Source organism: Streptomyces dengpaensis (assembly GCF_002946835.1).
Taxonomy (GTDB): domain Bacteria; phylum Actinomycetota; class Actinomycetes; order Streptomycetales; family Streptomycetaceae; genus Streptomyces; species Streptomyces dengpaensis.
This window is the reverse complement of sequence record NZ_CP026652.1, coordinates 2810631-2865096: the sequence shown is the minus strand read 5'-3', so window position 1 is coordinate 2865096 and position 54466 is coordinate 2810631. Positions and strand designations below refer to the sequence as shown.

General features: G+C 69.2%; 56 protein-coding genes and 5 pseudogenes (1 of these 61 running past the window's edge). 27 read left to right on the top strand and 34 right to left on the bottom strand.

What is annotated here, in order from left to right; translation table 11 throughout:
• The 4 genes from C4B68_RS12965 to C4B68_RS12950 all read right to left on the bottom strand — a co-directional run.
• Nucleotides 1-1479: the 5' portion of a multifunctional oxoglutarate decarboxylase/oxoglutarate dehydrogenase thiamine pyrophosphate-binding subunit/dihydrolipoyllysine-residue succinyltransferase subunit gene (locus tag C4B68_RS12965; RefSeq protein WP_099500031.1), read on the bottom strand. The gene continues 2391 nt to the left of window position 1, outside the view; the window shows 1479 of its 3870 coding nt (coding positions 1-1479); it begins with the start codon at nt 1477-1479; its stop codon lies beyond the left edge, outside the window.
• Nucleotides 1480-1759: 280 nt separating this feature from the next.
• Nucleotides 1760-2902, bottom strand: coding sequence for a HAMP domain-containing sensor histidine kinase (locus C4B68_RS12960; RefSeq protein ID WP_240634333.1), 1143 nt, complete (start codon nt 2900-2902; stop codon nt 1760-1762).
• A gap of 80 nt (nt 2903-2982) precedes the next feature.
• Entirely contained in the window at nt 2983-3720 is a 738-nt protein-coding gene (locus C4B68_RS12955; RefSeq protein ID WP_099499863.1) for a response regulator transcription factor, read from the bottom strand.
• Between the two features lie 113 nt (nt 3721-3833).
• The gene (locus tag C4B68_RS12950) at nt 3834-4511 is read right to left on the bottom strand and encodes a spermidine synthase family protein (RefSeq protein WP_099499864.1); all 678 of its coding nucleotides are present in this window, start codon (nt 4509-4511) and stop codon (nt 3834-3836) included.
• Nucleotides 4512-4690: 179 nt separating this feature from the next.
• Here C4B68_RS12950 and C4B68_RS12945 point away from each other — a divergent pair, with 179 nt between their 5' ends.
• Both C4B68_RS12945 and lon read left to right on the top strand, forming a co-directional pair.
• Entirely contained in the window at nt 4691-5293 is a 603-nt protein-coding gene (locus C4B68_RS12945) for a DUF6236 family protein (RefSeq protein WP_099499865.1), read from the top strand.
• Between the two features lie 144 nt (nt 5294-5437).
• Nucleotides 5438-7864, top strand: coding sequence for an endopeptidase La (lon, locus tag C4B68_RS12940; protein WP_099499866.1), 2427 nt, complete (start codon nt 5438-5440; stop codon nt 7862-7864).
• Between the two features lie 114 nt (nt 7865-7978).
• Here lon and C4B68_RS12935 read toward each other — a convergent pair whose 3' ends face one another.
• Nucleotides 7979-8797: a lysozyme gene (locus tag C4B68_RS12935; RefSeq protein ID WP_099499867.1), complete on the bottom strand. Its 819-nt coding sequence runs from the start codon at nt 8795-8797 to the stop codon at nt 7979-7981.
• A gap of 274 nt (nt 8798-9071) precedes the next feature.
• Between C4B68_RS12935 and C4B68_RS12930 the strand changes: the two genes are divergently transcribed.
• Nucleotides 9072-9587, top strand: coding sequence for a MarR family winged helix-turn-helix transcriptional regulator (locus C4B68_RS12930; RefSeq protein WP_099499868.1), 516 nt, complete (start codon nt 9072-9074; stop codon nt 9585-9587).
• A gap of 2 nt (nt 9588-9589) precedes the next feature.
• On the opposite strand, the gene C4B68_RS12925 is transcribed toward C4B68_RS12930, so the two are convergent.
• The gene (locus C4B68_RS12925) at nt 9590-10375 is read right to left on the bottom strand and encodes a protein phosphatase 2C domain-containing protein (RefSeq protein WP_099499869.1); all 786 of its coding nucleotides are present in this window, start codon (nt 10373-10375) and stop codon (nt 9590-9592) included.
• 368 nt (nt 10376-10743) lie between these two features.
• Here C4B68_RS12925 and C4B68_RS12920 point away from each other — a divergent pair, with 368 nt between their 5' ends.
• The 5 genes from C4B68_RS12920 to C4B68_RS12900 are packed head-to-tail and all read left to right on the top strand — an operon-like array spanning nt 10744 to nt 16652.
• Complete coding sequence (locus tag C4B68_RS12920; protein WP_240634331.1) at nt 10744-13851, top strand: sensor histidine kinase; 3108 nt, start codon at nt 10744-10746, stop codon at nt 13849-13851.
• The gene (locus tag C4B68_RS12915; protein ID WP_099499871.1) at nt 13848-14351 is read left to right on the top strand and encodes a roadblock/LC7 domain-containing protein; all 504 of its coding nucleotides are present in this window, start codon (nt 13848-13850) and stop codon (nt 14349-14351) included. Before C4B68_RS12920 ends, C4B68_RS12915 begins: the two co-directional genes overlap by 4 nt.
• Nucleotides 14348-14767 (top strand): DUF742 domain-containing protein, encoded by a 420-nt coding sequence (locus C4B68_RS12910; protein WP_099499872.1) that lies wholly within the window; start codon nt 14348-14350, stop codon nt 14765-14767. Before C4B68_RS12915 ends, C4B68_RS12910 begins: the two co-directional genes overlap by 4 nt.
• Nucleotides 14748-15374: a GTP-binding protein gene (locus tag C4B68_RS12905; protein ID WP_099499873.1), complete on the top strand. Its 627-nt coding sequence runs from the start codon at nt 14748-14750 to the stop codon at nt 15372-15374. Before C4B68_RS12910 ends, C4B68_RS12905 begins: the two co-directional genes overlap by 20 nt.
• Before the next feature lie 24 nt (nt 15375-15398).
• Nucleotides 15399-16652 (top strand): styrene monooxygenase/indole monooxygenase family protein, encoded by a 1254-nt coding sequence (locus C4B68_RS12900; RefSeq protein ID WP_099499874.1) that lies wholly within the window; start codon nt 15399-15401, stop codon nt 16650-16652.
• A gap of 5 nt (nt 16653-16657) precedes the next feature.
• Here C4B68_RS12900 and C4B68_RS12895 read toward each other — a convergent pair whose 3' ends face one another.
• From C4B68_RS12895 to C4B68_RS12880, 4 genes are all read right to left on the bottom strand, one after another.
• The gene (locus C4B68_RS12895) at nt 16658-17797 is read right to left on the bottom strand and encodes a C40 family peptidase (RefSeq protein WP_099500033.1); all 1140 of its coding nucleotides are present in this window, start codon (nt 17795-17797) and stop codon (nt 16658-16660) included.
• Between the two features lie 103 nt (nt 17798-17900).
• Nucleotides 17901-18206 (bottom strand): hypothetical protein, encoded by a 306-nt coding sequence (locus C4B68_RS12890; RefSeq protein WP_099499875.1) that lies wholly within the window; start codon nt 18204-18206, stop codon nt 17901-17903.
• A 10-nt stretch (nt 18207-18216) separates the two neighbouring features.
• Nucleotides 18217-18930: a TetR/AcrR family transcriptional regulator gene (locus tag C4B68_RS12885; RefSeq protein WP_099499876.1), complete on the bottom strand. Its 714-nt coding sequence runs from the start codon at nt 18928-18930 to the stop codon at nt 18217-18219.
• 475 nt (nt 18931-19405) lie between these two features.
• The gene (locus C4B68_RS12880) at nt 19406-20335 is read right to left on the bottom strand and encodes an AurF N-oxygenase family protein (protein WP_099499877.1); all 930 of its coding nucleotides are present in this window, start codon (nt 20333-20335) and stop codon (nt 19406-19408) included.
• Nucleotides 20336-20481: 146 nt separating this feature from the next.
• Between C4B68_RS12880 and C4B68_RS12875 the strand changes: the two genes are divergently transcribed.
• Nucleotides 20482-21588, top strand: a complete 1107-nt coding sequence (locus C4B68_RS12875; RefSeq protein WP_099499878.1) for a ferritin-like domain-containing protein — start codon at nt 20482-20484, stop codon at nt 21586-21588.
• 24 nt (nt 21589-21612) lie between these two features.
• On the opposite strand, the gene C4B68_RS12870 is transcribed toward C4B68_RS12875, so the two are convergent.
• The 4 genes from C4B68_RS12870 to C4B68_RS12855 all read right to left on the bottom strand — a co-directional run bounded on the left by C4B68_RS12870 (nt 21613) and on the right by C4B68_RS12855 (nt 25932).
• Nucleotides 21613-23070, bottom strand: a complete 1458-nt coding sequence (locus C4B68_RS12870) for a penicillin-binding transpeptidase domain-containing protein (RefSeq protein WP_099499879.1) — start codon at nt 23068-23070, stop codon at nt 21613-21615.
• Nucleotides 23067-24443, bottom strand: a complete 1377-nt coding sequence (locus C4B68_RS12865; protein WP_180289186.1) for an FtsW/RodA/SpoVE family cell cycle protein — start codon at nt 24441-24443, stop codon at nt 23067-23069. The genes C4B68_RS12870 and C4B68_RS12865 overlap by 4 nt, the downstream gene beginning before the upstream one ends.
• 125 nt (nt 24444-24568) lie before the next feature.
• Nucleotides 24569-25291, bottom strand: coding sequence for a hypothetical protein (locus tag C4B68_RS12860; RefSeq protein WP_099499881.1), 723 nt, complete (start codon nt 25289-25291; stop codon nt 24569-24571).
• A 131-nt stretch (nt 25292-25422) separates the two neighbouring features.
• Nucleotides 25423-25932: a protein-tyrosine phosphatase family protein gene (locus tag C4B68_RS12855; RefSeq protein ID WP_099499882.1), complete on the bottom strand. Its 510-nt coding sequence runs from the start codon at nt 25930-25932 to the stop codon at nt 25423-25425.
• 108 nt (nt 25933-26040) lie between these two features.
• Here C4B68_RS12855 and C4B68_RS12850 point away from each other — a divergent pair, with 108 nt between their 5' ends.
• Entirely contained in the window at nt 26041-26844 is an 804-nt protein-coding gene (locus C4B68_RS12850; protein ID WP_099499883.1) for a nuclease-related domain-containing protein, read from the top strand.
• Between the two features lie 184 nt (nt 26845-27028).
• On the opposite strand, the gene ligD is transcribed toward C4B68_RS12850, so the two are convergent.
• Nucleotides 27029-27910, bottom strand: coding sequence for a non-homologous end-joining DNA ligase (gene ligD / locus C4B68_RS12845; RefSeq protein WP_099499884.1), 882 nt, complete (start codon nt 27908-27910; stop codon nt 27029-27031).
• Between the two features lie 73 nt (nt 27911-27983).
• Here ligD and ku point away from each other — a divergent pair, with 73 nt between their 5' ends.
• Nucleotides 27984-28982, top strand: coding sequence for a non-homologous end joining protein Ku (gene ku, locus C4B68_RS12840; RefSeq protein ID WP_441349328.1), 999 nt, complete (start codon nt 27984-27986; stop codon nt 28980-28982).
• A 228-nt stretch (nt 28983-29210) separates the two neighbouring features.
• Nucleotides 29211-31028, top strand: a complete 1818-nt coding sequence (gene polX / locus C4B68_RS12835; RefSeq protein WP_099499886.1) for a DNA polymerase/3'-5' exonuclease PolX — start codon at nt 29211-29213, stop codon at nt 31026-31028.
• 3 nt (nt 31029-31031) lie between these two features.
• On the opposite strand, the gene C4B68_RS12830 is transcribed toward polX, so the two are convergent.
• Nucleotides 31032-31484 (bottom strand): YbhB/YbcL family Raf kinase inhibitor-like protein, encoded by a 453-nt coding sequence (locus tag C4B68_RS12830; RefSeq protein ID WP_099499887.1) that lies wholly within the window; start codon nt 31482-31484, stop codon nt 31032-31034.
• Between the two features lie 178 nt (nt 31485-31662).
• On the opposite strand from C4B68_RS12830, the gene C4B68_RS12825 reads away from it, so the two are divergent.
• Nucleotides 31663-33096 (top strand): RtcB family protein, encoded by a 1434-nt coding sequence (locus C4B68_RS12825; RefSeq protein ID WP_099499888.1) that lies wholly within the window; start codon nt 31663-31665, stop codon nt 33094-33096.
• Between the two features lie 232 nt (nt 33097-33328).
• Here the strand turns inward: C4B68_RS12825 and C4B68_RS12820 are convergent, their stop codons facing one another.
• The 7 genes from C4B68_RS12820 to C4B68_RS43195 all read right to left on the bottom strand — a co-directional run bounded on the left by C4B68_RS12820 (nt 33329) and on the right by C4B68_RS43195 (nt 36958).
• The gene (locus C4B68_RS12820; protein WP_099499889.1) at nt 33329-33781 is read right to left on the bottom strand and encodes an archease; all 453 of its coding nucleotides are present in this window, start codon (nt 33779-33781) and stop codon (nt 33329-33331) included.
• The gene (locus C4B68_RS12815) at nt 33778-34209 is read right to left on the bottom strand and encodes an SRPBCC family protein (protein WP_099499890.1); all 432 of its coding nucleotides are present in this window, start codon (nt 34207-34209) and stop codon (nt 33778-33780) included. The genes C4B68_RS12820 and C4B68_RS12815 overlap by 4 nt, the downstream gene beginning before the upstream one ends.
• 456 nt (nt 34210-34665) lie before the next feature.
• Nucleotides 34666-34890: a hypothetical protein gene (locus tag C4B68_RS12805; protein ID WP_099499892.1), complete on the bottom strand. Its 225-nt coding sequence runs from the start codon at nt 34888-34890 to the stop codon at nt 34666-34668.
• Nucleotides 34891-34933: 43 nt separating this feature from the next.
• Complete coding sequence (locus C4B68_RS12800; RefSeq protein ID WP_240634325.1) at nt 34934-35404, bottom strand: GNAT family N-acetyltransferase; 471 nt, start codon at nt 35402-35404, stop codon at nt 34934-34936.
• 771 nt (nt 35405-36175) lie between these two features.
• Nucleotides 36176-36388: a hypothetical protein gene (locus C4B68_RS12795; protein ID WP_099499894.1), complete on the bottom strand. Its 213-nt coding sequence runs from the start codon at nt 36386-36388 to the stop codon at nt 36176-36178.
• Nucleotides 36389-36549: 161 nt separating this feature from the next.
• Nucleotides 36550-36774 (bottom strand): hypothetical protein, encoded by a 225-nt coding sequence (locus C4B68_RS12790; RefSeq protein ID WP_099499895.1) that lies wholly within the window; start codon nt 36772-36774, stop codon nt 36550-36552.
• A 64-nt stretch (nt 36775-36838) separates the two neighbouring features.
• Nucleotides 36839-36958, bottom strand: coding sequence for a DUF6233 domain-containing protein (locus C4B68_RS43195; RefSeq protein WP_240634323.1), 120 nt, complete (start codon nt 36956-36958; stop codon nt 36839-36841).
• Between the two features lie 1007 nt (nt 36959-37965).
• Between C4B68_RS43195 and C4B68_RS12780 the strand changes: the two genes are divergently transcribed.
• Complete coding sequence (locus C4B68_RS12780) at nt 37966-38262, top strand: GYD domain-containing protein (RefSeq protein WP_099499897.1); 297 nt, start codon at nt 37966-37968, stop codon at nt 38260-38262.
• Between the two features lie 298 nt (nt 38263-38560).
• On the opposite strand, the gene C4B68_RS12765 is transcribed toward C4B68_RS12780, so the two are convergent.
• Both C4B68_RS12765 and C4B68_RS12760 read right to left on the bottom strand, forming a co-directional pair.
• Nucleotides 38561-39124: a hypothetical protein gene (locus C4B68_RS12765; RefSeq protein WP_099500034.1), complete on the bottom strand. Its 564-nt coding sequence runs from the start codon at nt 39122-39124 to the stop codon at nt 38561-38563.
• A gap of 99 nt (nt 39125-39223) precedes the next feature.
• Nucleotides 39224-40114, bottom strand: a complete 891-nt coding sequence (locus C4B68_RS12760; RefSeq protein WP_099499898.1) for a LysR family transcriptional regulator — start codon at nt 40112-40114, stop codon at nt 39224-39226.
• A 132-nt stretch (nt 40115-40246) separates the two neighbouring features.
• On the opposite strand from C4B68_RS12760, the gene C4B68_RS12755 reads away from it, so the two are divergent.
• From C4B68_RS12755 to C4B68_RS12740, 4 genes are all read left to right on the top strand, one after another.
• The gene (locus C4B68_RS12755; protein WP_099499899.1) at nt 40247-40708 is read left to right on the top strand and encodes a hypothetical protein; all 462 of its coding nucleotides are present in this window, start codon (nt 40247-40249) and stop codon (nt 40706-40708) included.
• Between the two features lie 39 nt (nt 40709-40747).
• Nucleotides 40748-41098, top strand: coding sequence for a nuclear transport factor 2 family protein (locus C4B68_RS12750; RefSeq protein WP_167459080.1), 351 nt, complete (start codon nt 40748-40750; stop codon nt 41096-41098).
• 24 nt (nt 41099-41122) lie between these two features.
• A complete protein-coding gene (locus C4B68_RS12745; protein ID WP_240634321.1) occupies nt 41123-42379 on the top strand; it encodes a zinc-dependent alcohol dehydrogenase family protein in 1257 nt (418 codons plus the stop codon).
• Nucleotides 42380-42601: 222 nt separating this feature from the next.
• On the top strand, nt 42602-43072 hold the full coding sequence (locus C4B68_RS12740; protein ID WP_143674272.1) for a hypothetical protein: 471 nt from the start codon (nt 42602-42604) through the stop codon (nt 43070-43072).
• A 271-nt stretch (nt 43073-43343) separates the two neighbouring features.
• On the opposite strand, the gene C4B68_RS12730 is transcribed toward C4B68_RS12740, so the two are convergent.
• From C4B68_RS12730 to C4B68_RS12705, 6 genes and pseudogenes are all read right to left on the bottom strand, one after another.
• The gene (locus tag C4B68_RS12730) at nt 43344-43757 is read right to left on the bottom strand and encodes a PIN domain-containing protein (protein ID WP_099499902.1); all 414 of its coding nucleotides are present in this window, start codon (nt 43755-43757) and stop codon (nt 43344-43346) included.
• Nucleotides 43754-44026: a CopG family transcriptional regulator gene (locus C4B68_RS12725; protein ID WP_099499903.1), complete on the bottom strand. Its 273-nt coding sequence runs from the start codon at nt 44024-44026 to the stop codon at nt 43754-43756. The genes C4B68_RS12730 and C4B68_RS12725 overlap by 4 nt, the downstream gene beginning before the upstream one ends.
• 256 nt (nt 44027-44282) lie before the next feature.
• Nucleotides 44283-45305 carry a DNA-directed RNA polymerase subunit alpha gene (locus C4B68_RS12720; RefSeq protein ID WP_099499904.1) on the bottom strand — a complete coding sequence of 341 codons (1023 nt, stop codon included), beginning with the start codon at nt 45303-45305 and terminating at the stop codon, nt 44283-44285.
• Nucleotides 45306-45552: 247 nt separating this feature from the next.
• Nucleotides 45553-46023: pseudogene (locus C4B68_RS12715) on the bottom strand (NAD(P)/FAD-dependent oxidoreductase); the annotation flags it as partial.
• Nucleotides 45995-46417, bottom strand: a pseudogene (locus C4B68_RS12710) (NAD(P)/FAD-dependent oxidoreductase); the annotation flags it as partial. The pseudogenes C4B68_RS12715 and C4B68_RS12710, both read right to left, overlap by 29 nt.
• Complete coding sequence (locus tag C4B68_RS12705; protein WP_099499905.1) at nt 46414-46827, bottom strand: arsenate reductase ArsC; 414 nt, start codon at nt 46825-46827, stop codon at nt 46414-46416. The gene C4B68_RS12705 and the pseudogene C4B68_RS12710, both read right to left, overlap by 4 nt.
• A gap of 88 nt (nt 46828-46915) precedes the next feature.
• On the opposite strand from C4B68_RS12705, the gene C4B68_RS12700 reads away from it, so the two are divergent.
• The 3 genes and pseudogenes from C4B68_RS12700 to C4B68_RS12690 form a co-directional block, all read left to right on the top strand.
• Nucleotides 46916-47224 (top strand): ArsR/SmtB family transcription factor, encoded by a 309-nt coding sequence (locus C4B68_RS12700; protein WP_099499906.1) that lies wholly within the window; start codon nt 46916-46918, stop codon nt 47222-47224.
• Nucleotides 47221-48000, top strand: coding sequence for an aquaporin (locus C4B68_RS12695; RefSeq protein WP_099499907.1), 780 nt, complete (start codon nt 47221-47223; stop codon nt 47998-48000). Before C4B68_RS12700 ends, C4B68_RS12695 begins: the two co-directional genes overlap by 4 nt.
• Nucleotides 47997-48146: pseudogene (locus C4B68_RS12690) on the top strand (FAD-dependent oxidoreductase); the annotation flags it as partial. The gene C4B68_RS12695 and the pseudogene C4B68_RS12690, both read left to right, overlap by 4 nt.
• Before the next feature lie 200 nt (nt 48147-48346).
• Here the strand turns inward: C4B68_RS12690 and C4B68_RS12685 are convergent.
• Nucleotides 48347-48724, bottom strand: coding sequence for an ArsR/SmtB family transcription factor (locus C4B68_RS12685; protein ID WP_099499908.1), 378 nt, complete (start codon nt 48722-48724; stop codon nt 48347-48349).
• Nucleotides 48725-48791: 67 nt separating this feature from the next.
• On the opposite strand from C4B68_RS12685, the gene C4B68_RS12680 reads away from it, so the two are divergent.
• Nucleotides 48792-48986: a hypothetical protein gene (locus C4B68_RS12680; RefSeq protein ID WP_099499909.1), complete on the top strand. Its 195-nt coding sequence runs from the start codon at nt 48792-48794 to the stop codon at nt 48984-48986.
• Here C4B68_RS12680 and C4B68_RS12675 read toward each other — a convergent pair.
• The gene (locus tag C4B68_RS12675) at nt 48929-49390 is read right to left on the bottom strand and encodes an NAD(P)-binding domain-containing protein (protein WP_099499910.1); all 462 of its coding nucleotides are present in this window, start codon (nt 49388-49390) and stop codon (nt 48929-48931) included. The two genes, C4B68_RS12680 and C4B68_RS12675, sit on opposite strands and share 58 nt — an antisense overlap.
• A 104-nt stretch (nt 49391-49494) precedes the next feature.
• Between C4B68_RS12675 and C4B68_RS12670 the strand changes: the two genes are divergently transcribed.
• The 5 genes and pseudogenes from C4B68_RS12670 (at nt 49495) to C4B68_RS12645 (ending at nt 53133) form a co-directional block, all read left to right on the top strand.
• A complete protein-coding gene (locus C4B68_RS12670; protein ID WP_099499911.1) occupies nt 49495-50859 on the top strand; it encodes an NAD(P)-binding domain-containing protein in 1365 nt (454 codons plus the stop codon).
• A 28-nt stretch (nt 50860-50887) separates the two neighbouring features.
• Nucleotides 50888-51352 carry an ArsI/CadI family heavy metal resistance metalloenzyme gene (locus C4B68_RS12665; RefSeq protein WP_099499912.1) on the top strand — a complete coding sequence of 155 codons (465 nt, stop codon included), beginning with the start codon at nt 50888-50890 and terminating at the stop codon, nt 51350-51352.
• Between the two features lie 7 nt (nt 51353-51359).
• Nucleotides 51360-51858, top strand: a pseudogene (locus tag C4B68_RS12660) (MFS transporter); the annotation flags it as partial.
• Nucleotides 51857-51946, top strand: a pseudogene (locus C4B68_RS44405) (excisionase); the annotation flags it as partial. The pseudogenes C4B68_RS12660 and C4B68_RS44405, both read left to right, overlap by 2 nt.
• Before the next feature lie 770 nt (nt 51947-52716).
• The gene (locus tag C4B68_RS12645; RefSeq protein WP_146119951.1) at nt 52717-53133 is read left to right on the top strand and encodes a hypothetical protein; all 417 of its coding nucleotides are present in this window, start codon (nt 52717-52719) and stop codon (nt 53131-53133) included.
• 174 nt (nt 53134-53307) lie between these two features.
• Here the strand turns inward: C4B68_RS12645 and C4B68_RS12640 are convergent, their stop codons facing one another.
• Nucleotides 53308-53517: a hypothetical protein gene (locus C4B68_RS12640; RefSeq protein WP_104879977.1), complete on the bottom strand. Its 210-nt coding sequence runs from the start codon at nt 53515-53517 to the stop codon at nt 53308-53310.
• Between the last annotated feature and the right edge of the window lie 949 nt (nt 53518-54466).

Genomic DNA, 54466 nt, shown 5'->3' with positions numbered 1-54466 from the left:
GCCGACCGCGAACTCGCGCTCCAGGTCCCACAGCGTGAGGCCGTGCTCGGTGATGTCCAGGTCGGGGTGCTTGCGCTGGCGGTACTCCAGCGGGTCGGTGTCGGCCATGACGTGGCCGCGGACCCGGTAGGAGTGGATCAGCTCGAAGACGCGGGCGGCCTTGGTGACGTCGTCGTCGTGCGAGGCGTCGATGTCCTTGAGCCAGCGGACCGGCTCGTACGGAATGCGCAGCGACTTGAAGATCTCGTCGAAGAACTCGTTCTCGCCGAGCAGCATGTTCGCGACGATGCGCAGGAACTCGCCGGAGGCGGCGCCCTGGATCACCCGGTGGTCGTAGGTCGACGTGAGCGTCATGACCTTCGAGATGCCGAGCTTGTTCAGGGTGTCCTGGGAGGTGCCCTGGAACTCCGCCGGGTAGTCCATGGAGCCGACGCCCATGATGACCGACTGTCCGGGCATCAGACGCGGCACCGAGTGGACGGTGCCGAGGCCGCCGGGGTTGGTCAGGGAGACCGTGACACCGGTGAAGTCGTCCATCGTCAGCTTGCCGTCACGGGCGCGGCGGACGATGTCCTCGTAGGCCTGCCAGAACTCGAAGAAGTTCAGCGTCTCGGCCTTCTTGATGCCGGCGACGACGAGCTGGCGGTCGCCGTTGGGCTTCACCAGGTCGATGGCGAGGCCGAAGTTGATGTGCTCCGGCTTGACGAGGGTCGGCTTGCCGTCCTTCTCGGCGTAGTGCCAGTTCATCGACGGCATGGCCTTGATGGCCTGCACCATCGCGTAGCCGATGAGGTGGGTGAAGGAGATCTTCCCGCCCCGGGCGCGCTTCAGGTGGTTGTTGATGACGATGCGGTTGTCGAAGAGCAGCTTCACTGGGACCGCGCGCACGGACGTGGCCGTGGGCAGCCCCAGGGAGGCGTTCATGTTCTTCGCGACCGCGGCGGCGGGGCCGCGCAGGGTCACCATCTCCGGGCCCGCGGGGGCCTCGGTCGCCGGCTCGGCCTTGGGCTTCGCGGCGGCCGGAGCGGCCTTCGCGGGGGCCGGGGCGGCCTTCGCGGGGGCCGGGGCGGCCTTCACGGCGGCCGGAGCGGCGGCAGCGGGCTTCGGGGCCGCCGGAGCGGGCGCGGGCGCGGCCGGTGCCGGAGCAGCAGCGGCCGGAGCCGGAGCCGGGGCCGCGGGCGCGGCGGGCGCCACAGGGGCGGCCGGAGCGGTGGGCGCGGCCGGGGCGGCGGGAGCTGCCGTGGTGGTCCCTGCGGCCCCCGCGGCCGCAGTACCCGCCGGAGCCGGGGCGGCGGTCGCCCCCGGCTTGTAGTCGGCGAAGAAGTCCCACCAGGCTCGGTCTACCGAATTGGGGTCCTGGAGGTACTGCTGATAGATCTCGTCGACGAGCCACTCATTGGGACCGAACGCAGCAGCGGGACTCTTCCCGGCTTGGTCATCGGTCGAGATGCTCGAGTTACTGGGGGACTGTGGCGACACGGCGGTAACCGCCCTCTTCCGCTTCACAAGGTGATGGACAGCGGGAATTAAGGCTACGCCTCCATGGCCGAGAAGGTCAGACCGGGCCGTCCAACGTCGTGTAAGTCACATCGAAAACCGCGTTTCAGTCGTGGAAATGGCGGGAAACAGGCGGGGTTCCGCTTCGGAATGGGTATGTCGATCCAGGGTCGCGGTACGACTCACGCGGCCCTCTGCCTGATCACACGTGTCCGCCAGCGGCGACACGGATGAATCTTGTGGCTCCGGCTCGAACTTTACGTCAACTTGGCAGAGATGGAAGCCCGGGAAGGGTGACCTGAATCCGGCAACCCCGCTGGGATTCGGCCACACCGATCCGGCCGCCGTGCAGATCGACCGCCCAGCGCGCGATGGCCAGGCCCAGACCCGTACCGCCGTCGCTGCCCGGGCCGTGCGGCGAGGGGACCCCGCCCCGGTTGAACCGCTCGAAGACCCGGTGCCACTCCGTCCTGGGAATGCCGGGCCCCTCGTCCAGGACCTCCAGGGCCAGCGACTCCGGGTAGTCGCCCCGTCGCGCCTTCACCGTCACCCGGCCGTGCGGCGGGCTGTGCTTGACCGCGTTGTCGATCAGATTGGCGACGACCTGGTGGATCCGCTCCGGGTCCGCGTGCGCGGTCAGCTCGGGCGGGGACACGTCGAGGTGCAGATGGACGTCGGTGCGCGTGTGGCTGCCGGAGCCCGAGGCGATGCCCGCGCGCGCGGAGGAGACCATGTTGGCCTCCTTGAGCACGCCCGAGAGGTACGGCCACACCTCGAAACGCCTCATGCGCAGCGGTATGACGCCGTTGTCCAGCCGGGACAGGTCAAGGAGCGTCTCGACGAGACGTCCGAGGCGTTCCGTCTGCTGCAGGGCCGTACGCATCGTCTCGGGGTCGGCGGCGGAGACGCCGTCCACGACGTTCTCCAGGACCGCGCGCAGGCCCGCGATGGGGGTGCGCAGCTCGTGCGAGACGTTCGCGACGAGTTCCTTGCGCTGGCGGTCCTGGGCCTCCAGCTCGTCGGCCATCAGGTTGATCGTCTCGGCCAGGTCGCCCAGCTCGTCACGGCGGCTGTCGCTCACCCGGCGCGTGTAGTCGCCGTGCGAGATGGACCGGGCCACCGCGTTCATCTCGTCCAGCGGGGCGGTCAGTGAATGGGCCACGAACTGCGTTATCAGCAGGGTGGCGATCATCGAGAAGACGGTGATGAAGCGCAGCTCGGTCTCGGTGCGCATCGCGATCATCATCAGACCGGTGGTGATGAGCACCGAGATGACGACGAGTGCGCCGAGCTTGGTCTTGATGGAGAAGGGGCGTACGCCCCCCCAGGGACTCGCGCTGCCGCGTTCCCCGAGGCGCTCTCCCGAGCCGCTCGGCCCGAACACGTGCTTCCCGGACCCGCCCATCACACCAGCCCCCTCACTTCAGCCTCACGAAAGTCCCGAAGGTTCCGAAGGTCCCGAAGATCCCGGCGAGAGCCGGGCCCTCAGGGCGTCGGGGTCTCCAGCGCGTAGCCCACGCCGTGCACCGTACGGATCCGCTCGGCGCCGATCTTCCGGCGCAGCGCCTTGATGTGGCTGTCCACGGTACGGGTGCCGGAGGCGTCCGCCCAGTCCCACACCTCGGCGAGCAGCTGCTCGCGCGAGAGTACGGCACGCGGGGTGTTCGCCAGGCAGACAAGGAGGTCGAACTCGGTGGGCGTGAGGTGGACGTCCTCGCTCCGCACCCGCACCCGGCGCTGCGCGTGGTCGATCTCCAGCTCGCCGAGGCGCAGGATGCCGCTGCGCGGCGTCGTGGCGGCCAGCGCGGCGCGCTCCACCCGGCGCAGCAGGACGTGCACGCGCGCGGCCAGCTCACGCATCGAGAACGGCTTCGTCATGTAGTCGTCGGCGCCGACACCGAGCCCGACCAGCATGTCGGTCTCGTCGTCGCGCGCGGTGAGCATCAGCACCGGCACCGGGCGCTGGGCCTGCACACGACGGCAGACCTCCAGGCCGTCGAAGCCCGGCAGCATGATGTCGAGGATGAGCAGGTCGGGCTGCCAGGCCTCGGCGGTGTCGACGGCCGCCGGACCGTCGCCCGCGGTCTGCACCAGAAATCCCTCGGCACGCAGGCGGGCCGCGATGGCGTCGAGGATCGTGGGGTCGTCCTCGACCACCAACACCCGGCGTTGAGCGCCGGGGGTCGCCGTCGTGCCGTTGTGGGAGGTGTGTGTCTGCTCCATCGCCCGCCCCTGAAGTGTGCTTTCCGGAATCCGTGGGGTGATCCCATGACTGCGCTTGACGCTTGAATGATCCGCGTCAGGGCAGCAGCGTACGGGCAGGCACCGCAGCTCGGCTATCCAGGTCTGACCGCGAGGTGCACGACGTCCGGAACGCCCCGGGCAACCGGGATCTCTTCGGTACGCACCCGCTGGAACTGGGCATTCCGCAAGCTTCCTTCAAATTCCGGAGAGGGCTGCGCCGACCACACCGCGAGCACCCCTCCAGGCCTCAACGCCCTTGCGCAGCTTGCCAGTCCGGCCTTCGAGTACAGCCCGTCGTTGTCCTCGGTGACCGTCCAGCCGGGCCCGTTGTCGATGTCGAGGCACAGCGCGTCGTACGTGGCGGAAATCTCATTGACGTAATCGAGCAGATCGGCCTCGACGACTTCGGTACGCGGATCGGCGATGGCCTCGGCGGACAGCGCGGACAGCGGTCCGTCGAGGTGCCAGTCGATGACGGCCGGCTCGCGTTCGACGACGGTGATGCGCCCCCACCGGGCATCGGCGGCGGCGTGTGCGAGCGAAAACCCGACGCCCAGGCCTCCGATCAGCACACTCGGCTCCGCCCGCCCGTCCAGCGCGCCGTACGCGGCGTCGACGAGCAGCCGCTCCGAGCGGCCGTCGGACGTGTCCATCAGGAAGCACCCATTGGCGATGATCTGCAACAGCGCGCCATGGCGCCGCAGCACGACCTCGCCGTACGGGCCGTCCCGGCGATCGATGACTACGGGGGTGTCGTACGAGGCAGTCATGGTCCCCATCCTGGCAGTTTCACCAGGATGGGTTGCCGAAATTAACGCTTCGGTGTCCGCGTCGGTGCCTCCCAAGTCCCCCTGGGATTGCCGCGAACCGGCTTGCGCGTGGCGCGAGCGGGAGCACGCTGCCACCCTGGGGCTCCGGCCCGCCGGGCCGGGCGCGAGAGGGGGGAAGCGTGCTGCAGCGCATCGGGCTCTACTACCCGTACATCAACTTCAGAGACGAGCGGTGGCTGAAAACGGCCGCGCTCTACTGGCCTCAGCTGGCCCGGATCGTTCCGGCACGCTTCCCGACGACCGACTCCGACACCGTCCGCGCGCTCGCGGAAGAACTCGACTTCATCGTTCCGGTCGAGCCCGCCTCGTCCACGCTCGGAGTCTCGTCCGCCTTCCTGGACGTCATCGCGGCGCACGCGGAGGACCTGCGGCAACGGTACGGGGCCGCCGCGGGACCGCACCCGCGCAGCCCGGCCTACCTTCACCGGGACGAGGTCGCCGCGGAGGTGCGGGAGGCTCTGTTCGACGCCGGGATCGCCGTGCCCTCCCGGGGGACACGCTTCTCCGAGCCGGGCGTGGTCGCCGGCCCGCTGATCAGTTCGGCCGCCGGCGTCACCTTCGCCGTCGCCGGCCTGGCCCGGACGGCGACCGGCGAACGCCAGGCCCTGCTCGCCTCCTCGCCCTCCGCGTACCTGCTGTCCGTGGAGAAGGGCCTCGAGACAAGGTCCCTCATGCGCCGCTTCTTCCGCCAGCCCTCCGCCCGGGGCGGCGGCATCACCTGAGGGCGCCCGCCCGGGGTCACCACAGCCGGTAGCGGGCCAAGGACGGCGCGATCGCTGAGAGCGAACAGAAGCCGGGGAACAATAGGGTGCTCACAAGCATTGAGTCGGTTTAGCTCAACTTACTTCATTGTCGAGGGGAAGATCATGGCTGCCGACTCCACGATGTCCACACCGCTGACCCTGCCCGTGCTGCCGCTCGACGACGAGGTCGTGCTGCCCGGCATGGTGGTTCCGCTGGACCTGAACGACACCGATGTGCGCGCCGCGGTGGAGGCCGCGCAGGCCGCCGCCCGTACGACGGCGGGCAAGCCGCAGGTGCTGCTGGTGCCCCGCGTCGACGGCACGTACACCGGTACGGGTGTGCTCGGCACCGTCGAGCAGGTCGGCCGGCTTGCCGACGGCGACCCGGGCGCGCTGATTCGCGGGCGTGGACGCGTGAAGGTCGGCGCGGGAACGACCGGTCCCGGCGCCGCACTGTGGGTGGAGGGCACCCGGGTCGACGAGACCGTGCCCGACCCGCTGCCCGGCCGGGTCGCCGACCTGGTCAAGGAGTACAAGGCCCTCGCCACCAGCTGGCTGCGCAAGCGCGCCGCCTGGCAGGTCGTGGACCGCGTACAGCAGATTGATGACGTTTCCGCCCTTGCCGACAATTCCGGTTACTCTCCGTTCCTGTCGCTGGAACAGAAGGTGCAGCTGCTGGAGACCGCCGACCCGGTCGCCCGCCTGAAGCTCGCCACCGAGCAGCTCCGCGAGCACCTCGCCGAGCAGGATGTCGCCGAGTCCATCGCCAAGGACGTCCAGGAAGGCGTCGACAAGCAGCAGCGCGAGTTCCTGCTGCGCCGCCAGCTCGAAGCCGTACGCAAGGAGCTGCGCGAGCTCAACGGCGAGTCCTCGGACGTGGACGAGTCCGACGACTACCGGGCCCGTGTCGAGGCCGCCGACCTCCCGGAGAAGGTCCGCGAGGCCGCGCTCAAGGAGGTCGAGAAGCTGGAGCGGTCCAGCGACCAGTCGCCCGAGGGCTCCTGGATCCGCACCTGGCTCGACACCGTCCTCGAACTGCCGTGGAACGAACGCACCGAGGACGCGTACGACATCCAGGGCGCCAACGCGGTCCTCGACGCCGAGCACGCCGGTCTGGAGGACGTGAAGGAGCGGATCACCGAGTACCTCGCGGTGCGCAAGCGCCGTGCCGACCGCGGACTGGGCGTCGTGGGCGGCCGTCGCGGCGGTGCCGTGCTCGCGCTCGTCGGCCCGCCCGGAGTCGGCAAGACATCGCTCGGCGAGTCCGTGGCGCACGCCATGGGCCGCAAGTTCGTCCGCGTCGCCCTCGGCGGCGTACGGGACGAGGCCGAGATCCGCGGACACCGGCGTACGTACGTCGGCGCGCTGCCCGGCCGTATCGTCCGCGCCATCAAGGAGGCCGGGTCGCTGAACCCGGTGGTCCTGCTGGACGAGATCGACAAGGTGGGCTCCGACTTCCGCGGCGACCCGGCCGCGGCCCTGCTGGAGGTCCTGGACCCGGCGCAGAACCACACCTTCCGCGACCACTACCTGGAGGTCGAACTCGACCTGTCCGACGTCGTGTTCCTCGCGACGGCGAACGTCCTGGAGGCCATCCCGGAGGCCCTGCTCGACCGTATGGAGCTGGTCCGCCTCGACGGCTACACCGAGGACGAGAAGGTCGTCATCGCCCGTGACCACCTGCTTCCGCGCCAGCTGGAGCGGGCCGGCCTGGAGAAGGACGAGGTCACCCTCGACGAGAGCGCGCTGCGCAAGCTCGCGGGCGAATACACGCGGGAAGCGGGTGTACGCAACCTGGAGCGGGCCGTCGCACGACTGCTGCGCAAGGTCGCGGCCCAGCACGAACTGGGCGAGCGGGAGCTGCCGTTCACCGTCACCGACACCGATCTGCGGGCTCTCATCGGCCGGCCGCACCACGTGCCCGAGTCCGCCCAGGACCCGGCCGAGCGCCGTACGGCGGTGCCGGGCGTGGCCACGGGCCTCGCGGTCACCGGCGCGGGCGGCGACGTCCTTTACGTGGAGGCGTCGCTGGCCGACCCGGAGACGGGCGCGGCAGGCCTGACCCTGACGGGCCAGCTCGGCGACGTGATGAAGGAGTCGGCGCAGATCGCGCTGAGCTTCCTCCGCTCCCACGGCGCCGAACTGGAGCTGCCGGTGGGCGACCTGAAGGACCGGGGCGTGCACATCCACTTCCCGGCGGGCGCGGTGCCGAAGGACGGCCCGAGCGCGGGCGTCACGATGACGACGGCGCTGGCCTCGCTCCTGTCCGGCCGCCCGGTCCGTACGGACGTGGCCATGACCGGCGAGGTCTCGCTGACGGGCCGGGTCCTGCCCATCGGCGGCGTCAAGCAGAAGCTGCTCGCCGCACACCGGGCGGGCGTGACGACGGTCGTCATCCCGAAGCGCAACGAGCCCGACCTGGACGACGTCCCGGCCGAGGTCCTGGACAAGCTCGACGTCCACGCCGTCACGGACGTCCGCCAGGTCCTGGAACTGGCGCTGACACCGGCGACGAACGGTGCGACGCAGGAGCTTCCGGTCGCGGTGTGACGGACGCTTCCGGAAGAGCGGAGGCCCGGGTCCCGTGAGGGAGGCCGGGCCTCCGCCGTACGCGCGCATACGTCAGCCGGTTGTGTGCCGTATGTCAGCCGGTCGGGCCGTATGTCAGCCGTTGGCGAGCGCGATCACGCGGTCCAGTGCGCCGTTGAACTTGTTGTGATCTCCGACGACCGGCCCCGACGACGTGTACTGCCACATCGTGTAGAAGGACCAACCCGCCGGCAGCGTCCCCACGGTCGAGGCGTACCGCGCGATCCACAGCGGGTTGCCGGCCCCGAAGCCCGCGTAGTTGCCCGTGCACTGGGTCCACCAGTTGGTGGCCGTGTAGATCACGGCGTCGCGGCCGGTGCGGGCCTTGTACTGGTTGAGGAAGCTGCTGATCCAGGTGATCATCGTGCTCTGCGACTTGCCGTAGCAGGCGGCGCCGTACGGGTTCCACTCGATGTCGAGCGCGCCCGGCAGCGTCTTGCCGTCCCGGGACCAGCCGCCGCCGTGGTCGACGAAGTAGTTGGCCTGGGCGGCGCCGGTCGTGGTGTCCGGGGTGGCGAAGTGGTAGGCGCCGCGGATCATCCCGACGTTGTACGAGCCGTTGTACTGCTGGGCGAAGTACGGGTTCGTGTAGTACGTCCCCTCGGTCGCCTTGACGTAGGCCCACTTGACCCCGCTGTTCCACAGGGTCGACCAGGCGACGTTGCCCTGGTGGCTGGAGACGTCCACGCCCTCCGTCTGGGTCGTGTCACCGGTGGCGGGTGTGCCGTGCCGGCCGTCGTGCGCGATGACACCCATGCCCATGTGGGCGGAGCCCCGGGCGGGGGTGTCGGCCGCGGAGGAGGGGAGGGTGTACAGCAAGGAGAAGGCCGCGAGCAGGATCCCTACCGCGAGCAGCCGCAGGCGGCGGGCCGTTCCGGGTCTGTGCACGGGCATTGCGTGCCTCCGAAGAGATCGGTGGTGCACGGTGGTGCTCGGTGGGGGGAGCTGACGGCACGCGCCGGGCCGTGGGCGGCCAAGTCCTCGTCGACTTGTCGATGGCGTGGGCATGCCAGAGTTGCCGTAACGAAGCTACGCACGGAGAAGTGGGCGCGGGAAGAGGGCCTCGAGGCTGCCGTTGGTCTACGCCTGCGAAATACTGGCGGAGCTGCGGCAATGGCGAGTTTTGACGGAAACTTTCAGGATCGGGAAACCGGGGCAGGGGTCTGACGTGCACGAGGGCGGGAACGGCGAGCGGCAGGGTGCCGCGTCCGGGGCGTCGGGACGCGGTGGGGACCAGTCCGCCGCGCACGGCGGCGGGGAGCGGGAGTTCCTGTCCCTGGAGCGCGAGTTGACCGTGCTCCTGCGCCGAGCCCGCGCCAGCCAGGGTGAGATGGCCCGCGAGGTCCATCCGGACCTGGAGTCCGCCGCGTACGGACTCCTCGTACGCCTCGACGAATGCGGCCGCCAGCGTGCCACGGATCTCGCCGGCTACATCGGCGTCGGCAAGGCCACGATGTCCCGCCAGCTCCGCGCCCTGGAGGAACTCGGCCTGGTGGCCCGCGAACCGGACCCCGCCGACGGCCGCGCCTGGCTCGTCCACCTCACCGAGGAGGGCCGCACCCGCGTCAGCCGGGTACGCGAGGCCCGCCGCGCCCGGTACGTCCGCCGGCTCGCCGACTGGGACCCCCACGAGGTCGCGGAACTGGCGCGGCTGCTGCACCAGCTGAACGACATGGAGAAGTAGCGTCACGGCTCGACGTACACGACCGTCGCGTCGTCGTGTGTCTTGCTCCGCCGCAGGAACACCCGTTCCGTGTCGGCGCGTTCCAGCGCCCGTACGCGATCGATGACGGCCTGGGGGCCCTCCTTCCGTACGAGGGCGAACAGATCCGGCCAGTCGCCCTCGCGGAACTTCTCCACCCAGCGGGTGGCGCCGTCCGTCAGGGCGGCGAGAGCGCGGACATCCGCCCGGGGGAGGACGCCCGTCACCGCGCGGGAGGCCACCGAGGGGTCGGCGGCCGCGGTGAAGAAGCCGCCCTCCTTGTTGCGGACGGTCGCGTCGGCGACGGCGTCCGTGGCGAGGGAGGCGCGGGGGAGGCGGTCGAGGCGGTCGTCCAGGAGCGCTGTGACCTCGCCCGTCGGGGACTCCACCAGCAGGGCCGAGTCGGACAGGACCAGGTACTCGACCGTGTCGGCGGACCACCGCGCGAGGACCACGGTCGCCTGGGGCGTGCGTGGGTGAGAAAGGTCACAGGATTTGGCATGGGCGTCGGCCACGCGGCGAATGGCCCGCGAGAGGATCTCCGGGAGCGTCAAATCCCTGAGCGAAAGGGACAGTTCGGTCAGGGCTCCGCCGAGCCGGGAGGCGAACCAGGCGACCGAATGCAGACAGCCGTAGTCGCCCCGAGGGGGTGTCACCCCGTCGAGGACGACCAGGGCACCTCCCTGTCCTGAGGCCGGAAGTCCGACCGATGCGAAGTCCTCATTGGGGCGGTCCGGGTCGCCGGGCTCCGAGGCGAGTTCAGTGCGCATTCGGCCAGTGTGCACGACCTCTTCACAAGGTCCACAAGAGGCTGGCATCGGTCGCCGAACGGCTGCGGACCGGCGGTCAGGCGCCGGGTTTGACACGGAATGATCGGCTCCGGTGAAGCGTGGCGGCGAATAGTGCCAAAGCCTGTCGCCGACGTCCAACCGGCTCGCGGGTCAAGACCGTCGCGCCCGCCGGAGGAACTTGCCCGCCAACTCCCCTCCGGGGTTCACTCCTTCAGGTGGCGGGCCGGATGATGCGGGACCACTGCCCACCGGCACTGGGAGGGTCGGGAGCCGTACCGGGCGGACGCCTCCGTTGACGGAACGTCACCCGGGCCCATGGGTACACGAGTACAGGAATGCGAGCACCGGTGCAGAAGACGCGGCCGAGGCGCACAGGCAAGCAGACGGCCTCCACGGGAGGCGCCACCGGCGCCACCGGCGACGCCGTCCACTCCGCGGGCAAGGGTCGGCCCGCCCACGTACGTAACCGGCTGATCGTCGCCGTGGCGGTCGTCGCGGCCGCCATCGCCGGCGCCGGTGCCCCCACGGTGCTGGCCGCCTCGGAACAACTGAACGACACCCAGAACCTGGTGACGCTCGCCCAGCGGACCCAGCAGGCGCTGACGCTCGCGCACTCGCTGGCCGACGAGCGGGACGACGTCACCGCGTACATCGCCGCGGGACGACCCAAGACCAAGGCTCCCTCCGAGCAGCACAGCGCGCGCGTCGACCGGCAGGTCGAGGAGCTGCGGGCGGACGACGACGCGCCCGCGTCGCTGCTCAAGGACTTCGACGCCATCGCCTCCCTGCGCCGAGCGGCGCTCACCGGAAAGAGCAGCGCTCTCGACGCGCACCAGGCGTACTCGGCCGTCATCAGCGAACTCCACGCCCTCGCCGAGGACCTGGCCGACCGGCTGCCGCCCCGCGCGGATTCCGGCGCGCACGCCCTCGCCGAGCTGGACTCCGCGGTGCAGCAGTCCGCCGCCGCCCGCGGCCTGCTCCTCGCCGCCCTGAGTATCCCGCGTACGACCCAGACCGTCATCGACCCGGTCACCGGTCTCGCGACCACCACCAGCGCCTCGTCGGACGCCGACACCAAGCAGCGGGACGCCTTGAGCGCCGCCGCCCAGCAGGCCCGGCTCCGCTCGGACGCGGCCCTCGCCGACTTCCGCGAGGCGGCGCCCAAGGCGGCCCGTTCCTCGTACACCTCCACGGTCACCGGGCCCGACGTCGTCACCGCCGACAAGTACCTCGCGAGCCTGACCGACCAGCCGGCGCTCTCCGACGCCGAACTCGACACCAGCGTCAAGAAACTGGACGCCGCCCTGTCGGCCCGTATCGAGCTGATGCGCGGCGCCGAGGCCTCCCTCAACGAAGGCCGCACCAAGGACCTCGAACTTCTGCGGGACGACGACGTCACCGCGCTGGAGATCCGGATCGCCCTCATCGGCACGCTGCTGCTCGTCGCGGTCGGCGTCTCGATGGCCATGGCCCGCACCCTCACCCGCCCGCTGGCCGTGCTGCGCCTCGGCTCGGCCCGGCTCGCCGCCGACCCGGACGCCGAGGAGCCGGTCAAGTTCACCGGCCGCAACGACGAGTTCGCCCAGGTCGTCCGCTCCGTCAACGCGCTGCACGCGCACGCCGCGACGCTCCACGAGCGGCTCGCGACCCTCCACGAGCGGATCGCGACCCTCGAAGGCGACCGCAAGCACCTCATCGGCCAGCGCCAGCTGATGGCCGACGAGCGCGACAAGCTCCGTACGGAACTCGCCGAGGCCACCGCGCACCTGGAGCAGATGCGCGGCAACATCCACGGCACGTTCGTCAACCTCGCGCTGCGCACCCTCGGCCTCGTCGAGCGCCAGCTCGGTGTCATCGAGGGCCTGGAGGAGCGCGAGCACGACCCCGACCGCCTGGCCACGCTCTTCAAGCTCGACCACTTCGCGACCGTCATGCGGCGCCACAGCGAGAACCTGCTCGTCCTCGCGGGCACCGAGCACGTCCAGCACCACGCGAACCCCGTCCCGCTCATCGACGTCGTACGGGCCGCGGTAAGCGAGATCGAGCGGTACGAGCGGGTCCGCATCGCCACGCTGCCGCCGCACGCGCACCTCGCCGGGTTCGCCGCCGACGACATCAGTCACCTCGTGGCCGAACTCATGGAGAACGCCTCGTCGTTCTCGCCACCCGACCGGCCCATCGAGGTCTCCGGCTGGCTCCTGGAGAGCGGTGAGGTGATGCTCTCCGTGCAGGACGAGGGCATCGGCATGACCGACGAGCGGATGAGCCAGCTCAACTCCCGCCTCTCGGGCTTCGGCGCTGACGACGCGTACGACCTGGAGAGCGACGAGGGACTCGGGCTCGGCCTGTACGTGGTGGCCCGGCTCGCCCACCGGCACGGTGTGCGCGTGCAGCTGCGCGAGCAGAAGCAGGGCGGCGTCGCCGCCGTGGTCGTCCTTCCGAAGACCCTGTTCGCCGCGGCGCCCGCCGCCACCGTCCCCGCGGCCACCGGGTTCGTCGGCGGCGCTTCCTCGGTATCGCTGCCCGGCGCGGACGCCGAGGCCAACTCCAACGTGCTGCGGGGGCGTTCGGCCCTCGTGGCGGCGGACCCCGAGGGCGACGAGGACCCGCTGATCGCGGCGGCGGAGGCGGCGGTACGCAACGCGGACGCCGAGCCCGCGGCGCGCAACGCGGACGCCGAGCCCGCGGCGCGCAACGCGGACGCCGAGCCCGTGGCGCGCAACGCGGACGCCGAGCCCGTGGCGTGGAGCGCGGACGCCGAGCCTGGGGTACGCAACGCGGACGCCGAGCCCGCGGCGTGGAGCGCGGACGCCGAGCCCGCGGTGCGCGACACGGACGACGGGCCCGAGCCTGGGGTACGCGACACGGACGACGGGCCCGAGCCCGCGGTCGCCTCGTCGGATGCCGAGCCTCACGAGCCGGAGCCGGGCCCCGAGACCACGATGGAACTCCTGCTCCCGGAGCCCCGGTTGGCGGAATCGCCCGCCCCCGAACCGGCCCTCGGACCCGACCCGGAAACTGCTTTCCCCACCCAGGCCGCCCCCGGCACCGGCACCCCCACCCCCGACCCGTACGCCATCGGCCCCGACACCCACGAACGCGTCCCGGACGAGGAGTCCCCGCGGCTCACCGACAAGGGCCTGCCCAAGCGGACGCCGAAGATCTCCGCGCCCGCCCCGGCCCCGAAGCCGCGCACGGGCGGCGTGGACGCCGAGGCCCTGCGCCGCAGGCTCGGCGGCTTCCACCGGGGCGCGATGGAGGGCCGCCGCGACGTGGAGGCGGAGCTCACCGAACAGACGGCGGAGATGAACGCAGCACAGACGCTCAGCACGGACGCACCACAGAAGCCCGACACGCACGACGCACCACACACGCTCAACGTGCCGCGGACGGCGGAGACGTACGCGCAGGACGTAGAAGCATCGGGGAGCACAGTCGAGGAGGCAAGCAGTTGACAGCGCCCAGTACCTACGGCCTGAGTAGTGAAGCCCGCAATCTGCACTGGCTCCTGACGAATCTCGTCGAGGAGGTGCCGGGCCTCCAGTCGGTCGCGGTCGTCTCCTCCGACGGCCTGCTGCTGCTCTCCTCCGACCCCGGCAGGATCGCGGAAGCACGGACGTCGCGGGACGATCGCCCCACCGGCCCCAAAGGGTCGGCGGGTGACCTCGCCACCATCGTCTCCGGCATCGGCAGCCTCACCATCGGTGCCGCCAAGCTGATGGACACCGGCGCCGTCAAGCAGACGATGGTCGCGATGGAGGAGGGCAGCGTCTTCGTCATGTCGATCAGCGACGGCTCGCTGCTCGGCGTGCACGGCTCCCCGGACTGCGACATGAGTGTGGTGGCGTACCACATGGCCCTCTTCGTCGGCCGCGCCGGACACGTGCTGACCCCGGAACTCCGCACCGAGCTCCGAAAATCCCTTGAGGCCGAGTCGATGGGGAATGCCCGATGAGTACGTCGAGTACACCGAGTTCGCCCAACAGGCTTCCGATGCGCGGAGGCGACCGCAAACCCGCCCGCGTACGCCCCTACTCGCTCACCGGCGGCCGCACCCGCTTCGGCCACGTCCTGCTGGTCGAGACGTTCGTGGCGGCGCTCGAAGCACCCGAGGAGCGCAAGGAGCTGACCAACGGCTCGCTCGCGACCCGGGTGATGCCCGAGATGCGGGCCATCGTCGAACTCTGCCGCCGCATGCGCACGGTGGCCGAGATCGCCGCCCTCCTCAGGATGCCGCTCGGCGTGGTCCGTGTGCTCCTGAGCGATCTGGCGGACCAGGGAAAGATCCGTGTATACGGAACAGGTCACGGCCCGGGACAGCCGGACCGCGCTCTGCTGGAAAGGGTGCTGAGTGGACTCCGTCGTCTCTGACGTCATGGCCGCGCCGGACGCGGACGAAAAACTCCAGGCCTGGCAGACGGACCGCACCCGCGCGCCGATCGCCACGAAGATCGTGGTGGCCGGCGGCTTCGGCGTGGGCAAGACCACGCTGGTCAGCGCGGTCTCCGAGATCACGCCCCTCCAGACGGAGGCGCTGATGACCCAGGCCAGCGAGGACACCGACGACCTCACGGAAACGCCGGACAAGCAGACCACCACCGTGGCCATGGACTTCGGCCGCATCACGCTCGACGACGATCTGGTGCTCTACCTGTTCGGCACGCCGGGCCAGCAGCGGTTCTGGTTCATGTGGGACGACCTGGTGCGCGGCGCGATCGGTGCGGTGGTCCTCGCCGACACCCGCCGGCTGACGGACTGCTTCCCGGCGCTCGACTACTTCGAGAGCTGCGGACTTCCGTACGTCGTCGCCGTCAACCACTTCGACGGCAGTGAGCGGTTCGAGGCCGTGGACGTGCGCGAAGCCCTCTCGGTGCCCCTGCACATACCTGTCATGATCATGGACGCGCGCCGCCGGATCTCGGTCGTCGAGACCCTGCTCGCGCTCGTGGGACACGCACTCGACGTGAGTCCCGAATAAGACGTACGCAAACTAAGGACCCGCATGCGCAAGATACTCGTCGTCGGAGCCGGCCAGTCCGGACTCCAGCTCGCCCTGGGACTGCAGTCCCAGGGGTACGAGGTCACCCTGATGTCGAACCGGACGGCGGACGAGATCCGCACCGGCCGCGTCATGTCGACGCAGTGCATGTTCGACACGGCACTGCAGCACGAGCGCGACCTCAAGCTGAACTTCTGGGAGTCCCAGGCCCCGAAGATCGAAGGACTCGGTGTCTCGGTCGCCGCCCCCGGCTCCTTCGATCCGGGCCCCTCGCAGCGCGCGATCGACTGGGTGGGCAAGCTCGACGGGTACGCGCAGTCGGTGGACCAGCGGGTGAAGATGGCCGGCTGGATGGAGACGTTCGCGCAGCGCGGCGGCCAGCTGGTCATCCACGGCGCCGCAGTCTCCGACCTCGACTACTTCTCCCGTACGTACGACCTCGTCCTCGTCTCGGCGGGCAAGGGCGAGCTGGTGTCGATGTTCGGCCGCGACGCGTCTCGCTCCCCGTACAGCGAGCCGCAGCGCGCCCTCGCGGTGGCGTACGTCCACGGCATGGGCCCGCGCCCGGAGCACCCGGACTACGACGCGGTCCGCTGCAACCTGGTCCCCGGCGTCGGCGAGCTGTTCATCATGCCGACGTTCACCACCTCCGGCCGCGCGGACATCCTGTTCTGGGAAGGCATCCCCGGCGGCCCGCTCGACGTCTTCAACGGCGTCAAGGACCCGGCGGAGCACCTCTCCCTGACCCTGGAGCTCATGGAGAAGTTCACGCCCTGGGAGTACGCGCGGGCCACGAAGGTGGAACTGACCGACGCGCACGGCACCCTCTCCGGCCGCTATGCCCCCACCGTCCGCAACCCGATCGGCCGTCTCCCCGGCGGCGGCCTGGTCCTCGGCGTCGCCGACGTGGTCGTGGCGAACGACCCGATCACCGGCCAGGGCTCCAACTCGGCCTCGAAGTGCGCGGCCGCGTACCTCGCCTCGATCCTCGAGCAGGGTGACAAGCCCTTCGACGAGGAGTGGATGCAGGCCACGTTCGACCGCTACTGGGACACGGCCCAGCACGTGACGAAGTGGACCAACGCCATGCTCGGCGTGCCGCCGGAGCACGTCCTCAACCTGATCGGTGCCGCCGGCCAGCTTCAGCCTGTGGCGGACCGGTTCGCCAACGGGTTCAACGACCCGGCCGACTTCGAGAACTTCTTCTACGAGCCCGAGAAGACCGAGGCGTACCTGGGATCGGTGGCGGGGGCCTGAGCCTCTTAAGGGGCGCTCCCGTACCCGGCGTCCGAACCATCCATCGCCTTCTCGGGGAGCTTCGGCGGCGTGTAGCGCCGCAGGGGCTCCCCGGCCGGGTCGGGCCGCACCGCGCCCAGCAGCGGGTTGGCGGCGATCGGGGAGACCTTGATCTTCGATCCCGGCCGCGGCGCCTGGACCACCATCCCATCGCCCGCGTACAGGGCGACGTGCGTGGCCTCGGGGAAGTAGACGACCAGGTCCCCGGGGCGCAGCTCGCTCAGCGGCACACGCGGGAGCCGGGCCCACTGCTCCTGGCTGGTCCGGGGGATGGACCGGCCGGCGCGCTGCCATGCCCGTGAGGTCAGCCCCGAGCAGTCGTACGACTTCGGGCCCACCGCACCCCACTGGTACGGCTTGCCGATCTGCCCCACGGCATAGCGCAGCGCCTTCTCGCCCTCGCGCGACGGGGGCCGCTCACTGCTGAGAGCCCCCGAGGCCATGAACTTCTTCTGCGCCTCGGACACCCCCGACTTCTCCAGCCGGTCGAGCTCGGTGAGCTGGTCGACGGTCAGCGAGGCGAGCAGCTCCTCAACACCCTTGAGCCGCTTGCGGACCTCGTCCCGCTCCTTCTTCCGCCGCCCGGCGAGGACGAGTTGACCGTCGAGCGCCTTGCGGGCCGCACGCGCGAGCGCGTCGGTCCTCCGCTCGCTCCCGACCACCCGCTCCACGGTCTTGGCGCGCTCCAACGACAGCTGCCCGATCACATGCCCCTCGTCCAGAGCGTGCTGCGGATCACGGGCGAGGAGCAGTCGTACGTACGAGGAGATGTCGTCGCTGCTCTGGTACTGCTGCCGGGCGAGCCGCCCCGCGGCTCCGCGGCTGTCGTGCAGCGAGAGGCGGGCCTTGGCGAGCGCGGCGTCGAGCCGGGAGACCTCGGCGCGCTGCTTCTTCAGCTTCTCCGCGGTGGCGTTGTACGTCTCGGTTGCGCGCTCGGCGTCCCGGTACAGCCGCTGAAGATCCGTCAGCAACGCCGTCACGGACCGCTGTCCGGCCGCACTGGTCTCGGGCCGGGGCTCCGGGGCCGCCACGGCGGGCGCGGTCACGAGAAGCGCCCCGGCCGTCACCGCCGCCGTACAAGCCAGACGTACAAGCCTTTCTGACACGTCATCACCTCCGGTGCGGAGGTGGTCCATCCACCTCGCACCGGAAGACTTAGACGTGCGCATCCCGAGCGCACGGTCTGCTGACCGCTTCGGCCCAACAAGCTCACTCGTCGGCGTGGGACTCCGGCGTGGCGCCACCCCTGGCCGCGCCCTTGGACCAGGGCCACTTCAGCCCGCGCCCGGTGTCCCCCTCGGGGTCGTACTCGTACTTCCACCCCTGATGCAGCCCGAGCGTCCTGCTCCTGCCGGACTGCACGCGCCGGTAGACGAGCACGGTGGCGGGACCGCCGTCCGCGTCCGGCACCGGAACCCGGTACGTCTTCGGCGGATGCCCGGTGAGCCCCAGCAGGACGGGCAGCACCCGCCCGTCCAGGGGACCGCCGACAAAGGGAGTGTCTTCGCTCTTCACACCACCAGTGTCACAAAAGCCGGGCCGCGTCCTCGATCACCGGCAGCACCCGCCGGGCCAGGGCCGCCACGGCCCCCTCCCCGGTCTCCAGCGCGAGCGCGGCCTTCACCACCCGCGCGGTCTGCGGATCGCGTGCGGCACTCGCGACCAGCGCCGCCACGAACTGCTCCACGAGCCAGTCCCGCAGCTCCGCCAGCGGCGGTTCCTTGCCGTTGTCGAGCCAGATCAGCGAGGCGGCCTCCACGGCGGTGATCCACATCCGTACGGTCATCCGCAGCCGGGGGCCGGGGTCCCTGACCGCGAGATGATCAAGAATGTGCTTGGCGGCGGCCCGCCGTACCCCGTCCACTATGGCCGTGGTCCGCGACGTCTCGACGACGCTCCCGCCCTGCAGCAGCGCACTGAATCCGGCGTCGTGCTCGTCCACGAACGCCAGATACCGGTCGAGAGCCCGGCTCAGCCGCAGCGTGAGCGGACCCTCCGGCGGCTCCGCGAAGCACTGCTCCAGTTCTTCGGCGGCAGACCGCAGGGCGGCCTCGTACAGCTGCTGCTTCCCGCCCGGAAAGTACCGGTACACCAGCGGCCGCGACACCCCCGCCGCCTCGGCCACGTCGTCCAGCGAGACCTCCTCGGGCACCCGTTGGGCAAACAGCGACAAGGCCGCCTCGAGCAACTGGCGACGCCGCTCCTCAACGCTGAGCCGACGGTATGCGGGAGTGGTCATGAGGTGCAGCGTAACGGGACGAAGCCGCCCAGCGATCCGCAGCCGCAGCCTCACGGCGGGGGCCGTGCCGGTCCATCCCAGCCCCGCTGCGGGCGGGGAAGTTTTTCGCCCCCGCCCGCCCCTACCCTCCCCCACTCTCGGCTTCTCCCCCAGTGTCTTAAGGGCCTGGGAGGTACCCCCAGAGCGGGGGGAGCCCCACCGTACCTGGGGGCTGCCGCCCCCAGCCCCCCGCTTCGGCCTGAACGGCCTCGTCCTCAAACGCCGGACGGGCTGGGGGTGGTGCACCCGCAGTCGCCAGCGCACGGAAGGGGCCGTGCCGTGCCGGTACATCACATGCCCGTCGCTTACGCCCGGATCTGGAAACGGCTCCCCACAAGCCAACGTCTGATCCACCGGCGACGGGCGGATGCACCGGCACGGCCCCGACCCACCCACCGGCGGAAAGCGAATCGGCGGACAGGAACAGCGGCAGCGTTCAGGCCAGCAACCCCGACGACTTCCACAGCCGCCGCCCGGCCCCCCGCAGCACCCCGATCTCATCCAGGAAGTCCGTCAACCGCTTCGCCCCCGTCTGCATCACATCCCGCCGATGCCCACTCGCCCTGACCTGCGCCACCGCCTCACGCCTGTCGAGCCCGACATTCGTGTACACCTCGGGATTCACAAAGGCCACCGAGAACACCCGCGCGAACTCCCCGGAGGTGACCCGCGTGAACTCCTGGGACCACCGCGGCGCCGTCAGCATCTGCCGCCGCAGCTCCTCCCGCGCGTACCGCACATGCCGCGCCTCCTCCACCACATGGATGCGCGTCACCCCGCGTATCAGCGTCTGCACCCGCTCGTCCGGGAACGTCAACCGCTGCATCCAGTCGAGGACCTCCTCGCCGAGCAGCGTGGCCGTGAAGGACCCCGGCGTGGTCGAGATGGTCTTGAAGAGCCGCCCGAGATTCATGTGCACCCGGCTCACCGGGTAGTACGGCGTGCCACCCTTCGTTATCAGCCGGGCGAACATCTTCGAGTGCCGGCACTCGTCCTCGATCTCGGTCAGCGCGTACCGCACATGCGCGCTCGTAGCCGCCTTGTCGTAGATGTGCCGCACCAGCAGCTGCATCAGAATGATCTCGAACCAGATGCCCAGGGACGCCAGCGCGGCGGCCTCATGCTGGGACAACGCGATCCGCTGCTCCTCGCTCATCCGGCGCCACAGCGGGGTGTCGTACAGCGACACCAGCTCCGGCGGCCAGAACCACTTGCCCTCCTCGAAGGGCGCGTCCCAGTCCAGTTCCTTGTCCGGATCGAACGAATGTTTGGCAGACGAGTCGAGCAGGCGTTCGGCCACCTGTTCCCGGTCCTTGAGCGCGCCGAGCGCGTCACGGAGTACCTCGGCTTCGGTCACCGTTGTCATGGCTGTCCCACCTCGTCATAGGGGATCTCACGCGATCGCTAAGAGTTACCGGGGGTCACCTCTTATGAGACTGCCTGTCAGCAGGGGCGTCAATCCCTTGCGCGCCACTTGTTGACGACGCGTCTACCTCATGTGAGCCTGCCGTTATGCCGACATACGAGCTGTACGCCAAGGACCCGGGTGACCCCCTCTGGCAGGTACCGGCCTCAGGGGCGGCGCGATTCAGCTGGGAGTACGACGACGGCCGTGACCGCCTGCTCGCCCTGTACCAGAAGGGCAAGGACAAGCAGTGGGACGGCCAGAAACGCATCGACTGGGACCTCGAAGTGGACCCGTACGACCCACTCGGCACCCCCGACGAGTCGATGACCCTCTACGGAAGCCCGTACTGGGCGAAGATGACCGACCGCGACAAGGGCGAGCTGCGCAAGCACTACACCTCGTGGCAGTTCAGCCAGTTCCTGCACGGCGAGCAGGGCGCCATGGTCTGCGCGGCGCGCATCGTCGAATCGGTCCCCGACCTCGACGCGAAGTTCTACTCGGCCACCCAGACCATGGACGAGGCGCGGCACGCGGAGATCTACTCCCGCTTCCTGCACGAGAAGATCGGAATGCTCTACCCGATCAACGACAACCTGAAATCGCTCCTCGGCGACACCCTGCGCGACTCCCGCTGGGACATGCCGTACCTGGGCATGCAGGTCCTGATCGAGGGCCTGGCCCTGGCCGCCTTCGGCATGATCAGGGACACCACCGACAAGCCCCTCCCGCAACAGATCCTGGCGTACGTGATGCAGGACGAGGCGCGGCACGTCGCCTTCGGCCGCATGGCCCTGCGCGACTACTACAAACAGCTCACCGACGCCGAACTCCGCGAACGCGAGGAATTCGTCATCGAGGGCTGCTACTTGATGCGGGACCGGCTCCGTGGCATAGAGGTCCTGGAGAACTTCGGAATACCGAAGGCGGAGGCCGAGGAATACAGCGAGCAGTCCGAATTCCTCCATCTCTTCCGCCAGTTGCTCTTCAGCCGCATCGTCCCCTGCGTCAAGGACATCGGCCTCTGGGGCAAACGCCTCCAAGAGGCCTACGTCGACATGGGCGTCTTCGACATGGGCAACTCCAACCTCGACCTCCTGATGGCCCAGGACGAGGAGATCGCGGAAAAACTGGACGCGGAACGCTTCGCGGCAGAGGAAAAGTCCCGCGTCGCAGAGGTGGACGAAATGATCGCCAAGGGTACAGAACCCTAAAGGGGACCCAGCTTTTCGCCGGTCTCAGAACCCGAGCACCGCCTCCATCACCGCCTTGGCGATCGGCCCCGCGTCCCCGCCCCCGCTGATCGCCCCCCGGCGAGCCGCCGCGTCCTCGACGACCACCGCGACGGCGACCGCGGGTTCCATCGCGTCGTCCGCCTGGGCCCAGGAGATGAACCAGGCGTACGGCATACCGGAGTTGTCGATGCCGTGCTGTGCGGTGCCGCTCTTGCCGCCGACGGTGGCGCCCCGGATGGCGGCGCGCGCGCCGGTGCCCTCCTCCACGACGTCGGTCATCAGCTCGCGCAGACGCATCGAGGTCGACGGGCTCATCGCCTCGTGGAGGGTGCTCGAGCCGGTGGTGGAGACGGTGCCGCCGCCCTTCGTGGTCGTCCTCTCCACCAGGTACGGCGCCTTCACCGAACCCCCGCCCGCCACGGCCGCCGAGATCATCGCCATCTGCAGGGGCGTCGCGCGGGTGTCGAACTGGCCGATGGAGGAGAGGGCCAGCTGCGCGTTGTCGAGCTTGGTGTCGAAGTTGCTGGGAGCGACGGAGAAGGGGATCTTCAGTTTCCGGTTGTTGAAGCCGAAGTTCGCCGCCGTGCGGGCCATGCCGTCGAGGCCCACGTCCACCCCCAGCTTCGCGAAGACCGTGTTGCAGGACCACTCGAAGGCGTACCGCAGCGACGCGTCCTTGCAGTCGTCGAACTCGTTCGTGAGCAGGGTCCTCGTGCCGGGCAGCCGGTACGGATCCGGCGACCTCGTGGGCGCGTCCAGATCCGTCACCACCCCCGCGTCCAGCGCCGCCGCGGCCGTCACCACCTTGAACGTCGACCCCGGCGGATACGTCTGCCGGATCGCCCGGTTGAGCATCGGCTTGTTCGTGTCGCCGTTCAGCCGCGCCCACGCCTGCTTCACCGCCGAGTCCGTCCCGGACAGCTCCGCGGGGTCGTACGAGGGTGTGGACACCAGCGCCAGGATCTTCCCGGTGGCCGGTTCGATCGCGGCCACCGCGCCCTTGCGCGAGCCGAGTCCCTTGTACGCCGCCTGCTGCGCGGCCGCGTTGAGCGTGGTCACGACCTTGCCGCCGGGGTTGAGGGTGCGCGTGACGTCGTTCCACAGGGGCAGCGGGGCGAGCATCGGGTCCGCGCCGGAGAGGATGTCGTCCTCGGTGTGCTCCAGGAACGTCGTCCCGTACAGCTGCGAGGCGAAGCCCGTGACCGGCGCGTACAACGGGCCGTTCGTGTACGTCCGTTCATAGCGGAGCTGCTCGCGGGTGTCCTCGGAGCCGGTCACCGCCCGGCCGCCGACGACGATATCGCCGCGCGGCTGGCCGTAACGGGCGATCGCCCCGCGGCGGTTGGCGGGATTGTCGTCGTACGACCGGGACTGGAAGACCTGGACGCGGGTGACGTTGACCAGGAGGGCCAGCAGGAGCACGGCACAGAGGGCGGCGGCCTTGCGGATGTAGGGGGTCATGGCGCCGCCGTTCCGTCGTACTGGCTGCGGGCGGAGTCGCTGATCCGGATCAGCAGCGCCACGATGATCCAGTTGGTGACGACCGAGGACCCGCCCTGCGCGAGGAACGGCATGGCCATGCCGGTCAGCGGGATCAGCCCCGTCACTCCGCCGGCGATCACGAAGACCTGGAGCGCGACGATCGATGCGAGGCCGACCGCGAGGAGCCGTCCGAAGGGGTCGCGCAGGGCGAGGCCCGCCCGGTAGCCGCGCTCCACGAGGAGGGCGTAGAGGAGGAAGACCGCCGAGAGGCCGATCAGCCCGAGCTCCTCGCCCGCGGTCGCCAGGATGAAGTCCGACTTGGTGGCGAAGCCGATGAGGATCGAGTGACCGAGCCCCAGACCGGTGCCGAGCATCCCGCCGGCGGCGAACGCGAAGAGGGACTGGGAGAGTTGGTTGGGACCCTGGCCCGCCTCGATCGACGCGAACGGGTGCAGCCAGTCCTGCACCCGGCTGTGGACGTGCGGTTCGAGCCAGCCGACGGCCACCGCGCCCACGCAGGCCAGCAGCAGCCCGACCGCGATCCAGCCGGTACGGCCCGTGGCGACGTACAGCAGGATCACGAACAGGCCGAAGAACAGCAAGGACGTCCCCAGGTCCCGCTCCAGCACCAGGACGCCGACGCTCAGCAGCCAGATCGTGACGATCGGGCCGAGCACGCGGCCGGTGGGCAGCTGGAGCCGCTTGAACTTCCAGACGCGGCGGCCGCTGTACGCGAGCGCGTTGCGGTTGGCGGCCAGATATCCGGCGAAGAAGACCGCGAGCAGCACCTTCGCGAACTCGCCCGGCTGGATGGAGAATCCGGCGACCCGGATCCAGATGCGGGCGCCGTTCACGGCCGGGAACAGGATCGGCAGGACCAGCAGGAGCAGGGCGGCGACGACGGAGACGTACGTATAGCGCTGCAGGACGCGGTGGTCGCGCAGGAGGAGGACGGCGGCGATGAAGAGCGCGACACCGAGCGTCGACCAGATGAGCTGGGTGGGGGCCGCCGCGTCGCCCGGGGTCTCCAGGTCGAGCCTGTAGATGAGCACCAGGCCCAGACCGTTGAGGAGTACGGCGATGGGGAGCAGCAGCGGATCGGCGTACGGCGCTCGCAGCCGCACCGCGATGTGCGCGAGGAGCGCGAGCACGCCGAGCCCGGCGCCGTAACCGGCGGCGCCGGGCGGGACGGTGCCGTTCTTCGCCAGACCGACAGCGCAGTAGCCGTACACGCTGAGCAGGACGGCGACGACGAGGAGGGAGAACTCGATGCCGCGGCGCCTGGGCAGGCGTACCGCGGGAGCGGGCGCGTCCGCTGCCAGGGTCGTTCCGGGCATTCCGGGCTGCATCATGTCCGGAACGTAGCAAGCGGGGGACCTGATGTCCCGTTATGTAGTGATAAACGGGCTGTTCCGGCGTATCTCGTGCGCGGCCGATCGGTGTCGGGTGTGTCCAGTGGGTCGGGTGGATCAGGTGGTCAGCACCAGCGGGGTTCCTTGTCCAAGAGGTCGATGAAGCGCGCGGGGCCCCAGGACCAGGTGCCGTCGGCGAGCAGGTACCAGATGCGGTTGCCGAAGACGGAATCGCCCCAGGCCTTGCAGAAGATGCGGACGTCCTCGCCGTTGCGCGCGATACGGGTCAGCCGACTGCGGTTGTCCGGAGCGGTGCGCAGGGCCAGCCCGCCGTTGATGTCGACCCTGCCTCTGACGGTGGAACTGTCGTTGTCGGAGTCGTTGCGGTTGTCGTTGCCGTGGAAGCCGTTGAAGCCGTTGAAGCCGTTGAAGCCGTTGAAGCCGTTGAAGTTGTTGAAGTCGTTGAAGTTGTTGCCCCCGAAGCCGCCGAAGCCCCCGAAGCCGTTGCCCCCGAAGCCCTTGCCGTTCCCGACTCCGTTGAAGCCGTTGCCTCCGAAGCCAAAGCCGTTCCCGTTGCCGTTGAATCCGTTGAATCCGTTGAATCCGTTGAAGCCGTTGCCGCCGAAGCCGAAGCCGTTCCCTCCGCCTCCGTCGAAGCCGGTGCCGCCGAGGCCGCCTGGGGAGCCTCCGCCGCCGTCGTTGCCGGTCAAGGCGCCGCTGCTGCCGGTTCCGGGGTTCCCCATCCCTTCGCCTCCGGCGAGGGCGGGGGTGGCGCCGACGACTGCGACGAGGCTGCCGGCGGCGACGGCTATACCGAGACGGCGCGTGAACGTGGATCGCTGAGACATGAGAGGGCTCCTTCAGGGAGGCGGGATGAAACTGACTAATCGCCACATTAGGAGCCGGATTTGGGTGAGCGCAGGTCACACTGAGCCATCGGAGCCGCGGATCACCCGGTAGTGGAGGGCGGGCGGTCAGGTCATGGCTCCGCCAGTTCCTCCAGGAGCCTGGCCGTCGCGAGCCCGGCCCGCAGGTACTCCACGAACAGGTCGTTGTGCAGCGCCCACGGCGAGCGACGGCTCCGGATCAGCCGTATCGCCTCCTCGGCGGTGTGCCCCGCGAGCACGAGCGCGTGCGCGACGACCAGCCCCGAACGGTTGTAGCCGTGATAGCAGCGGACCAGGACGCGCCGACCGTCCTCCAGCGCCTCGTCGGCGGCCCGCGCGAGTCGCATGACACCCGCCAGGTGCGTACCGTCGAGGGGACCGTCCGGTATGGGCCACACATGGTGCTCGACGCCCGGGGCCGGGCCGTGCCCTGGCAGCCGCAACAACGTCAGGACCAGGTCGAACTCATTCCGTACGACCGCGAATTCCGGCTCACCGGAGCGCCCCGCGAACGCGTGTCCGCCCATCCACAGACCGGGCACGATCTCGCTCCACGGGCTGCCCGGAGGCGGAACATCGGGTTGCCTTCCGCGGGTCCGCAACGGTGCCTCCCAGCCAGCTCCCCCAACTCTCCCAACCCCTCCCAAAGGTAACCGGGTTCTTGCCCCTGGAGCACCCCGCCTGTTCCCATGGTCATGGGGTGATGGTGCATGAACGGACTGCGCGTCATACCGACCTGGCGCCACGGACAGGAGCGCCTGTACGTGTGCCTGACCGACGGCCGGAACGTCGCCTGGTACGACCGTGAGGCGGCCCGGGTCAACCTGCTCAGCGAGGACCGGCGCGAGGAGGTGCTCGACGTACTCGGCCCGTTCCTGACCGGCCCGGTGACGGTGGGGCCACCCCCCGTGCCGACCCCGGCGGAGCTGGCCCGGCTGACCCTCCACCCGGACGACGACCTCGCGCCGAACCGGCCCGGCGAGGCGCTGCTGATCGCCCTCGACCGTGATCCGGGCCCGGCGCACCGCCTGCGCCCCGACCCGCGCCGCCGTGCGCTTGCCGCCGAGCAGGCCGTCGGCGAAGCGCTCGACCAGCTGGAGGGGGCGGGGTGGCACACCCTCCACTCGGTTCCGCTCCCCGGTGGCGAGCGCATCCATCACCTGATCATCGGGCCCGGCGGCCTCTTCGCCGTGTGCGCCCTCTACGCCCGCAAGCAGCGCGTCATCGTGGCCGACCCGATGGTCACGGTCGGGCGCCATGAGCCGCGTCCACTGCTGCGCCGCGTCCGCGCCGACGCCGACCGCGCGTCGTACGCCCTCACCGCCGAGGTCTGCCCCGTCCTCGCCGTGACCGGCCCCGCGCATCTGGACGTCCTGGCACCCCCACGCGAGGTCCGCATCCTCCAGGACACGGACATCACCTCCCTGGCCCGCCTAGGCGGCATCCTGAAACCGGCGGATGTGGAGGCCCTCCATGCGATGGCCCGAGACCGGCATACGTGGCTGCGGGTGTGACGCCGGCGGGGCTGGGGCGGGTTTTCGCCCCCGCCGCCCCAGACCGCGCTCCTCAAACGCCGGAGGGGCGAATTCTTAGCCCGTCCGGCGTTTGAGGACGAGCGCGAAGCGCGACAAGCGGGGGGTCTGGGGGCGGCAGCCCCCAGTACGGGACGGGTAGGAGCGGAGGGGGCGAAACCCCCCGTCACGGCAGTGGCCTCGCGCCCTCCGGGCTGAGCAGCGGCGCCAGCAGATCCCCGTACCGCTGAAGGCGGGGCGCGACGTCACCGGCGAGGAAGACCAGCTGGCCGGGCCGGGCGCAGGAGGCGACCTCGTCCCAGGTCACGGGAGCGGACACGGTGGGCGAGGGCCGCGCCCGGAGGGTGTACGGCGTCGCGGTCGTCTTACGCGCCGCGTTCTGACTGAAGTCGACGAAGACCTTCCCCGCCCGAAGCCTCTTGGTCATCAGGTGGGTGACCCGCCCGCCCAGCTCCCGCTCAGCCTCGACGGCAAGCTCCTTCGCATACCCACTGACCTCCGCCGACGCCGCAGGCTCCACCGCTGCCAGCAGATGCAACCCCTTCGACCCGGACGTCTTGACGTACGCCTCGATCCCGTCGGCGGCCAGCCGCTCCCGCAACCACAACGCCACCTCACAGCACTCGACCACGCTCGCGGGCGCCCCCGGATCGAGGTCGAAGACGATCCGGTCGGCGACCCCGGGCGTGTCGATCGTCCACTGCGGCGTGTGGAACTCGGTCACGAGGTTCGCCGCCCACATGAGACTGGCGAGGTCCTGGACCAGCACCATCCGCGCGGGCCCCTCCGAGCGGGGGACCTGGGCCGTCCTGACCCAGGCGGGCGTACCGGGCGGCACGTTCTTGGTGAAGAAGACCTGTCCGCCGGGCCCGTCCGGGTAGCGGAGGAAGGAGACGGGCCGGTCGCGCAGGTGCGGCAGCAGCGCGTCCGCCACCGTGGCGTAGTAGTGCAGCACCTCCCCCTTGGTGAAGCCGGTGTCCGGATAGAGGATCTTCTCCAGATTGCTGAGCGCGAGCCTGCGCCCCTCCACCTCCGTGATCGGCGTCATACGATGAGAATCCCACGAAACCGGGCGATAACGGATAAACGGGCAACGGATCTCGATCGGAAGGGTGCTGCACGTGCGATCCATATGGAACGGCGCCATCTCCTTCGGCCTGGTCACCATCCCCATCAAGCTCGTGAACGCCACGGAGAGCCACTCGATCTCCTTCCGCCAGGTCCACCTCGACGACGGCGGCCGCATCCGCTACCGCAAGGTCTGCGAACTGGAGGACCGCGAGGTCACCACCGCGGAGATCGGCAAGGCGTACGAGGAAGCGGATGGCACGCTGATCCCGATCACGGACGAGGACCTGGCCTCGCTGCCGATCCCGACCGCCAGGACCATCGAGATCGTGGCCTTCGTACCGGCCGACCGGATCGATCCCCTCCAGATGGACACGGCGTACTACCTGGCCGCGAACGGTGTCTCCGCCGCCAAGCCGTACACCCTTCTGCGTGAGGCCCTGAAGCGCAGCAACAAGGTCGCCATCGCGAAGTTCGCGCTGCGCGGCCGTGAGCGGCTCGGCATGCTGCGCGTCGTCGACGACGTCATCGCCATGCACGGCCTCCTCTGGCCGGACGAGATCCGCGCCACCGACGAGGTCGCCCCGGACGCGAGCGTCACCGTCCGGGACAAGGAACTGGACCTGGCGGACGCCCTGATGGACACCCTCGGCGAGGTCGACCTCGCCGACCTGCACGACGAGTACCGCGAGGCCGTCGAGGAGGTCATCGCGGCCAAGGCCTCCGGCGTGGAGCCGCCCGCCGTCCCCGCGGGGGAGCGGACCGGCGGCAAGGTGCTCGACCTCATGGCCGCCCTGGAGAAGAGCGTGCGCGCCGCCAAGGAGTCGCGCGGCGAGGAACCCGCCGAGGTCACGTCCCTCCCGGCCCGCCGCAAGTCCGCCCGTACGGCCCCCAAGGAGGTCAGCGGCAAGAAGTCGACGTCCACGGCGAAGAAGACGACGGCAAAGAAGACGACGGCAAAGAAGACGACCGCGAAGAAGACGACCGCGAAGAAGGCCACCGCGAAGAAGGCCACCGCGAAGAAGGCCACCCCACGAAAGCGCACAGGCTGAAAGGGGGGTATCCAGCCTGTCCGGCTTCGAGGACGAGCGCGAAGCGCGATGAGGGGGTTTGGGGGCAGAGCCCCCAAGGACGGGAAGGGTAGGGGCGGAGGGGGCGAGAACAACCCGGCAGGCACCGGCAGGGACATGCACCGGCAGGGGCACCGGCCGCTGGACGGCCCGGCCCGAATTCCTCCCCCCGCCCCGCATGATCGCCGGATCCATGCCTACTCGTCACCCATGGCCCGGTCCAACGACGAGGTCGCCGCGCTGTTCCAGGAATACGCGGACCTGATCTCGATCACCGGAGGCGACGCGTTCAAGGCACGTGTCTACGAGAAGGCTGCCCGCGCGATCGGCGGTCACCCCGCCGATGTCTCCACGCTCGACGCCAAGGGCCTCCAGCAGATCCCCGGCGTTGGCAAGTCGATCGCCGAGAAGGTCGTCGAGTACGTCAACAGCGGCAGCGTGTCCGCGGTCGAGCAGCTGCGGGCGAAGATCCCCGCCGGTGTCCGGCGGCTGACGGCCATCCCCATGCTCGGCCCGAAGAAGGCGCTGACGCTGTACGAGGAGCTGGGCGTCTCCTCGATCGACGAACTGGTCGACGCCATCCACGCCGAGCGGCTGCGCGACCTGAAGGGCTTCGGGCCGAAAACGGAGGAGAACATCCTCCACGGCATCGGGCTCCTGAGGTCCGCCGAGGACCGCGTCCAGCTCGACGTCGCCATGGGCCTCGCCGAGGACATCGTCGCCGAGCTGTCCCGGGTGAACGGCTGCCGCCGCTGCGCGTACGCCGGCTCGCTGCGCCGTGTGCGCGAGACCGTCGGCGACATCGACATCCTCACCGCGGCCGAGGACTCGGGGCCGCTGATGCGGGCATTCACCGAGCTGCCGTACGTCATGGAGGTCATCGCGCAGGGCAGGACCAAGACGTCGATCCGCACCACCAAGGGCCTCGCCGTCGACCTGCGCGTCGTACCCCCGGACTCCTGGGGCGCGGCGCTCCAGTACTTCACCGGCTCCAAGGCGCACAACATCCGCACCCGGGAACTGGCCGTGCACCAGGGACTCAAGCTATCCGAGTACGGGCTGTTCGACGTCGAGAGCGGAGAGAAGACCGTCTCCGAGACGGAGGAGGAGGTGTACGCCCGGCTCGGCCTGCCGTGGATCCCGCCCACGCTGCGGGAGGACCGCGGCGAGATCGAGGCGGGCCTGCGCGACGAGCTGCCCGACCTGGTGGAGGAGGCGGACATCCGGGGCGACCTGCACACGCACACCGACCTCACCGACGGCCTCGCCCCGCTGGAGGACATGGTCGCCGCGGCCGCCGGGCGCGGCTACGCCTACTACGCGATCACCGACCACGGACCGGACCTGTCCATGCAGCGGATGACCGACGAACGGATGCTGGCCCAGCGCGAGGACGTACGGCGGCTCGACGGCGCGTACGGCACACGCGGGAAGCGCGCCAAGCGCGGCGGAATGCGGCTCCTGCACGGCGTGGAGCTGAACATCGGGCCCGAGGGTGACGTGGACTGGCCGGACGACTTCCTGGCCGGCTTCGACCTGTGCGTGGCCTCGGTGCACTCGCACTTCAACCAGGGGCGCGAGGAGATGACCCGCCGGATCGTCCGGGCCTGCGAGAACCCGTACGTCAACATCATCGGCCACCCCACCACCCGCCTCATCGGCAAGCGGCCGGCCGTCGACGCCGACCTCGACGCGGTGTTCGCCGCCTGCGCGCGCACCGGCACGGCCCTGGAGATCAACGCCCATCCGGACCGGCTCGACCTGTCCGACGAGCACATCCTGCGGGCCAAGCGGTACGGGGTGAGGTTCGCCGTCGACAGCGACGCCCACGCCGCCCTCCACCTGGCCTACATGCGCTACGGCGTGGCGACGGCGCAGCGCGGCTGGCTCACCAAGGACGACGTGATCAACACCTGGCCGGAGGCGCGGCTGCGGCGCTTCCTGGACAAGGGGCGCGCCAAGGGCCGTAACAAGGGCCGCGCCAGAAGCCGCGACACAGGGCGTGCCAAGCGGCACTCGACGGCGTAACGCTCAGCGGTGGTACAGCCCGACCAAGGTGCCGTCGGCCAGCTCGTGTTTCTCGGCGGTCTGATGCACCTGATCGGCGCTGGGAGCGTCCGGGAGGATGCACGGCTCCGCGAGGGCGTAGAGGGTGAAGACGTAGTGGTGCGCCTTGTCCCCGGGCGGCGGGTGGGGCCCGCCCCAGCCGGGGCGGCCGTACCCGTTGACGAGTTCGTCGCCGCCGCGCGGGCTCTGTCCTGCCTCCACGCCGTCGCTGTGGGGGTCGATGCCCACGACGATCCAGTGCACGAAGGAGCCCGACGGAGCGTCGGGGTCCTCGCACAGCAGGACCAGCTCCACCGCGTCGTACGGTACGCCGGACCAGGTCAGCGGCGGGGAGACGTTCTCCCCCTCCAACGCGTACTGGCGGGGGATTGCCGCGTGGTCACTGAATGCGCTGCTCTTGAGATCGATGCTGGTCATGGACGCCGGGTACCCCTGGTGCGGCCGGGCAAGCGGGGACAAGCGGGGAGGTGTGGCCCAGGGCGCGATGGATACCCGTACAGGTCAGGACGAGACGGAGGAGGGGCGAGAAGGAGAAGGGAGGCAAGTTCGGCGGAGGCCACGATGAAGCGGAGGGCACGACGAAACGGAGGCCACGATGAAACTGGTGGAACTGGTCGACGAACTGGTCGAGGAGGGCCCCTACCGCTTCCGTATCGAACAGCGGGACGAGATGCGGGTACCCGGCGTGGTGTTCGCCTCCCGAGGCCTGCTGAGAGACGCCGAACAGTCGCTGCAGCAGGTGGCCAACGTGGCCACACTGCCGGGCATCGTCGTCGCCTCGTACGCCATGCCGGACATCCACTGGGGCTACGGCTTCCCCATCGGCGGTGTGGCCGCGACGGACGTGGACGAGGGCGGCGTGGTCTCGCCGGGCGGGGTCGGCTTCGACATTTCCTGCGGGGTGCGGCTGCTGGCGGCCGACTGCGACCGGGAGGAGCTTCGGTCGGCGCTGCCCGCGATCATGGACGCCCTGGACCGGGCGATCCCGCGCGGCGCGGGCCCCGGCGGGCTGTGGCGGCCGTTCACTCGCCGGCAGCTGGAGCGGCTCCTGGAGGGCGGTTCCCGGTACGCGGTGGCGGAGGGCCACGGCGAAGAACGCGACCTGACCCGCTGCGAGGACGGCGGCGCGGTCGCCGACGCCGACATCACGCAGGTGAGCGAGCGGGCCCGGGAGCGCGGTCTCGGACAGGTGGGCAGTCTCGGCTCCGCCAACCACTTCCTGGAGATCCAGGAGGTCGCCGAGGTGTACGACGAACCGGCCGCCAACGCCTTCGGGATCGCCCGCGGCCAGGTGTGCGTGATGATCCACTGCGGTTCGCGCGGCCTCGGGCACCAGATCTGCACCGACCACGTCCGCGCGATGGACCAAGCCATGGCCCGGTACGGCATCACCGTCCCCGACCGGCAACTGGCCTGCACCCCGGTCCACTCGCCCGAGGGCCAGGCGTATCTGGGCGCGATGGCCGCGGCCGCCAACTACGGCCGCGCGAACCGCCAGTTGCTCTCCGACATGACACGCCGGATCTTCCGCCGCACGGCGGACGTGCGGCTGTCCCTGGTGTACGACGTGTCCCACAACCTCGCCAAGATCGAGACCCACGAGGTGAACGGGACGCACCGCCGCCTGTGCGTCCACCGCAAGGGCGCCACGCGGGCCTTCCCGCCCGGCCACCCCGAACTGCCCCAGCCGCTACGGAAGTTCGGCCAGCCGGTGCTGATCCCCGGCACCATGGGCACGGCGTCGTACGTCCTGACCGGCGTCCCCGGCGGCGACGCGTTCCACTCCACCTGCCACGGCGCGGGCAGGACGCTGAGCCGCCACCGGGCCCTACGCACGATCGCGACCGAGGACCTGCGCGCCCGGCTGAAGCGGGACGGCATCGCCGTACGCCCGCTGTCGTGGCGCGGCCTGACCGAGGAGGCACCGGAGGCGTACAAGGACGTCAGCGCGGTGGTGGCGGCGAGTGAGGGCGCGGGTCTGTGCCGCACAGTGGCCCGACTGGTGCCGCTGGGAGTGGTCAAGGGCTGATCTGCCGGCGGCCGGATGGGGCGTACATGGATGGTGGTCTCGTACGGCGGTGGTGGTCTCGTACGGCGGTGGTGGTCTCGTACGGCGGTGGTGGTCTCGTACGGCGATGGTGAGTTCGTACGGCGATGGTGAGTTCGTACGGCGATGGTGAGTTCGTACGGCGATGGTGACCTCGTACGGCGATGGTGAGTTCGTACGGCGGTGAACGCGTACGGCTTGGCGAACTCACCCGTCACACGTCGATGGTGACGGCGCAGGACCAGCCGTACGGATCCGGCCCGATGCGCAGGTCCTGCCAGGAGACGCCCTTCGGCGCGGCACCGATGACCTCCACCTCGGCGAGGTCCGCGACCTCCAGCCGCACGTCGAGGCCGCCCTCCACCGACTCCGCCCCCACATCGACGGGGACGTGGCCGTGCACGTCCAGCCGGAAGACGACCTCGTCCAGCAGCGCGGTCAGAAGGTCGTCGTCGCTGTCCCTGTCCAGCCGCAACCGGACCACGGAGGTGGCCCGCGCAGCGGAGACATCCGCGAAGGACCCCACCATTCCCCGTACCGCTTCCATCAGGCAGCGTTCGCGGCTCGCTCCCCAGGCTTCGACGCGCACGTCCGCCGTGTGCGGCACGAGCCGGTGCCCGCTCGTCCCCGGACGATGCCCGCTCGACCCTGGCCCACGGGCTGTCACTTCGCCTGTTCCACCAGCCGCTTGAACTGATCGAGGTCGCTGCGCACGAGCCGTTCGATCGCCGTCGCCTGGGCGAAGCCCTTCTTGCCGCCGAACGGCTCCCTGACAGCGCCCGGGTCGTACTCGATCCGTGCCTGGAGCCGGGTGTGCTCCGAGTCGATGGGCAGGAGCGAGAAGGAACCCGCCAGGTCGGGGCCGCTCGTGGTCTGCCACTCCATGGTGCGACCCTGGTCGCGGTCGGTGATCTCGGCTTCGAGGTCCTGCGTCCGGCCGCCCGCCTCGACGTCCAGGTGCGCTCGGTTCCCGCCCTCCGGACGAGCCTCCCGCACCCCTTCGACGAAGCGAGGGTAGCTCTCCGTGCGGTGGAGGAAGTCCCAGGCCAGATCGGCGGGGACGTCGATGTCGATGTGTTCTTCGAGAGCACTCATGGGTCACCCCGAACCTCGGTCACGGTTTACGGGCTCATGCATCCAGTGTGCCCCGCCTCCAAGATCGACGACACTTCGCGCGTCGCCCGCGGGGGTCCGTGGCCGGACGCGCGGACATGGGCGGAGGCCGCTGCGCGCGGCATTCCGGATTCGGGCGGATCCTGGGGGAGGGCGCCTCTTGGCCACCGGGCGTGCGAGGAGGCGTACGCGGCCGTCCCGCAGAGGGCGGGCGGCCGTCTTGCGGACGAGGGAGACGGCCGGCGTGCGGGACCTGGCGATCATCGAGGCGCCGTCGGTGCTGGGGCTGCGCCCGTCCGGCGTCGAGTCACCATCTTCAACCCCCGCCTCGACCCGGACGGCAGCATCGCGGCCCGCCTTGCTGACTGCCTGCGTCGCGGGCTGTCGGTGCGTTGCCGGGATGTTCGGCGCTGAACCCAGGCCGAACTGGTTGATGTTTTACGCCCGGTTCAGCCGCGCGGCGATTCCGTGACCGAGCAGCAAATACATCACGGCCGGCAGACCGTAATTGAGGACAGTACGCAGGCCTGCTGTGTCCATTGTGAAAATGTCGTGTGACCACCACGCCAGCCGGGGCAACTTTTCCACCCTGACCGGCAGGCCACCGTAGCCGTCAGGGGAACCGCCTTCCTGGTGGCTCTGCGGCACCAGCTTCATCGTCATGTGACCACCGGAGGTCAAAACCGTCCGCGGCTTCCGTATGAGCTCACTGAGCGGGGAAGGTGAGCCGCAGAACGACCTCGCCGTCGTCGATCTCCCCGGTGGGCTCGAACCCGAACTTCTGGTAGAAGGGCCACGGTTCGCCGTCGCCGGGCTCGTAGCTGGTCAGCAGCTCGGTGGCGCCGTCCTCGCGAACCAGGGCGGCGATCTGCGTGAGCGCCTCTCGGCCGATCCCGCGCTTCTGGTACCGCTTGTCGACGAGGAGGCGCCAGATGAAGTGTCGCCCTTTGAAAGGACCAGTAGGCGGTTTCCACGACAGCATCACGAAGCCGACTGGCTCGTCGCCACGGTATACGGCGCGGTACCAAGGGTTGGCCTCCGGCGTCTTTGCCGCCTCCTTGAGCGACTTGGACACGGAGGCGACGAACTGCTTCTGGTCACGTCGGACGCGGAGGGCACGAACGGCATCCCGGTTGTCGTCGGTGATCTCCCGTAGGTGCACGCCTGGGGGCCTCATGTCACACCCCTTTCTGCATCCGGCAGCTGCGCCATCCGGGCCGACGTGAAGAGCCGCCACCGGGCGGCATTTCCTCGTGCGTACGCGTTGTCAAGGACGCCAGGTTGGACGTCTTCGCAGCGTATTCGACACAGGCGATCTGGAGCGGGACTGGCACGCCGGTGCCCGTTCGCAGTGCGCTGCCCAGTGTTCCTCACAGCGCCTCGTCGTGGCCGTCGTGTTCGGCCCACAACTCCTCGGGAAGGCTGTCCGTGCACCAGTCCTCTGCAGCGTCGGTGTTGGCCCGATACGTGTCGGTGGTGACACCTTCGCTGGGATCTACGGCCGCGATGGGCAGCCCTTCGTCCTCATGCTCGCGTCCGAAGGCTCTGCCGTCCTTGTACGCCTCCTACACCGGCCCTGAGAACGTCTCGGACCGCACACCAGATGCGCCGCCTGATGCCTCGCACCCTGCTGGCAGAGCGGATGAGAGAAGGACTGCGGATAACGGACGTATACGCGAGGCACGTGTCATGGACAAAGCATAGGTCTGGCGCCAGCAAGATCTGTGTCCGCCGAATTGTGTAGCATCCGCAAGGCGCCAGGCTCATCGCTCAGCTGAGCACGCAGTCGGTGAGTTCACATCCGCGAACACACCACGGTTCTCGCCCAGCCGTGCCCCGAATGCGCCGGCTCCCTGAACCTCCACGGAGGCGCCGGCGCATCTCCCGTCGCCCGCTGCACCAGGTGCGGACGCATCTGGACCGAGCAGAGCGCCGCCGCGTAGCTCCGTCAGCAGAGACACCCGACGTCGATCACTTCGATCACGTTGCCCCGGGCCATGTACTCGACCCAGCACTGATTGCCGAACGCTGCCGCTTTCGCCCCTGGCGGCGGGAACGGAGCCTCGACCGCGGCGCTAATGAGCATGATGATCTCCTTGCGCGCGTCGGCTGGGACATCCAGCAGTACGTCGGCGGCGCGTTTGATCAGTTCCACTCGCATTACGCACCCCGTGGCAGGAGCAGCGTTGCACGGCACAGCCCCCACAGCCCGGATGGGCCTGCCCAACCAGGGTCTCTCGGTTCGTCCGGGTATGTACAGGGGGCACGGCGAAGCCCCGCACACGCTCGTGCAGGGGCTCACGCATGCCCAACCGCACAACCTCAGCCGGGCGCCTTTGGAGCCCAGTAGGACGGTCCCCCGCCGCGCCATTCGAGCAGCTCCGGGTCGTCGATCTTCGTATCAGCCTCGGGCAGGCCTGCGAGGCGTAGGAACTCCACCACGTCGAGCAGGTGGTACGCCGTGCCGACGTACTCATCGCGGATCGTCACCCGCCGTCCGCCGTCCGACTGCGGCGGGTGAATGATCACGGGCGCTTGTCCGGACATACTCCCAGTATGCTCCGGGGTATCCGAATATGGATCGAGCCCCCGCACTCCCTCGTGCGGGGGCTCAGTCGAGGATCCCTTGCTCGGTGTCCGGTCGGCAGAACGCGCACGCCTCCAATGGCGCGTCCGTGGGCGCCATCCGAGCATCCTGCGCCGAGACGGGATGCGTGTTGTTGCTGGTCATCGTGCAGTCGTCGACGTGGACGCAAGCCTACTGAGGACCGGTGGGCGTGCCGCTGCTCGACCATGAAGCCGGACGACTGACGCTTGCACCTGGCCGGCGCCGGGCCAAGCACGGGGCGCAACTCGGGCGGCCGATGGCGTGGAGGCTGCGGAGCGCCGATTCCTCCGTGCCTCGGCCACCGCGAGGGCGTGGCGTACAGCGTCCTGCTGGAGCCGCAGGTACGTGACGACGGTCTCTTCGTCGGCGAGCTGCGCTTCGAGGTGCGCCAAGATCGTACGCAGGCGCGCAGGGTCAGGCGGCAACTCGTTCATGTTCGATTCAAACACCAGGTCCCCGCCTCGCGAAGGCGCGGACGGCCGACCTCACCAGTGCCGTAATCGTGTGGCGACTTGACCAGAGAACAGTTCCCGAGCTGTCCGGCGCCTGGTAGTCATCGGCCGCGACGAGGCGGATGCTGTCCAGGCCGACTGATCGGCTCTGGGCTGGAGTTGCCTCGTCTCGATCAAGTTTGTTGGCTTCCGCTGCGTACCCGCTGACGCTGTAACAGAGCGGTCGTTGGACTCGAACCCCAACACCGCTTTAAGAGAAAAGCTGGGGCGTAGGTCGGGTGACCTGCGGCTTCGTCGGACGAGTTGGTCAGCACGGATGCGCCCGCTAGACACCCCTGTTGACCGCGACCGACCCTTGCATCTGGCACGCTTGTGGCACGCGGCGGGCGGTAGTGGCGAGCCGTTTCCGCCGACTGACGCCGCCCACTCCCCGTGGTTCCCGCACGATCTGGCACGGCTCTCGCACGGACCTCTTCATGAGGAATCCTCGGTTGACTACCCGGTGTCTTCGCGGGTCAGCTCGTTGTTATGCAAAGTGCATCTCGCTGGTGCTAGCCACCGTGATCAACCGCTTGGGATCGGCTGCTGTTGCTCATTCGGGTGCACACCTTGTGCATGTTTCGGCCACTACGCCCAGGATTAACCTCGCGATGTGTTCCCTCATGAAGGTGAAAGACCATGCCGACGTATGTCACCTTGCTGAACTGGACCGATCAAGGGATCCGAAACTACAAGGACACCACAAAGCGTGCCGAGGCCTTCGCCGCAGCGGCACAGAAGCTCGGGGCGAAGCTCCTGAACCTCTACTGGACCGTCGGTTCGTACGACCTCGTGGCCGTTGTTGAGGCGCCCGACGACGAAACCGCCACCGCGACGCTCCTGCAGCTTGGCGGGGTGGGCAACGTCCGTACCACGACCCTGCGGGCCTTTGGCCGAGAGGAGATGGATCGCATCATCGCCAAGGCCGCTGGCTGACTGGCTGTTCTCTATCCGTTCGTGCGATCGGTCCGCTTCGAACAGGGTGCTGGATCGGGTGAGTTGGCCGCTGCGCAGGCATGAAGGAAGGGCCTCTTGGCAGCTCGCGGATGTCGAGTCCAGCGAGAAGCAAGAGGCCCTTTTGTCGAAGTGTCGCGTGATCGCGGTTGCCGAGTCCAGTCTGTCCACTCCTGGGTGTGACTGTCTCGCCCACAGGTTCGGGAACGCGTCCGACCGGCCGGGGCGCCGGCCTCGGTACGGCTCGGACATGAACGAGCATCAAGTGGCGGGCGATGCACTACGACTTCCCGCCCTGACCACGCGTGTACGCCTTCTTCGCCCGCTGGCGGGATGAGCCGCCGCCTGGCCGCCCACCACCAGCACCATCGGCCTGTTCCGGTGCGGGCAGCGTGAACCTGCCCGGTTTCTCCTCGACCAGCCGGCCCCGCCCCACCAGCCGCTTCAGACGAGCCCTCGCGCCCTCGACCCGGGAGGCAGACGCGCTGTCCCAGCCCACTACCACCGCTGCCCGCCGGGCACCCAGCCCGTCGCCTCCCGCATCCACAGCAGCGGCTATCAACGCCTGGTAGTCCACCGACAAATCCTCGGCCCCGGCCGCCTTCTCCCGGTGAGGAACCGCCCGGCGCGGCCCCGCCGGCTTCCTCTCCGAGGCCCCGCCGGCCACCACCGCGGGCGCATCTGCCTCGGCCAGAGCCTCCAGATACTGCTCCAGGCCGATCACCCGGCGCCTGCGTACCTCTTCCGCGTCCGCCAGAGACGCCCGCACCCGCTCCAGTTCGACTGCGAGTTCCTCCACCCGCACCGCCGCGGCCTTCTGTCGTGCTTCCAAAACCGCCCGCATCGACGGCATCCGCCACTCCCACGACATCTCGGCCGACAACGAGCCGAGACTTCCGCGACAGCGGCGATCTCAACGTGACAACGCCCTCCGAGGCGATGCTCACCCTTGCCGAAGGAACTCGTGCGCCATCGCGATCATGGCACGTGCCGCAGCACCGGGCGTGCGCTCGGACGGAGCGGCCAGGGAAAACTGCCATTCCAGGTCGGCGTCGTCGACGGTCAGCGTGGCGACGTCCTGTCCCTTGCCGAGGGCGACCCGTGGCAGCAGCGCCACGCCCAGGCCGTTTCGGACGTAGGCCACGCCGGTGGTGAGGTCGGTGATCTCGATGGCGACGCGATGGGGGACGGAGGCAGCCGCGAAGGCCCGGTCGGCAACGGTCCGGTTGCTGTAGCCCGCGGGGAAGTCGACGAAGTCCAGGCCGGCCAGTTCGGTGATCGACACGGTGCGGCGTTTCGCGAGCGGATGGGCGGCCGGCACGACGAGGTCGAGCACCGAAGTGGCGAGGGCGGTCAGCGTGATGCCTGCCGGGCGCGGTCCGGGCCCCGAAACGAAGGCGAGGTCGAGCCGCCGTTCGAGGAGGGCTTCGACCAGGCCCTGGGAACCGGAGGGGGCGGCGCTGGTCTGCAGGAACACGCCGGGATGACGCCGGTGGAATTCACCGAGGAACACGGGAAGGTCGATGAGCCCAACCGTGGTTATCGCGCCCAGCCGCAGTGTGCCGCGCAGTCCGCCGCGGACCTCGCCCACCGCGTCTGCGGCCTCCCGGGCGGCGTCGAGAGCGGCATGGGCGCGCGGTAGCAGGGCAGCACCGGCATCGGTGAGCAGCACGCGTTTGGGGGTGCGTTCCAGCAGCGGCGTGCGGAGTTCTCGCTCGAGGTTCTTGATTGTGGTGGAGACGGCGGACTGGACGACGTGCAGCCGTGCGGCGGCACGGGTGAAGTTCGCTTCCTCGGCGACGGCGACGAAGTACTCGAGCTGGCGCAGTTCCACCCTCCGAGTATCCCTCAGCGAGCCCTCAATGTATCTCTCAGCGAGATGGCGGCAGTCTCTGACTTTCGTTGGACCGCGCCTGTTGCGTCCAGCGATTCTGTTGGAAGTTCAACCGGTACAGGAGGCTGAAAGATGACCTACAAGACGCCACCGACATATCTGGGCAGCGGCGACCCGGCGCGGCAGCGCAAGGACTACTACCCCCCTTGGCTGGACAATCTTGCCGACGATGTGACGCTGGAGGCCGGGGTCTTCAACGGGACCATCCACGGAGCCAAGGACGTTTTCGCGATACTGTCCTACGCACGCACTCTGTACGAATTCCAGGACTTCATCTACATCGGTAAGTACGGAGAGAATGGCTTCGTCGAGGACTACGCAGCGACGGTGGATGGTAGGCCGATCGCCAACATCGCTGTCGTCTATAAGAACGAAGAGGGGAAGACACAACATCTTGTGATGAACCACCGTCCGCTGCCGATGCTCCAGTACTTCTCCCGGAAGCTGGGCGAGCACTTCGCTGGGACAGAGTACGCGAAGTACTGTGCCGACCCGTCGGCGGGTACCGACCCGTCGGATGCCGACCGCGGCTGAACGGAGTCCAACTCATTTCTGCTGCGATCTGGAGGAAACGTGTCGCGCAATCAGGCAATCGTAGACGCTTCCTGGCGAGCATATTCCGGATTCGAGGAGAACGATTCCTCGGACCGGGTGGCCCTAATGTCGCCCGAGGTGATTTTCAACTTCCCCACCTCCCTGCCTTATGGCGGGACATTCCATGGGCCTGAGGGGTTTCTCGCCTTCTACCGGGATATCTACGATCACTACTACGAGACCTTCAACTACGACGCACACACGGTGCTCGATGCCGGGTCGCACGTGGTCGTTCCCGTCAGGGCCAGGGCGAAGGCGAAGACTGGCCGCACCATGGAGAACGAACACTGTCTGCTGTTCACCGTGAACGACGGGCGCGGACCTCAGTAGGCCGCACGAACCCAGCACGCTTACATGATCATACTGAGCGAGTCGGTAAAGGCCCAGAGGGGGCCCGACGTCGACGACACTCTGCGCACGGGCCGGTTCCATGGAGAAGGAAGGGTCCGGAGCCTGGGCGCCGACGAGGATGCCGGCACCAGCATCGTTTTTGTCCAGAACGCCCGCCGAGTTCGTCGGGCGCTGAGAGGCGAAAGGTCACTCATGCCTCAATCCATGCGCGCGCTCGTAGCCGAAAAGGTTGGCGAGCCTACCGATGTCCTGCGGCTGGAATCCCGGCCTGTTCCCACGCCAAAAGCCGGTCAGGCGTTGATCCGTGTGAAGGCTACTCCGATTCACGCCAGCGATCTGCACGTACTGCGTGGCCGCTATGGTTTCTCCCCCGAGTTTCCCACTGTCGGTGGCCACATGGAATGCGTGGGCCGTATTGAGGCCCTGGGCCCGGATACCGAGGGGCTAAAGATCGGCGAGCGCGTGGTGACCGTCGCAGTCCCGGCGGTACCCGGGCCCCATGTGTCCGGCACTTGGCAGGAATACCTCGTTGCCGATACACGAAGGCTCCTGTCGGTCCCCGGCCATCTGAGCGACTCCGACGCCTGTCAACTCGCTGTCAACCCGTTGACCGCGCTGCTCCTCGTGACTCGCGAACTCGACGTACAGCCGGGTGAATGGTTGTTGCAGACGGCCGCGGGCTCCACCGTCGGCCGACTCGTCATTCAGCTGGCCAGGCATCTGGGTATTCGCACGATCAATGTCGTGCGGCGGCGCGATGCCGTTGAGGAGATCAAAGCGCTTGGTGGTGACGAGGTCATTTGCACTGAGGACGAGGACCTGTTGCAGCGTGTGGCTGAGATCGCAGGACCGGCCGGCGTGCACAAGGCCATCGACTGTGTCGCGGGCCACGTGGGTGCCCAGGTATCCCAGGCATTGGCTCCGGGAGGAGAGGTCGTGGTCTACGGCGCGCTCTCTACCCATCGGCAGACTGACCCGGCAGCGCTGACGATCCCGCTGCAGGCACGCTCGGTTATCTACGAGACCAAAGCAGTCCGTGGCTTCTGGCTGAACCGCTGGTTCGGCACTGCCTCACCTGAGGATGCCTTGCGCGCGCTGTCCGAGGTTCGCAGTCTCGTCGCTGATGGAGTGCTGAGCATCCCCCAGGGCCAGCCGTTCCCACTCGAACGTTTCACTGAAGCCATCGCGCTCACCGAAACACCCGCACGTGGCGCCAAGCCATTCTTCGTCTTCGAAGACGGCCGGGACAACGACAGGTAGGACGCGGCCCTGCCGGTGCTGGCGGCGGTGCGGCTGCGGCGGGGCAAGGCCGACAACGCCCGCGGCGCCGCCCAGCTCGGGCGGACCGCACCGCTCGGTCAGCCGGACAGGGGCACCAGGCCAGCGTCCGCGATCAGGTTCGGCTCGTCGGACGCGTTATTTCGTTTGACTCGTCAGGGCCGCTCCCAGCAGGAGCCGGCCCCTTGCCAGGAAGGCTGGAGGATGGCTGACAAGACGAAACCGATGTATCTGGGCAGCGGCGACCCGGCGCGGCAGCGCACGGACTATTACCCCCCTTGGCTGGACAACCTTGCCGACGATGTGACGATGGAGGGCTCGGTACTGAACGGGGTCGTGCGGGGGGCGGAGGACGTTCGCACGGTGCTGTCCTATGCGCGCACCCTGTACGAGTACCAGGACTTCATCTACATCGGCGGGTACGGAGAGAACGACTTCGTCGAGGATTACACGTCGACGGTGGGCGGTGAGCCGATCGCAAACATCGCTGTCGTCTACAGGAACGCAGAGGGACAGACGCAACATCTCGTGGTGAACCACCGTCCGCTGTCGTCGGTCCTGCTCTTCTCTCGGCTGTTGGGCGAGCACTTCGCTGGGACGCGGTACGCCCAGTACTTCGCTGCCCCGTCGGTCGATGCAGACGCGGCTGAAGAGCCCGGGGTCCGTCCAAGCTGAGCTGGTACGCGTTCGCGACCGAGTACGCGCGGTCGCACTGGCCCGGCGGTGCGGCGAAGACCAGGGACGAGGTCAGTGAAGCGCTGACAGCGATCACGTTGGCGATGTGCTGGGACATGCCGGGCCGGCCGAAGGAGCAGTTGCTGCGCCGTGCCCTGCGGCACTGGCAACCAGCGCATCGGAGGGCTCCTCGGCTCCTACGATCAACCGCCCGACCTGGATCAGTAGTTGGCTGTGCCGAAAAGCGCTGGCCCATAGACGAGGGGCCGGGTCAGACCTTGATCACGGTGGCTCGTCCGCCGCACAGTGCGGTCAGATCCTCGGGATCCGAGGTGAGGATCGTGACCGGCCCGGGGGCGGCGAGAGCAGTGGCGCTGAGCATGGCGTCGATGGCGTACTTGTTGCCGTGCAAGCCGACGCCAGCGAGGAGGGCGGCGGCGTGGCGGGCGATCTGCTCGGTGACCGGTTCGACCACCAGGCGGGACAGCGTCCACTCCAGCGCCGGCCGGTTGATCCGAGGGTGGACCACCTCGACGAGGGTTGCCGCGGAGGTGATCACACGCAGGTCATCGGCGCGTGCGAGGGCGAGCCAGCCGGTGACCGTACGGTCGCGCAGGACGGCCTTGGCCAGTCCCGCACTGTCCAGGACCAGCGTGCCGCCGGGAACGGCGGGGGAGCGGGTCACGCGGCGTCTGCCCCGCCCTGCGTCTGATCGGTCTGCTCACGGCGGGCCTGGTGGAGCTGGTCGCGCAGGACCTGGATCTCCTCGTCGGTGACGGGACCGTGCTCGGCCTCGGCGACCTGGATGAGTTCGTTGAGATTGTCGCGCTCGATCTGGCGGGCGACGGCGGCGGCGACGTAGGCGGACAGGCCGGAGGGGCCGCTGCGGGCCTTGGCGGCTTCGGCGATGTCGCGCGGCATGGTGATCGAGTACTTGCCGGTAGGCTCGCTCATGCCACCTATCCTACCTGCGATCCTCCAGGCGTGCGGTCCTGCATGCAGCACGGCTCGCGCCTGCCTCGGTTCATGCGGTGTCGGTGTCGCTCAGAGCGGCAGGCATTCCGACCAGTGGTCGGCCTGCGTGGGCCAGTCCTTGCCGCAGAGTGTTGGACGTGCCCTGCCGTAAGACGGCGGGTTCCGAGTCGGAGGTGCGTGGAGGCTCTCCTGTCCCCGTACGCGAAGTGTCGCTATGACCGGCGCAGCGCAGCGTTCAGTATTGCTCGGTCTCCACGAAACCCGCGTCCGCGTCGTTGTTCGCGCCGAAGGCGTCGGCGGCGGCGGTCGGGTCGAATCCGGGCGGGCTGTCCTTGAGGCCCAGGCCCATGTCGGCGAGCTTTTCCTTGACCTCGTCGATGGACTTCGCACCGAAGTTGCGAATGTCGAGGAGGTCGGCCTCGGAGCGGGCGACGAGCTCACCCACGGAGTGGACGCCCTCGCGCTTGAGGCAGTTGTATGAACGGACGGTGAGGTCGAGCTCCTCGATCGGCATGACCAGCTCGGCGGCGAGGACGGCGTCCACCGGGGACGGGCCCATGTCGATGCCCTCGGCGTCAATGTTCAGCTCGCGCGCCAGACCGAACAACTCGACCAGGGTCTTACCGGCCGATGCCATCGCGTCACGCGGACGCATCGCCTGCTTGGTCTCGACGTCGACGATCAGCTTGTCGAAGTCGGTGCGCTGCTCGACACGGGTCGCCTCGACCTTGTACGTGACCTTCAGAACCGGCGAGTAGATGGAGTCGACCGGAATACGGCCGATCTCCTGACCGACCTGCTTGTTCTGAACAGCCGAGACGTAACCACGGCCGCGCTCGACGGTCAGCTCCATCTCCAGCTTGCCCTTGCCGTTGAGCGTGGCGAGGACGAGGTCGGGGTTGTGCACCTCGACACCGGCCGGGGGCGCGATGTCGGCGGCGGTGACCAGACCCGGACCCTGCTTGCGCAGGTACATCACGACGGGCTCGTCCTGTTCGCTGCTCACGACCAGCTGCTTGATGTTGAGGATCAGGTCGGTGACGTCCTCCTTGACGCCCGGCACGGTGGTGAACTCGTGCAGAACGCCGTCGACGCGGATGGACGTGACCGCCGCACCCGGGATCGAGGAGAGGAGCGTACGACGCAGGGAGTTGCCGAGGGTGTAGCCGAAGCCCGGCTCCAGCGGCTCGATGACGAACCGGGAGCGGAACTCGTCGACGACCTCTTCGGTCAGGGACGGACGCTGAGCAATCAGCACGAGGTGTTGCCTCCAGTGGTTTGGCGCCCGCTCTGTGACGCCGTAGACACCACGAAGGGTACGGGCGATACGGGCGATACGGTCTCCGCAGAGGCCGAACCGCCCGACTCCAGCCCAGCGAGGAGGCTTCGGCCTCCCCTTCCACCCGCCGTCCCCACGGCCGTTTCTGCTGTGCCCGCGTCCAGCGCTCCTCCAGGCCGATGTAGCCGGCGCCGATGACGACGGCCGTCTTCGGGTGGCGTGCGGCGAGGGACTGCATGATCCCGAAGGTGTCGCCCATGCTGTGCACGAGGTGGACGCCGTCCCGTGGGCCGAGCGCGTCCGGTCCGCTCAGCCCCTCGATGGGCGGGCGGACACTGACCGCGCCGGTGCCCACGATCAGCGCGTCGTACGGCAGTTCCTCGGTGCGGCCCTCGGCATCGCGCACGGCCAGCCGCTTGCCGGGCACGTCGATGCCGGTGGCGAGGGTGTCGGTGCGGACCTGCATGTCGGTGGCCTTCAGGTCGGCCAGGGTGCGGTGGGCCAGATCGCTCCAGTGGCCGACCTCGCCGGAGACGTAGTACGGGATGCCGCAGATGGAGAAGTTCGGGTAGGCGTCGGCCACCACCACGGTGACCTCGCTGTCGGGATCCAGCTCGCGGGTGCGCAGGGCCGCACTGATGCCGGCGTCGCTCCCGCCGATGGCGACGCTCGCAGGTCGCGCAGTACGACACGCCACGGCCTGAGAGCGCGTCCTCGCCGGGCAGGTCCAGCTTGCGGTGCTGCGAGCCGGTCGCCACGATGACGGCCCTCGCCCGGTGGACCGTACCGGCGCTGTCGGTGACGGTCTTGACGGCGCCGGTGAGGTCGACCTCGACGATGTCGTCGGGGACGAGCTCGGCGCCGAAACGCTTGGCCTGGGCCCGCATGTTCTCCATCAGCTCCGGGCCCATGATGCCGTCGCGGAAGCCGGGGAAGTTCTCCACCTCGGTTGTCTGGACCAGCGCGCCGCCGGCCGTGACCGCGCCTTCGAAGACCAGCGGCTTCAGCGAGGCGCGGGCGGTGTAGATGGCGGCGGTGTATCCGGCGGGGCCGGAGCCGATGACGTTGCGTATGTCCCCCGCCGTGCTCATGCCTGAGGCTCCGGCGCGATCTCCTTGATCAGGCCCTCGATGAGCACCTTGATCTCGTCACGGATCGGGCGGACGGCCTCGACGCCCAGGCCGGCCGGGTCCTCCAGCTGCCAGTCCAGGTACCGCTTGCCGGGGAAGACGGGGCAGGTGTCGCCGCAGCCCATGGTGATGCAGACGTCCGACTCCTTCACCGCGTCCAGGGTGAGCATCTTCGGCACCTCGGCGGAGATGTCGATGCCGACCTCGGCCATGGCCTCGACGGCGGCCGGGTTGACGCCTGCGCCCGGGTTGGAGCCGGCGGAACGGACCTCGACGCGGTCCCCGGCCAGGTGGGTCGGCCACGCGGCGGCCATCTGGGAACGGCCGGCGTTGTGGACACAGACGAAGAGCACGGAGGGCTTGTCGGACATCAGAGGTCTCTCTTGTCTGACGGCATCAGGTGTGAATGATGTCAGCACCCGATGGTGTCAGCCACCACTGATGTGACACTATCAGCCCATGATGACGTCAGTCGACACTGACCTGATCCGGGTTCTGGCCGACCCGCTCAGGCTCCAGATCGTGACCCTGATCGCCAAAGAGATGCTGTGCACCACCCACCTGGTGGAGGAGACCGGTGCCCGGCAGACCAACCTCTCCAACCACCTGAGAGTGCTGCGCGAGGCCGGGGTCGTGGACACGGAGCCGTGCGGTCGGTTCACCTACTACCGGCTCAAGTCCGACGTCCTCGCCTCACTCGCCGGCCAGTTCGCCGACCTGGCCGAGTCCGCTCGTAACGCCGCCGAGAACAAGAGGGCCTGCCCATGACCGCCGCCGAAGCCGCCCCGACCGCGGAGTCCGCGAAACCCGCCGCTGAACCTGGCTCCGTCGCGCCCGCGCCGGGTGCCGCTCCGCCGCGCACTCCCCTCGTCGCCCGGGCCGCCGCCGAACTCATAGGCACGGCGCTGCTGGTGGCGGTCGTGGTCGGCTCCGGCATCCAGGCCACCGAGCTGACCAAAGACGTCGGCCTGCAGCTGCTGGCCAACTCCACGGCCACCGTTTTCGGCCTCGGCATCCTGATCCTTTTGCTCGGCCCGGTCTCCGGCGCCCACTTCAACCCGGTCGTCACGCTGGCCGAGTGGTGGACCGCCCGCCGCGGCGGCCCCGGGGTCACACCGCGCGAGGTGGCGGTCTACGTACCCGCGCAGATCGTCGGCGCGATCGCGGGCGCGATCCTGGCGGACGCAATGTTCGGCGAGCCGCTGGTGAAGTGGTCCACCCACGACCGCTCCGCCGGACACCTGCTGCTCGGCGAAGTCGTAGCCACCGCCGGCCTGATCCTGCTGATCTTCGGCCTGGCCCGCGCCAACCGCCTGCAGTACGCCCCCGTGGCCGTCGCCTCCTACATCGGCGCCGCCTACTGGTTCACTTCGTCCACGTCCTTCGCCAACCCGGCAGTGACCATCGGCCGCGCCTTCACCGACACCTTCGCGGGGATCGCGCCCGGCTCGCTCGCAGGGTTCATCGGCATGCAACTTGTCGGCGGCGTGGTCGGACTGGCGCTGGTGGCCCTCATCTTCATGCCCGGACGATCGGCCGAATGAGCCACAAGACGCAGGTGGTGGTGATCGGCGGCGGCCAAGCCGGGCTCGCCGCCGGCTACCACCTGCGCCGCCTCGGCCTCGACTTCGTCATCCTCGACTCCGAGACCACACCGGGCGGCGCCCGGCAGCACGCCTGGGACTCGCTTCGGTGAGCTCCAAGAAGCGCGCCAGTTCGCCTCGCGCCCACTCGACGTCAATACTCATCGCCCCATCATCCACACGGGCACCGACGATGGGCCCGGATTTTGGGACCGCCGTGAGGAGACGGCAGGGTTGCGCCGTTCAACGAGCCCACTTCGCGCCGGCGGCCGTGGTGTGCCGTCCGATGCGTTCACCCTGATCTTGGTCAGGCTGCGACCGATGTGCTCGTCAGCAGCTTGCCCATCGCGGCCAGCACGGACGGCTCGACCCGGTAGTAGACCCAGGTGCCACGCCGTTCGGAGGTGAGCAGGCCGGCCTCCTTGAGCTTCTTCAGGTGGTGGGAGACGGTCGGCTGGGAGACGCCAACGTCGGAGATGTCGCACACACACGCCTCGCCGCCCTCGTGGGAGGCCACGGCAGAGAACAGCCGCAGCCGCACCGGGTCGCCGAGCGCCTTGAACATCCGCGCGGCCGTCTCGGCCTCCTCCGCGGTGAACGGGCGCTCGGTGAGCGGCGGGCAGCACGGCGCCACAGCCTCGCCAGAGGCGGGTTCCAGCAACGGCAGCACCTTCGTATTCGACATGCATCTATGTTGACATACGTCGAACCAGTGGGGCGAGGGCCGGACGGCCTCCCCGGACCGGCGTCCCGTGTTCACGGGGATCGACGCCACCCAGGTCACCTGGGCCGACGGCAGCAGCGAGGAGGTCGACACGATCCTGCTGGCCACCGGCTACCGCCCCGACCTCGCCTACCTGGCCCCGCTGGGTGCCCTCACGGCATCCGGTCACCCTCGCCACCGCGAGGGGGTGGAGCCCTCCAGCCCCGGCAGCGCTGGACTGTGAGGGCGGCCGAAGGTTCCGGAGGCCGCAACCACGCCCCGCGCGGACAGGTCGTCCCCGCCCTCCAACATGAGGGTGAATGCACCGTCGGCAGCGGCCCGGATCTCCCGGACACGCGTCCCCGTGCGGGTGTCGGCGTCCAGGCGGTCGGCGTACCGCCACAGGTAGGTGACGACCTCGTCCCGGTGCGGATAGCGGTCTGGGTCCCCGTCGAAGGGCACCCCGGGCAGTGAGCTGTATCCGGCGGGAGAGAAGAGCGCGAGGCTGTCGTAGTAGCGCGGCCACGATCCGGACGGCCGGTCGGACGCTTCCAGGACCACCGGCACCAGCCCCTCTCGGCGCAGGGCATGCGCCGCGGCCAGTCCGGACTGGCCGCCCCCGATCACCGCTACGTCCACACGTTCCATACCGCCTCCCGGATTCGATGAATGTCTATGTTGACGCTTATCGATACAGGTGCCATGCTTGGCGGCGCAAGGGATCGACGGATGTCGAAACAAGGGGGAATCTCGTGAACGCGCTCACCACCGACCAGCTGCCCGTCGTGGTCATCGGCGCCGGCCCGATCGGCCTGGCCGCCGCCGCCCGTCTCATCGAGCGCGGCATCGAACCCCTGGTCCTGGAGGCCGGCCCCGCCGCCGGCAGCGCCGTCCGCGACTGGTCCCACGTCCGCCTCTTCTCGACCTGGGGCGAGGTCATCGACCCGGCCGCCGAGAAGCTCCTCGCCCCGACCGGCTGGGTCCGCCCCGACGGCACGACGTACCCGACCGGCGGCGACTGGGCCGAGCGCTACCTCCAGCCCCTCGCTGACGTCCTCGGCGACAAGGTCCGTTTCGGCACCACGGTCACCGGAGTGGCCCGCGCCGGGCGCGACCGCATCGTCGACGCGGGCCGCGACGAGCAGCCCTTCACCGTGCACATCCAGTCCGCCGACGGCCATGAGGAGCGGATCACCGCCCGCGCTGTCATCGACGCCTCCGGCACCTGGTCCACCCCCAGTCCGGTCGGCGCGGACGGCCTGCCCGCCCTCGGCGAGAAGACGACCGCCGACCGCATCGCCTACCGCGTCCCCGACCTCAACGACCCGGCCGTGCGCGCCCGCTACGCGGGCAAGCGCACCGCCGTCGTCGGTTCCGGTGCCTCAGCCTTCACGGCTCTCGCGCTCCTCGCCGACCTGGCGAAGGAGGAGGACGGCACGCACGCGGTGTGGATCCTGCGTCGGGGCATTGGCGCGAACACGTACGGCGGTGGCGAGGCCGACCAGCTCCCGGCCCGAGGTGCCCTGGGCCTGCGGGCGAAGGCCGCCGTCGGGGCCGGCCACGCGAGTGCGGTCACCGGATTCCGTACACAGGCTGTGGAGCGGGACGGCGACCAGCTCGTCCTCGTCGGGGAAGACGGTCGCCGTCTGGACCCGGTCGACGAGGTGATCGTCCTGACCGGCCTCCGCCCCGACCTGTCCTTCCTCTCCGAGCTCCGTCTCGGCCTCGACGAACGTCTCCAGGCCCCGACCGCGCTCGCCCCGCTCATCGACCCCAACGTCCACTCCTGCGGCACCGTCTACCCGCACGGCGTCAACGAGCTCTCCCACCCGGAGCAGGGCGTCTACCTGGTCGGCATGAAGTCATACGGCCGCGCACCCACGTTCCTCGCCATGACCGGCTACGAGCAGGTCCGCTCCATCGCGGCGGCGATCGCCGGAGACCAGGAGGCCGCCGAGCGCGTCGAACTCACCCTCCCGGAGACGGGCGTGTGCGGCGGTGCGGGCCTGTTCGACGAGCCGGAGAACGCCGAGCAGTCCGGAAGCGGCTGCTGCGCTGCCCCCGCCACCCTCCAGATCGGCATCGGCGCCCCGGCCACCACCTCCGGCGGCTGCTGAACTCCCCACCCAACCAAGGAGGTTCGCCATGTCCCGCGTACAGCTCGCCCTCCGCGTCCCGGATCTCGACGCGTCCATCGCCTTCTACAGCAAGCTCTTCGGCACCGGACCCGCCAAACTGCGCGACGGCTACGCCAACTTCGCCATCGCCGAGCCCCCGCTCAAGCTCGTCCTCATCGAAGGCAGCACAAACGAGGCAACCCTCCTCGACCACCTCGGCGTCGAGGTCGAGACGACCGAAGCGGTCCACGCCGCCACCGCCCGCCTGGGCGAGGCCGGCCTGGCCACCGACGTGGAGAACGACACCACCTGTTGCTACGCCCTCCAGGACAAGGTCTGGGTCCACGGCCCCGGCCAGGAACCCTGGGAGGTGTACGTCGTCAAGGCCGACGCCGACACCCTGGCCAAGCAGCAGGGCAGCACCTGCTGCGCCGGCCTGGTCGAGGCCGACGCCGGCTCGAAGGAACCGGTTGCCGCGGGCGGCTGCTGCTGATCCGCCGATGACCAACCTCCACACCTGCGAGGCCGTGACCGGGACGGGAGACTGGTCACGGCCCGCGTCGCCCTGCCCGCCCTGTGCGTCACCCAGATCACCAGCTGGGGGGTCGTCTACTACGCCTTCCCCGTGTTGAACCCCCAGATCACCGCCGCCACGGGCTGGTCGACGACCGCCACCACCGCCGCCTTCTCGGGCGCCCTCCTGGTCTCCGCCCTCGCCGGCATCCCCGTCGGCCGCATCCTCGACCGCCGCGGCCCGCGCGCCGTGATGACCACAGGCTCCGGCCTGGGCGTCGTCGCGTGCTGGCCATCGCCTACGCGCCCAACCTCGCTGCCTTCACCGCCGCCTGGCTCCTGGCCGGCGTGGCCATGGCCGGCACCTTCTACCAGCCCGCCTTCGCCGCCCTCACGCGCTGGTGGGGAAGCGACCGCGTCCGCGCCCTCACCATCGTCACGCTCGCCGGCGGCCTGGCCTCCACCGCCTTCGCCCCGCTGACCGCCGGCCGCATTCAAGCTCCCCAACGGAGAGCTCCGGGTTTGGCGGAGCGACTTCTGCACGTGGCTGCGGCAGTTGGAGGCGGCGGCGTGAAGTCACTCGACGTGAAGGTCTGGGGCGTCCGGAAGCGCGACACGAAAACGCCCTCGTACGGTGTCCGCTGGTCTGTAGCGGGCAACGTCTTCTCGGAATCCTTCCGTACCAAGGCACTGGCTGATCACTACCGCACGAAGCTCATGCGTGCGATGCGGGACGGCGAGGAGTTCGACACGGAGTCGGGCTTTCCGGCCTCGATGGAAGAGAAGACGTCGGCCGTGTCGTGGTACGACTTCGCCCTCAGGTATCTCGCGATGAAGTGGCCTCATGCCGCCCCCAATACGCGGGACGGCATCAACGAATCGCTTACCAGCGTGACGGTGGAATTGCCCGACGAGCGTGCTGGGCGGCCGTCCGACGAGACGATCCGCAGAGCACTGCGCAACTGGGCCTTCGTGTTGCCGGGGCCTGACGATCGGGAAGTCCCGGACGAGGTGCGGAACGTTGTCCACTGGGTGTCCAAGGCATCTCACCGTTCGCGAGCCGCCCATACGATCTTCGGCACTCGGCGTTGTCGACATGGTTGAACGCGGGCGTCGAGCGGTTGCTGCGCTGACCTGCGGTGAAGTGGTGTTGGAGCCTGGCCGAACCCGGGACCAGTCCCCGCTGTTCCCCGTGGTTCCCCGCAGGATCTGGCACGCATCTGGCACGCCTGGCCTTGGTCAGCCGCGGACTGCCTCTAGTCAAGGCTCGGAAAGCGCAGGCCTTTGTGTTCCGGGTACGACGTCCGCTTCTCTCCTGTCGCACCGTGGGGCATCCTGTTCGCCATGCCAATGGCCACACGCACCCACGCGCAAACCCACCAGGCCGGGCGTCACCTCGCTGTCGCTGAGGCGCTCTTGCGAGGGCTGCCGGCCAAGCTAAAGGGCGCCCAGACCTACGTCGAGATCGGCGAACACACCGCCCAAGTGATGGTGGCCGCCAAGGGCGCTTGGATGATCGCAGACATCGAGAAGTTCACGGCTCTGACCTGTAGCCGAGTCATCCTGGTCCACATCACAGTGGACGGTCATGACTTCTACGTTGCTGACGGCGACACGCTGCGTGCTGAAGTGCAAGCCCGTCACAGGCGGTTCCTGGAGCAAGTGGGAGGTGTCCGCCCTCGAAACCCCGATTCAAGGAACACCGTCATCAAGCCCGAGGACGTCACCGCTTGGCGGGACCAGTGGCGGCTTCTGACCTAGTCCGGACTTGGCCTCCTCCGTTCCTGCGTACGGCTCCGGAGGGCCCTTCTGGCTCACGGAAAGACGCTGGTTACAGGCTCTGCGGCCGTGCATTGAGTTCACCGTGTCCACAGGTGGTCCACAGCCTCGCGCTGATGACTGCACCAGGCTGTGGCACGTAGCGGCACCAAGAGGTCAGAGCAGGAACCAGTAGTTGCCGCCCGCGACACCAGCGGCAGCGGCCAGGAACACGAGGAAGGCGGGCGAGACCGACAGAGACACAGACAAGTTGAAGTGCTTGCCGATCGTCACGCGTACGTGTCGGGGCGTACCTGCGGGTTGAGAGTCGTGATTGACCGGGCCATCCTGGGTCCCGTCGGCAGGCATGTCATGCTGCTGGTTCATGGGTAACCCCCTTTGTGATGGGGCGTCGCTGCTCTCGCGGCCTAGGAACCTGATGGCGGCGGCGCCCCCGCTCACCCCTGCTGTTTGTGCAGAAGAGGACAAAAAGGGGCCCCACCGTGGCATGCCACGGTGGGGCCCCTCAACGCTACTGAGACGCTAGCGAGTTACCGCGAAGTAGGTCAACTCCGCCTGCATCAACAGCTGTTCGGGGAGCTCCCTGCGACTGGCTCCCCGCTCCGAGTCCACCTTCAGTATCCGAGCCTGGAGCCGCGGCGGAACGTGAGGCTGCTGCGTGCTGCACGCACCTCGTTTGCGTGGCTGACGACAGCCTGGCCCTCATAGTCCCGAAGCCACTGGGTGCGGCGGACACGCTGCTGGAGGCGGGCGAGGAACCGACCGACCTTTCCCCGCACGCCGCACGCCGCACGCCGCACGCCGCACGCCGCACGCCGGGCTGCACGGCTGGCCCGGCTTCCACCCTGATCAGGACTGAGCGGCCGCGGCTCAGCGGTGAGGGATGCCGCCCAGCGCCGAGGGTGACTCCCTCGGGGCGACCCGGGGCCGGTGGAGCGCGAAAGGAACGGAAGCCCATATTTTGTGACGTCGGTCACGGCGCTCCGCCAATCAACCGGCGCGCTTAGTAGACGCGGCGTGGCAGACATCTAAGGATTTGTCCGTCTTGGCCCGGATGTGGATCCTGCGGTGCGTCCCGGAATTCCGCCCGGTCTGCCCGCACGCCCGCTGCCCCGTGGTGTAAGGCTTCTGACGCCGCGACAGCTTTCGCTCCTGCCGCCGTGTGCGGACGGGAGGCCCGCGCACGGCCCTGGCGCGGTCCTGGGACCTACGAGGCGACGTAGTGGCGACGTAGTGGCGGGACCCTTTGCGCTCCTTGTCGAGCCGTTCTAAGAATGTCGACCCACAGGACGTCGCTGCAGTTCGGAACCGGTGT

What these genes read in the sequence shown, in the direction of transcription:
- C4B68_RS12960 (WP_240634333.1), bottom strand. Translation starts at nt 2,902, where the DNA reads ATGGGCGGGTCCGGGAAGCACGTGTTCGGGCCGAGCGGCTCGGGAGAG.
- C4B68_RS12955 (WP_099499863.1), bottom strand. Translation starts at nt 3,720, where the DNA reads ATGGAGCAGACACACACCTCCCACAACGGCACGACGGCGACCCCCGGC.
- C4B68_RS12950 (WP_099499864.1), bottom strand. Translation starts at nt 4,511, where the DNA reads ATGACTGCCTCGTACGACACCCCCGTAGTCATCGATCGCCGGGACGGC.
- lon (WP_099499866.1), top strand. Translation starts at nt 5,438, where the DNA reads ATGGCTGCCGACTCCACGATGTCCACACCGCTGACCCTGCCCGTGCTG.
- C4B68_RS12935 (WP_099499867.1), bottom strand. Translation starts at nt 8,797, where the DNA reads ATGCCCGTGCACAGACCCGGAACGGCCCGCCGCCTGCGGCTGCTCGCG.
- C4B68_RS12925 (WP_099499869.1), bottom strand. Translation starts at nt 10,375, where the DNA reads ATGCGCACTGAACTCGCCTCGGAGCCCGGCGACCCGGACCGCCCCAAT.
- C4B68_RS12910 (WP_099499872.1), top strand. Translation starts at nt 14,348, where the DNA reads ATGAGTACGTCGAGTACACCGAGTTCGCCCAACAGGCTTCCGATGCGC.
- C4B68_RS12900 (WP_099499874.1), top strand. Translation starts at nt 15,399, where the DNA reads ATGCGCAAGATACTCGTCGTCGGAGCCGGCCAGTCCGGACTCCAGCTC.
- C4B68_RS12885 (WP_099499876.1), bottom strand. Translation starts at nt 18,930, where the DNA reads ATGACCACTCCCGCATACCGTCGGCTCAGCGTTGAGGAGCGGCGTCGC.
- C4B68_RS12880 (WP_099499877.1), bottom strand. Translation starts at nt 20,335, where the DNA reads ATGACAACGGTGACCGAAGCCGAGGTACTCCGTGACGCGCTCGGCGCG.
- C4B68_RS12875 (WP_099499878.1), top strand. Translation starts at nt 20,482, where the DNA reads ATGCCGACATACGAGCTGTACGCCAAGGACCCGGGTGACCCCCTCTGG.
- C4B68_RS12870 (WP_099499879.1), bottom strand. Translation starts at nt 23,070, where the DNA reads ATGACCCCCTACATCCGCAAGGCCGCCGCCCTCTGTGCCGTGCTCCTG.
- C4B68_RS12865 (WP_180289186.1), bottom strand. Translation starts at nt 24,443, where the DNA reads ATGATGCAGCCCGGAATGCCCGGAACGACCCTGGCAGCGGACGCGCCC.
- C4B68_RS12860 (WP_099499881.1), bottom strand. Translation starts at nt 25,291, where the DNA reads ATGTCTCAGCGATCCACGTTCACGCGCCGTCTCGGTATAGCCGTCGCC.
- C4B68_RS12850 (WP_099499883.1), top strand. Translation starts at nt 26,041, where the DNA reads ATGAACGGACTGCGCGTCATACCGACCTGGCGCCACGGACAGGAGCGC.
- ligD (WP_099499884.1), bottom strand. Translation starts at nt 27,910, where the DNA reads ATGACGCCGATCACGGAGGTGGAGGGGCGCAGGCTCGCGCTCAGCAAT.
- polX (WP_099499886.1), top strand. Translation starts at nt 29,211, where the DNA reads ATGGCCCGGTCCAACGACGAGGTCGCCGCGCTGTTCCAGGAATACGCG.
- C4B68_RS12830 (WP_099499887.1), bottom strand. Translation starts at nt 31,484, where the DNA reads ATGACCAGCATCGATCTCAAGAGCAGCGCATTCAGTGACCACGCGGCA.
- C4B68_RS12825 (WP_099499888.1), top strand. Translation starts at nt 31,663, where the DNA reads ATGAAACTGGTGGAACTGGTCGACGAACTGGTCGAGGAGGGCCCCTAC.
- C4B68_RS12815 (WP_099499890.1), bottom strand. Translation starts at nt 34,209, where the DNA reads ATGAGTGCTCTCGAAGAACACATCGACATCGACGTCCCCGCCGATCTG.
- C4B68_RS12805 (WP_099499892.1), bottom strand. Translation starts at nt 34,890, where the DNA reads ATGACGATGAAGCTGGTGCCGCAGAGCCACCAGGAAGGCGGTTCCCCT.
- C4B68_RS12800 (WP_240634325.1), bottom strand. Translation starts at nt 35,404, where the DNA reads ATGAGGCCCCCAGGCGTGCACCTACGGGAGATCACCGACGACAACCGG.
- C4B68_RS12795 (WP_099499894.1), bottom strand. Translation starts at nt 36,388, where the DNA reads ATGCGAGTGGAACTGATCAAACGCGCCGCCGACGTACTGCTGGATGTC.
- C4B68_RS12790 (WP_099499895.1), bottom strand. Translation starts at nt 36,774, where the DNA reads ATGTCCGGACAAGCGCCCGTGATCATTCACCCGCCGCAGTCGGACGGC.
- C4B68_RS43195 (WP_240634323.1), bottom strand. Translation starts at nt 36,958, where the DNA reads ATGACCAGCAACAACACGCATCCCGTCTCGGCGCAGGATGCTCGGATG.
- C4B68_RS12780 (WP_099499897.1), top strand. Translation starts at nt 37,966, where the DNA reads ATGCCGACGTATGTCACCTTGCTGAACTGGACCGATCAAGGGATCCGA.
- C4B68_RS12765 (WP_099500034.1), bottom strand. Translation starts at nt 39,124, where the DNA reads ATGCGGGCGGTTTTGGAAGCACGACAGAAGGCCGCGGCGGTGCGGGTG.
- C4B68_RS12755 (WP_099499899.1), top strand. Translation starts at nt 40,247, where the DNA reads ATGACCTACAAGACGCCACCGACATATCTGGGCAGCGGCGACCCGGCG.
- C4B68_RS12745 (WP_240634321.1), top strand. Translation starts at nt 41,123, where the DNA reads ATGATCATACTGAGCGAGTCGGTAAAGGCCCAGAGGGGGCCCGACGTC.
- C4B68_RS12740 (WP_143674272.1), top strand. Translation starts at nt 42,602, where the DNA reads ATGGCTGACAAGACGAAACCGATGTATCTGGGCAGCGGCGACCCGGCG.
- C4B68_RS12725 (WP_099499903.1), bottom strand. Translation starts at nt 44,026, where the DNA reads ATGAGCGAGCCTACCGGCAAGTACTCGATCACCATGCCGCGCGACATC.
- C4B68_RS12705 (WP_099499905.1), bottom strand. Translation starts at nt 46,827, where the DNA reads ATGTCCGACAAGCCCTCCGTGCTCTTCGTCTGTGTCCACAACGCCGGC.
- C4B68_RS12700 (WP_099499906.1), top strand. Translation starts at nt 46,916, where the DNA reads ATGATGACGTCAGTCGACACTGACCTGATCCGGGTTCTGGCCGACCCG.
- C4B68_RS12695 (WP_099499907.1), top strand. Translation starts at nt 47,221, where the DNA reads ATGACCGCCGCCGAAGCCGCCCCGACCGCGGAGTCCGCGAAACCCGCC.
- C4B68_RS12685 (WP_099499908.1), bottom strand. Translation starts at nt 48,724, where the DNA reads ATGTCGAATACGAAGGTGCTGCCGTTGCTGGAACCCGCCTCTGGCGAG.
- C4B68_RS12675 (WP_099499910.1), bottom strand. Translation starts at nt 49,390, where the DNA reads ATGGAACGTGTGGACGTAGCGGTGATCGGGGGCGGCCAGTCCGGACTG.
- C4B68_RS12665 (WP_099499912.1), top strand. Translation starts at nt 50,888, where the DNA reads ATGTCCCGCGTACAGCTCGCCCTCCGCGTCCCGGATCTCGACGCGTCC.
- C4B68_RS12645 (WP_146119951.1), top strand. Translation starts at nt 52,717, where the DNA reads ATGCCAATGGCCACACGCACCCACGCGCAAACCCACCAGGCCGGGCGT.
- C4B68_RS12640 (WP_104879977.1), bottom strand. Translation starts at nt 53,517, where the DNA reads ATGAACCAGCAGCATGACATGCCTGCCGACGGGACCCAGGATGGCCCG.